Source organism: Brevundimonas sp. EU05-FHT14B07, from assembly GCF_058790795.1.
Window position 1 is genome coordinate 390405 of the sequence record NZ_JBYTCZ010000002.1, and the last position, 55331, is coordinate 445735.

Consider the following 55331-nt stretch of genomic DNA (forward strand, 5'->3'; position numbering starts at 1 on the left):
CTGACAGCGAAGGGGGCGCGGCCTACTGGCCGCGTCCGCCCGCGATGAAGGCTTGGATGGTCGGGAAGGCCGCCGTCTGGGGCCGCATGTCCTCGCAGGCGAAGGATTTGATTGCGCCATAGATGCCGCCGGCCGGCGTCGCTTCCCACGGCGTGTCCTCGGAATAGCGATCGGTTTCCGCCCCGTCCGCGCCATAGGTCACCGTCGCGCCCGAACGCGACTGGCCATCCGAACACCGCACCATGACCTCTTCGGTCTCATGGCTGAGATTGGTCGCCTCGCCGCGCGCGGGCACCCGCGCCATGCGCGTCGTCGCCACGCCGTCCACCGGCGCCAGCGCATCGATGTCCACCAGATAGACGGTGGCGTCGCTGCGTGAAAACGCGGCCCAGCTTTCGGCCGCCGATGGCGATGCGATCGCCGCCGTCGCCATGATCGCCGCCACGCCGATTGTTCTGATCATTCTCTTCCCTCCCCAGGCAAGACGTTCATTTCATACCCGCGCGCGCGAGAATTCAATCTCTCCCGAAAGCTCCAAAAGCGTTTTCGATCAGGGCCGATCGCGAGATGGCAGGGCCTCGATCTCTGCGGTCGTCAACTTCTTTGCGATGCGCACGCGGCACGGTTGAGGGCCCGTCGCTGGGCTGAGCAAGGCGGCCTGATCGCCGGGACACAGGCGGCTGGATCCGGCGACAGGTTCCAGTGCGATCGACAGGGCGCGCGTCATGTCGCGACAGAAGGAAGTTTCGATCTGGAACACCCCGGCGTCGGCTGTGCGGACATACAGGGTCTGGTCGTTCGGCGCGGTGAAGTTGCGCACCAGATTGGCCCGGAAGCACTGGCCGGCGTCGGCGCGGCTGGCCGTCGCCACGCCCTGCGATGGCGCACAGGCCGACAAGGCGAGGAGGGCCGCCGACGACAGGATGAGACGATGCATATTCAACTCCCGAACAAGCCCCCGCTTCATCCTGCGCGCGTCGGCGAGGATGATGCAAGGGCGTCCGCCAGAACCGAAGACCGACGGGACGACACGCGCGCCGCCAGATCGCGCGGCAGGGGCGAAGGCTGATCAAGGATGAGGGCGGCGATATGCTCGCCCAGCAAGGGCGCGACGCAGAAGCCGCGCGACCCCAGCCCGCCGAGCACATAGAGTCCGTCATCGAGAGCGCCCGCCACAGGCAGGCGATCCGGCGTCGTGGCGCGGACTGCCGCCCGGTTCTGCACAGGCCCGGCCGCCGCGATGCGCTTGGCCAACGCCGGCAGGCGCGCTTCCAGGGTCGCCAGATTTCGCGCGCTGTCGGCCTCGCGCGCCGCCGCAGAGGTGTCGCCCCGATCATGGGTCGCGCCGAACAGCACGCCTTGGCCCGTCGGAACCGCATAGCCGCCCCAGGCCATGGGGTGGATGGTCACGTCCCCGTCGATCCAGTCCGCCTGCCCCCGCACGGGCGACAGGCGCGGCGTGTGGTTGAACCCGTCCAGCAGCGCGGCCGATCCCCAGCCGGCGGCGAGAACCACAGCATCGACCTCGCCCAGCACCGCGTCGGCTTCGCCAATCAAACGCCAGCGGCCGTCGGCGCGCTCCAGCCGTGTCACGCGCTCAGAGCGCATCTCCGCGTCCGAAAGCCAGTTCGAGAGCACCGCCGCAGGGCGTAGCGCGAATGCTCCCTTCATCAGCAGACCGCCCTGCCCCGTCGCTTCGCCGGCGACGGCTGACGCCGCCCCTTCGTCCAGCACCGCCATGTCATCGTCATTCCAGATCGGCTGGCGAGCGATCTTTTCGAACCGGGCCGCATCCCGCGGCGCCAGGGGGAGTTGCAGCACGCCGTGTCCCGTTACGGCGTCCGGGATCGAGGCATACAGATGTACCGCCCGCTCCAGCGCCTGGGCGTGCAGGGCGGCGATGCCGTGGTCGCCGGCGTCCAGACGCGGCGTGACCAGGGCCGCCGGAAAGCCAGAGCCGCCCGCGCCCGGGCGCTCACCCTCGAACACCACGGCCCGGAGGCCCTGCGCCTCCAGGGCGCGGACCACAGATGCACCAGCGACGCCCGCGCCGATCACGGCGATGCGGGGCGGCGGCGACGGTTCGAACACTGAGGGGAGACGCGCCTCAAGCCGCTCGCGCTTGCGGCCATGGCCGGGGCGCTTCTCGACGACGAAACCCTGCTCGGTCAGGCCCCGGCGCACGGCCCCGGCGACGGTGAAGGTGGCCAGGCGCGCGCCCGGCGCCGAGCGCTCGGCGATCAAGGCCATCACTTCGGGCGACCACATGCCCGGGTTCAGCGCAGGCGAGAAACCGTCCAGGAACCAAGCGTCCGCCGATCCCGACCACTGCTCCAGCGCCCAGGCCGCATCGCCCACCGCCAGGTCCAGCACGGCGTCGAAGCCCAGCAGGTCCACCCGGTGGAAGCCCGGCGTCGCGGCCGGCCAGTTTGCGATCAAGGCCTCGGTCGCCACCGCCAGTTCAGGCCAGGCGCCCAGCGCCCGCGCCGCTTCCGCCGCCGTCAGCGGAAACCCCTCGATAGAGAAGATGTGCAGCCGCCCGCCCTCGGGCCGCGTCCGTCGCCACAGATCCAGCAGGGCGGCGATGTTCAACCCTGTGCCGAACCCCAGCTCGGCCGCCGTGAAATGATCTCGCCCCATCCAGGCGTCCGGCAGGCCGCAACCTTCCAGAAACACCGCCCGCGTTTCAGCCAACCCGTCGTCTCGCGAGAAATAGACGTCGCCGAATCGGCCGGAGCGCGGCTCGCCCTCTTCGGTCCAGGTGAGCAGGGGCGAGGCGTCATCATCAGGCGTCATCGCGCGGCTCTAGCACCTTCGTCGCCGACATGAAAAAGGCCGCCCCCGTCGGAGCGGCCTCTTTGGGCTTTGGTTTCGACGCGGCCTAGTGGGCGGCCGCCGGACCATGCGCAGGTTCGGCCGGCGCGACAGGCGCGGGCGCGGCGGCGGAGGCGTCGGCGCCCTGCATCGTCGTGGCGGCCTGGGCGGCGGTGTCTTCCTGAATGGCCTGATTGGCCGCCGCTTCGGCGTCCTTGGCCGCCTGATCGACCGTCAAAGCGGCTTCCTCAGCGCTGCCGGCGGCCTCGACAGCATCGGTGGCCGGCGCTTCGGCCTTTTCTTCCGGGGCCTTGCTACAGGCGGCCAGGACCAGGAGCGCAGCGGATGCGGCGACGAGGGCTTTGATACGCATGAAGATGTCTCCGAAGCTTGCGAGACCGGAACGTCTCTTGGCGCAAACGATAGAGCCGCCGCGCGCGGCAGGGCAAGTTAAGATCAGGAAAGTCGGGATCAGTCGGCAGTGATGCTGTTCAGCGCCTCTTCCATCTCGCCGAACGACGGCTGCGCCGACGACGGGATGTCGCCCCGGCCGATCTCGACCGAAATCTGGGCTGCGTTGCCGTGCAGGTGGGCCACCAGCACAGACTGAATGATTTTATAGTAGGCGGCTTCCTCGTTGATGATGGCCGTCAGGCGCGCCGCGAATGGACCGACCAGACCATAGGCCAGGAACACGCCCATGAAGGTGCCGACCAGGGCGCCGCCGATCATGCCGCCCAGAACCTCGGGCGGCTCAGTGATTGAACCCATGGTCTTGATGACCCCCAGCACGGCGGCGACGATGCCCAACGCAGGCAGGCCGTCGGCCAGGTTCTGAAGCGCGTGGGCGTTTTCCAGATGCTCGTGATGGTGCTTTTCGAGCTGCTTTTCCATCGCATCCTCGACCTGGTGCGGATCTTCCAGGTTCATCGTCATCATCCGCAGGGTGTCGCAGATGAAGTCGACGGCGAAATGGTCCTTCAGCACCTTGGGATACTTCTGGAAGATGGTCGATTCCTTGGGCTTTTCGATATGGCTTTCCAGCGCCACCACGCCCTTGGACTTCATCGTCTTGGTCAGCTGGAACAGCAGCGACAGCAGGTCCTTATAGTCCTGCTTCTTCCACTTCGGCCCAGCGAAGGTCTTGCCCAGCCCCGCCATGGACCCCTTGATCACCGGCAAGGAGTTGGAGATCAGGAAGGCGGCGATGCCCGCCCCGCCGATGGCCATCAGCTCGTGCGGCGCGGCGTGCAGGATCACTTCGAACTTGCCGCCCGAAATGGCGTAGCTGCCGAAGACGAGGCCGAACAGCAGCACGATGCCGATGATCTGGAACATGGAGGCGAACAATCCTGACGCGAGAGGTCGGGACTATCGCCATTAATCATTAAGACGGCGTTTCGCGAACGCCGCCTTCCCAGTCGTTACAGACGGCTTTCGCCCTTCAGGATGGCGTTGCGCCCGGCCGCCGTCAGCTTCTGATAGCCCGCAGCCCCGCCCCGCACATAGAGAGCGGCGCCGGTCTTGGACGGATCGAACCCATCGACCACCAGATCGGCCTTGCGATATTTGAAGGTGCCGGTCGTCTCCGCCGACTTGATCAGACGCACAAACACCGGCTGAGCATAGGCGGGCAGCTTGGCCTCGACATGGTCGGAGAAGGCCTGGGCGTCGAACTTGCCTTCCACCACCAGGGCCGCCATCCCGGCCTTGCCGTCCTGGGCCGGAACGGGCACGCCATAGACGATGGCTTCGGTCACGCCCGGCGCGTCCATCAGCACCTGTTCGACCTCGGAGGTCGAGACGTTCTCGCCCTTCCAGCGGAAGGTGTCGCCCATCCGATCGACGAAGTAGAAATAGCCTTCCTTGTCCTGCTTCATCAGGTCGCCGGTGCGGAACCAGCGGTCGCCCTTCTTGAACACGTCGGTCAGGATTTTCTTCTGCGAGGCGGCTTTGTCGGCATAGCCCGAGAAGTCGTGGCGGATGTCGTTGCCGATCAGGCCGATGGCCTCGCCGACCTCGCCGACGCGCGCCAGGCGACACAGACCGTCCGAGCCGCGGATGGGCTGTTCGGTTTCCACGTCGAATTCGACCAAGCGAATATTGATCTGCGACTTCAGGAAGCTCGGCACACGACCGATCGCGCCCTGTTTGCCGTCGAAGTTGAACAGCGAGACATTGCCTTCGGTCGAGCCGTAGAACTCCAGGATGTCGGGAATCTTGAACCGGCTCTGGAAGTCGGGCCAGACATCGGCGCGCAGGCCGTTGCCGAACGCCAGACGCAGCTTGTGCTTGGTCTCGTCCTCGTGCGGCGGGCAGTTGACCAGATAGCGGCACAGCTCGCCGATATAGACGAACATGGTTGCGCCCGACGAGCGCACGTCGGGCCAGAAGGTGCTGGCCGAGAACTTCTTGCGGATCACCAGCCGCGCGCCGTTCAGCAGCGCTGCGCCCACCCCGACCAGACCGCCGGTCGAGTGATACAGCGGCAGCACGTTGAAGATCCGGTCGTCGGGCGTCGAACGCGTGGCGCCGGCGAAGGCGCGCATATAGGTGCGGGCGCGCGAATGCGGGATGCGCGCCGCCTTGGGCAGACCGGTCGTGCCGGAGGTGTAGATATAAAGGGCGGTGTCGCGGTTGGTCAGGCCTTCGCGCGCCGACTTGGACGGCCGCACCGAAGACCCGCCGCGCACGGGCTTGTCCAGGCCGCGACGGTCGCTGGTCTCCAGATCGTCGGTCAGGCCCAGAACCCAGAGCGCCAGGTTGTGATCGACCAGAGGCCGCGCCTCCTCGATCTGACGCCAGCAATCCTCGTCCGCGACGACGTTGAAGGCCTTGGAGATGGCCAGACAGTGGGCCAGCCCCTGCCCGTTCAGATTGGTGTTGATCAGGGCCGTGGCGATGCCGACCTTGGAGAAGCCGATCCACGCCGCCAGATACTCGATCCGGTTGGTCATCATCAGGGCGATGGTGTCGCTGCGACGCAGGCCCCGGTTCTTGGCCCAGTGGGCGAAGCGGTTGGCCATGGCGTCCAGGTCGCGATACGTCAGGGTGCGCTGACCGTCGTCGATGGCGATGTTGTCGGCGAACTTGTCGACGGCTTCTTCGAAGTCGTCGCAGAGCAGGACGTCGCTGTCCAACTCGATCGGCTTGATGCGTTTCAACAGACGGAACAGGCCGCGCGCGAACCGGACATCCCTACGGATATTGGCTACAAAACCCATGCGCGCCGTACTCCGGTCAATGCGTGTTCCACCCGGTCCGGTGATGGACGAAGGCGGCCGGTCGGGTCAACCGTAGGGTCCGCAATCCTTCGCGAACCTGACGAATTGCCGCCCAGCCGTGATCCATTTGTTCGGTTGACGCGGCGGAAATCCAGAGCACCGCCCTGCTTTTTGTTGCCGCATTGACGGCAAATGCGGCGGCCGCGCGCACGGTCTTCGCCCCATTGCGGGCGGAAACGGTGTTTCTTCGGGGCTTTTGCGCTTTACGCGGAACGCCGTTGCGGAACGGCGGGTTGGTTGATCGACGTTATGGAGGACAGAAACAATGTCTATGACCTATGCCAACGCCAATACCGAAGCCCGCGCTGACGACACGACCTTCGTCCCGCGTTACGCTCGCACGACCAAGTCCAAGAAGTCGGTGAAGACTTGGATGATCCTGGCCCCGATCGGCGCGGTGGTGCTGCTGGGCAGCGGCGTCGCCATGATGATGGGCGGCGAACAGGCCGCTCCGGCCCAGCCCGCCGAGACGGCCGCACCGGCCATGCAGACCGCGCCCGCCGCGATGACGGCCGCCCAGGCGCCGGTCACGCCCGCTCCGGCCGAGGCTACGCCGACTGCGGCTCCGACGCCCGCCGCCGCGCCTGCGCCGGTCGCTCGCCGCGCCGAACCCGTGGCTCGTCGCGCTGCGCCGGCCGTTGAACGGCCTGCCGCTGCCCGTGTTGAGACGCCGGCTACGCCTTCGGGTCCGCAACCTTACACCGCGCCAGCCGCCTCGACGTCGAGCACCAGCCAGTTAAACACCGCGCCCCCAGCTTCGACCCCGGCTCCGGTCGTGACCACGCCCGCCGCGCCGGCGATCACGGTCCAGCCGCTGAACTGATCTCAGCAGAATAATGGAAAGCCCCGGTTTCGGCCGGGGCTTTTTCTATGATCGAGGTTCAGGCGCCGCTGACGCGCCAGATGACATTGCCCACATCATCGGCGACCAGCAGGGCGCCTTCTCGGTCGATCTGCACCCCGACGGGCCGGCCTTGCGCCTGACCCCGGGCGTTCAGAAATCCGGTCAGAACATCCTGCGGCGGCCCGGCGGGACGTCCATCGACGAACGGCACGAAGATCACCTTGTAGCCGCTGCGCACGCTGCGATTCCACGATCCGTGCTGACCGACGAAAACGCCAGAGCGCAAGGCTGGCGGCAACAGGTTCGCGCCTTGTCCGAATGTCAGCCCCAGCGACGCCGTGTGCGCGCCCAGGGCGTAATCCGGCCGGATCGCGCGCGCGACCATCGCCGGATTGGCGGGTGGGCGCGTATCGACAGTCTGGCCGTAATAGCTCCACGGCCAGCCGTAGAAGGCGCCCGGCGTCACCGAGGTCATATAGTCGGGCACCAGATCGTCGCCGATTTCATCACGCTCGTTGACCGCGACCCACAGCTGGCCGGTCTGCGGGTTCCAGTCCATGCCGACCGGATTGCGCAGGCCCGAGGCATAGACCCGCCGTGCGCCCGTCGCGGGATCGATCTCCAGGATGGCGGCGCGGTCGACTTCCTCGTCCAGGCCGTTTTCGCCGACGTTGGAGTTGGATCCGACCCCGACATAAAGCCGCCGGCCGTCCGGGCTGGCGACCAGGCTCTTGGTCCAGTGATGATTGCGGCCGGCAGGCAGGTCCGTGATCTTCGTGGCCGCAGCGTCGATGCGCGTCTGGCCGCTCCGATATGGAAAGGCCACCACCGCATCGGCGTTGGCGACGTACAGCCGGTCGCCGACCAGAGCCATGCCGAACGGCGAGTTCAGTCCGGTCAGGAAATCGCTCTTGGTCTCCGCTACGCCGTCGCCGTCCGCGTCCCGCAGCAGGACGATCTTGTTGGGGCTCGGGACACCGGCGCCGGCCTTGGCCATGACCTTGCCCATCACCCAGCCCCGCAGACCGCCCTTCTTGTCTTCGGGCTTGGGCGGCGCATTCGACTCCGCGATAAGAATATCGCCGTTGGGCAGGCGATAGAGCCAGCGCGGGTGATCCAGGCCTGTCGCGAACGCCTGTACGCGCAAACCCGCCGCCGCGACCGGCGTCGCGCCTTCGGGCCAGCTCGACGCCGGGGCGATATTGACGGTGGGCAGCAAGCCCTGACGCGGCTCTGGCAGTTGCGGGTCCGGACCAAACCCCGCCGCGACGGGCAAGGCTGTCCCGGCTGCGCAGGCTCCCAAACCGATCACCGTCGCGAGCAGTGTCGAGGCGAACAAGACCGTCCGTGACGAGCGCATGGCCTTTGATCCTTACCGCGCCGGTTGGGCCGGGAACTCCAGACGGCTGACGTCGTATCCGAGGGCCCGCGCTCGTTCGGTCAAGGTGCGCACCTGCTGCTCGCTGGGCAGTTCACGCGTGTAGATGAACAGGCGATTGAAGGTCGGATCGGCCGAGATGAACCAGCTGTAGTCGTCCGCCCGATCCAGCACCCAATAATCCCAGGTCACGAACCCGGCCAGATACTTAACCCTCAGCTTGGCGTTGTTGCCCGGATCGAGGATTTCACCCCGTCCGCCGATGGCCTTTTCCTTGCCGTCCGGCGTGCCGACCTGACAGGTGTCGCGCACATCGACCCGCGTGCCCTCGCCCGGCGTATAGATCGACGCGCCGGCGACGCAGCCGTCGGTCAGCCGATCCGGCAGACGCGCGATCTCGTGCCAGCGCCCGGACCACAGACGCTGCACATCCACCGGCTTGGCCGGCTGGGGCGCGCGATATTCGGAAGGCGACGGTGCGGTCACGCATCCCGCCAGCGCGATCGCGGCGGCGGCGGATGCGGCGAAGTATTTCAAGCTGGACATGGGCGTTTCCGTTTTGATGCCATAAGCCGCTTTCAGCGACCCTGGTTCCGTTACGCTCCGACGACGAAATCGGACGCTGCGGGCCGGAAATCTCCTAGCGGGGAACAGGAACCCTCGCTTGTCCCCTGGCGCGCATTGGCGTTGTCACATGGCGTTCGACGGAGACGCGCCGGTGACCACCGCCACCTTGACTAGAAAACTTGCCGGGGTGTCCGCGCCACGCTTGACGCACCTTCAGCGCCTGGAGGCCGAGAGCATCCACATCCTGCGCGAGGTGGCGGCCGAGGCCGAGCGTCCGGTCATGCTGTATTCGATCGGCAAGGATTCAGCCGTCATGCTGCATCTGGCGAAGAAGGCCTTCTATCCGTCCAGACCGCCCTTCCCGCTTCTGCATGTCGACACGACGTGGAAGTTCCGCGCCATGTACGCGATGCGCGAACAGGCCGCCGCCGATCTGGGCGTCGAACTGCTGGTCCACCAGAACCCCGACGCCGTCGCACGCGGCATCAACCCCTTCGATCACGGCTCGGCCCTGCATACGGACCTGTGGAAGACCGAAGGTCTGAAACAGGCCCTGAACCATTACGGCTTTGACGCGGCCTTCGGCGGCGCCCGTCGCGACGAGGAGAAGTCGCGCGCCAAGGAACGCATCTTCTCCTTCCGCACGGCCGAACACCGTTGGGACCCCAAGAACCAGCGGCCTGAACTCTGGCGGCTCTACAACACGCGCAAAAAGCCCGGTGAGAGCATTCGCGTCTTCCCGATCTCAAACTGGACCGAGCTGGACGTCTGGCAATACGTCCACCTGGAGCGGATCCCCATCGTGCCGCTGTATCTGGCCGCCGACCGGCCGGTGGTGGAGCGGGACGGCGCCCTGATCATGGTCGATGACGACCGGTTCCGGCTGCGCCCCGGCGAGACGCCGCAGATGAAGTCCGTCCGTTTCCGCACCCTGGGCTGCTACCCCCTGACCGGGGCGGTCGAGAGTACGGCCGCGACCCTGGCCGAGGTCATTCAGGAAATGCTTCTGACCACCACATCCGAGCGCCAGGGCCGGGTGATCGACCACGACCAATCCGCCTCGATGGAGAAGAAGAAGCAGGAGGGCTATTTCTGATGGCTCACCAGTCCGACCTGATTGCGCGCGACATCGACGCCTATCTGGACGCCCACCAGCACAAGAGCCTGCTGCGCTTCATCACCTGCGGCAGCGTAGACGACGGCAAGTCCACCCTGATCGGCCGCCTGCTCTACGACTCCAAGATGATCTTCGAGGATCAGATGGCGGCGCTGGAGGCGGACAGTCGCCGCGTCGGCACCCAGGGCGGCGACATCGACTTCGCCCTGCTTGTCGACGGCCTGGCCGCCGAGCGCGAACAGGGCATCACCATCGACGTGGCCTATCGCTTCTTCTCGACCGAAAAGCGGAAGTTCATCGTCGCCGACACGCCCGGCCACGAACAGTATACCCGCAACATGGTCACCGGCGCCTCGACCGCCGACGCCGCCGTCATCCTGATCGACGCCCGGCGCGGTGTGCTGACCCAGACCCGCCGCCACGCCTATCTGGTCAGCCTGCTGGGCATCCGCCACGTCATCCTGGCGGTGAACAAGATGGACCTCATGGGCTGGTCCCAGGCTGTGTTCGACTCCATCGTCGCCGACTTCCGCGTCTTCGCCGGTCAGATCGGGCTGAAGACGTTCGACGCCATTCCGATGTCGGCCCTGCGCGGCGACAACATCACCGAACCCAGCGCTCATTCGCCGTGGTACGCCGGCCCGCCGCTGATGAGCCTGCTGGAAGCGCTGGAGGTCGGCGACGCTCTTCAGGCTGACCCCTTCCGCCTGCCGGTGCAGTGGGTCAACCGGCCCAACCTCGACTTCCGCGGCTTCTCCGGCCAGATCGCCGCCGGGATCGTGCGCCCCGGCGATTCGGTGCGCGTCCTGCCGTCCGGCAAGATCTCGACCGTCGCCCGCATCGTCACCGCCGACGGCGACCTGGATCAGGCCGTCGCTGGTCAGTCGATCACCCTGACCCTGGACGACGAGATCGATGTCTCGCGCGGCGACGTCCTGGCCAGCGCCAACGCCCCGCCCGAGGCGGCCGACCAGTTCGAGGCCACCGTGGTCTGGATGGACGACGAGCCGCTGCTGCCGGGCCGGCCTTACCTGCTCAAGATCGGCGCCAAGCTGGTGGGCGCCACCATCACCGAGCCCAAGCACAAGGTGAACGTCAACACCCTGGAGCAGCAGCCCGCCAAGCGGCTGGAGTTGAACGAGATCGGCGTCTGCAACCTGTCGCTGGACGCCCCCGTCGCCTTCGCCCCCTATGCCCAGAACAAGGATCTGGGCGGCTTCATCCTGATCGACCGGATCTCGAACCGCACGGTCGGGGCGGGTTTGCTGCACTTCGCCCTGCGCCGCGCCCACAACATCCATTGGCAGGCTTTGTCGGTCGACAAGGACGCGCGCGCCACGATCAAGAACCAGACGGGCCGCGTCGTCTGGCTGACCGGCCTGTCCGGCGCCGGCAAGTCGACCATCGCCGATCTGGTGGAAAAGCGGCTGCACGCCGACGGTCGCCACACCTATCTGCTGGACGGCGACAATGTCCGCCACGGCCTGAACCGCGACCTGGGCTTTACGGAGGAGGACCGGGTCGAGAACATCCGCCGCGTCGCCGAGGTGTCGAAACTGATGGTGGACGCCGGCCTGATCGTCCTGGTCAGCTTTATCTCGCCCTTCCGCGCCGAACGACGCCTGGCCCGTGACCTGCTGGGCGAGGGCGAGTTCGTCGAGGTCCACGTCGACACGCCGCTGGCGGTCGCTGAAGCCCGCGACGTCAAGGGCCTGTACAAGAAGGCCCGCGCGGGAGAGCTCAAAAACTTCACCGGCATCGACAGCCCCTATGAAGCGCCCGAACACCCCGAGATCGTCGTGGACACCACCACCATGTCGCCCGAGGACGCCGCCGAGCGCATCGTCGCTTGGCTGGATGGGCGCTTCTCGACCGAGGACTTCGCCATCTAGGTTCGGAACCTTGACCGTTCGCCGGACGCTCTAGAATGCGATGACCAATCCGATCCAGAAGCTGGGCCTCGACACCATCGAGCAGTCGCAGATCGCCCGCATCGCCGGGATCAATCTGACGCTGGGCGGTCTGGTCAGCGCGGGCGTGATCCTCCTGATCGCCTTCGCCGCCCACTGGCTGGTGACGCGGTCGCTGCGCCGGGTGCGCGAGCGCTCGGACCGCAGCCGTCAGGCGATCTATCTGCTGGAGCGCCTGGCCGGCTACGGCATCATCGTCGTGGGCATCATGTCAGCCCTGTCGGCGGCCGGGCTGAACCTGTCGTCCCTGACCGTCTTCGCCGGCGCGCTGGGCATCGGCGTGGGTCTCGGGCTGCAGGGGGTGGTCAAGGAGTTCGTCTCCGGCCTGTTCCTGATCTTCGACCGGATGGTGTCGGTCGGCGACTATATCGAGATCGAGGACATCGGCATCCGTGGCGCCATCATGGAGATCGGCCCGCGCGCCACCCGTGTCCGCACCAATGACAACGTCAATGTCCTGGTGCCCAACTCGCGCTTCATCGAACAGCCCGTCACCAACTGGACCATGAAGGGCGACACCCGCCGCATTCATGTGCCCTTCACCGTCGCCTATGGCTCGGACCGGGGACAGGTGCGCGATGCGGTTCTGGCCGCCGCCCGCGCCAGCCCCTTCACCCTGCCGGAGACGGAGGCCCGCAAGAGCCAGGTCTGGCTGGTGGCTTTCGGCGATCGCGGCCTGTCGTTCGAACTGGTGGTCTGGCCGACGCGCGACGCCGTCAAACGCCCAGCGGCCATGCACGCCGCCTACACCTGGCTGATCGCCGACGCCCTGGATGCGGCGGGCGTCGAGGTGCCGGTGCCCCAGACCGATCTTCGCCTGCGCACCGCCTTCGGCTTGGACGGCGAGGAGGCTTTGAAGCGCCTCGGCTACGGCGTCGGCGCATCGCCGCGACCGACCGGCCCGCAAAGCCCTGCCCGAACCGCCAACGACGCCGCCGACGACGTCATGGCCGACGACGAGGCCGAGCTGCCGGAACCGCCCGCTTCACCCAAAGCCCGTCAAGCGGACTGAGCCGCCTTCGCCTTCAACCGCCAGGCATGCAGCAACGGCTCGGTATAGCCGTTCGGCTGCTCGACGCCTTCGAACACCAGCGCCCGCGCCGCCTGATAGGCCAAACTGTTATCTAGGTCCGCCGCCATCGGCCGATACAGCGGATCGCCCGCATTCTGACCATCGACCTTGGCCGCCATGCGCTGGAACGCCGCATCGACCTGATCGGCCGTACAGACCCCGTGCAGCAGCCAGTTGGCGATATGCTGCGAACTGATCCGCAGGGTCGCACGGTCCTCCATCAGGCCGATGTCGTGGATGTCCGGCACCTTGGAACACCCCACCCCCTGATCGATCCAGCGCACGACATAGCCGAGGATGCCCTGGGCGTTGTTGTCCAGCTCGGCCGCCACCTCGTCCTCTGACCAGTTGACGCCATTCGCCAGCGGCGGGGTCAGCAAAGCCTCCAGCCCCGGCGTCTCGCGCCCGGCCATCTCCTTCTGAACCGCGAACACATCGACCGCATGATAGTGAAGCGCATGCAGGGTCGCCGCGGTCGGCGAGGGGGTCCAGGCGGTGTTCGCGCCCGTCTTCGGGTGGCCGATCTTCTGCTCCAGCATGTCCGCCATCCGGTCCGGCGCCGCCCACATCCCCTTGCCGATCTGGGCCTTGCCGGACAGGCCGCATTTCAGGCCGATGGCGACGTTTCTCGCCTCATAGGCCGCGATCCAGGCGCTGGACTTGATGTCGGCCTTTCGCACCACCGGCCCGGCCTGCATGGCCGTGTGTATCTCGTCGCCGGTGCGGTCCAAAAAGCCGGTGTTGATGAAGACGATCCGGTCCCTCACCGCCTGGATGCAGGCCGCCAGATTGGCTGAGGTCCGCCGTTCCTCGTCCATCACCCCGACCTTGATCGCATGGCGCGGCAGGGCCAGCAAATCCTCGACCGCATCGAACAGCCGGTCCGTGAAGGCGGCCTCGTCCGGCCCATGCATCTTGGGTTTGACGATATAGACAGAGCCCGTCGCGCTGTTGCCGAACCCGCCCAGACCCTTGATGTCATACAGGGCGATCAGGCTGGTCACGATGGCGTCCATGATCCCCTCCGGCGCCTCCGACCCGTCAGACAGACGGATGGCCGGGGTCGTCATCAGATGCCCCACGTTACGCACGAACAGCAGGCTGCGCCCCTTCAGGATCACCGACGACCCGTCCGGCGCCGTCCACTGGCGATCCGGTTCCAGTGCGCGGGTCAGGGTCTCGCCGCCCTTCTTGAACGTCGCCGACAGATCGCCGCGCATCAGACCCAGCCAGTTGCGATAGGCCTCGGCCTTGTCCGCCGCATCGACGGCCGCGACGGAATCCTCCAGATCGACGATGGTCGACAGGGCCGATTCCAGCACCACGTCCGCCAGCCCCGCCGCATCGCTGCGCCCCACCGGGTGGCTGCGGTCGATCACCAGTTCGATGTGCAGTCCGTTGTTGACCAGCAGGATCGAAGACGGCGCCGTCGTCTCGCCGGTAAAACCGACGAACTGTCCTGCATCCCTCAACGCGGGCGACAGTGCGCCATCAATTACCGACCAGCCGGCGACATCCGTATGCGAACCCTCCGCCAGGGGCGCCGCCTCGTCCAAAAAAGCCTTGGCCCGCGCGACGACCCGCGCGCCGCGCGCTGCGTCATAGCCGCCGCCGGCCGGCAGGTCGCCCAACGCATCGGTGCCGTAAAACGCATCATACAGGCTGCCCCACCGCGCATTGGCGGCGTTCAGCAGGAAGCGGGCGTTCAGCACTGGCACGACCAGCTGCGGGCCGGCCATGCGCGCGATCTCGGCGTCCACGCCTTCGGTCCCGATCGTGAACGGCGCCGGCTCCTCGACCAGATAGCCGATCTCTTTCAGGAAGGCCTGCGACGCCGCCACATCATACGGCTGGCCCCGCCGCGCCCGATGCCAGTCGTCAATCTGGGCCTGCAAGGCGTCGCGTCGCGCCAGCAGCGCACGGTTCTCGGGCACGAACCGCTCGAAGATCGCCGCCGCCCCGCTCCAGAAGGCCGTCGCATCAAGCCCCAGCCCTGGCAGTACATCCTGCTCGATCAGGGCGATCAGTTCGCCCGCGACCTTCAGCCCGGCGCGATCTTCATGGGTCGTCATGACGGCCTCTCTCCGGCGCGACGCCGGCCTGTAACAATGCGTGATCAGGTAAGCCGAGGCCGCACACTGGCGCAAGGGTCACGTCGCGTCATCGCCGTCGCTTTTCGTCCACGGCGACAGCCGGCTGGTCACAAACGCTTAACCGCGTCCGTGAACGGGACTGCAAGCGACGGCGCCTATTGTGAGCTTACGGACGAACTCGCGTCCGGTCAGTCGAGCGTCTCGCCCATGCTGTTTCTTCTGAACGATGTCGTGTTCGACCTGGACGAGGCCTGCCCGGTCACGCCCGCCGACGCGCGCCGGTTCGAGAAGCTGGGTCTGGACTATCTGCTGGAACTGGGTTGCGAACTGTTCGCCGAGGACCCGCTGCTTCACCGCAACGATCCCGAACGCGCCCGTCGCCTGGCCTGGCTGATCGCCGAGCGCAGCCCGGACGTGAACGCCGCCCTGTTCGCGGCGCCGGCCGCCGCCTGCAATCCGGATCTGGTCGAGCCGCGCTTCTGCACCCTGCCCGAACAGGTGATGCGCCAGCTTCAGGCCAAGGGCCGTCGCCTCGACGCCGTCTCTGCGGACCGCGCCGTCTGGAACCGCCTGGCCGCCTGATCGCGACCTGAAACGCCGTCAGAGGACGGCGTTGAACACCACATGGACCAGCGTCGCCACGGCTACGATGAAGCCGAAACCGACGACCAGCCCCACCGCCGGATGCAGCGGCGCCCGCTCACGCGGCGCATGGGCGATACGGTCTTGAGGATGGATGACAGCCATCGTCCTTGTCCTTTCCCTATGATCCCGGATCGATCCGGGAGGGGAGCGTCGGACTCTGACGGCCTGATCGTCTCCTCCAGACCCGAGCATGACTCCGATAGCCCTTCGTGGCGAGGGGTTATTTCATCCGGTGCAATCCCGTGACTTTGAGGCGTGTCCGCGCTAGTCGCGCGCCATGTCCTCACTAACCCTGCCTGAAGAAGCGGCCCGCCGTCGCACCTTCGCCATCATCGCTCACCCGGATGCGGGCAAGACGACCCTGACCGAGCACATCCTCTTGGCCGGCGGCGCCATTCGTGCGGCCGGCGCCGTGCGGGCGCGCGGCGAGAACCGGCGCACCCGTTCGGACTGGATGAAGATCGAGAAGGAGCGGGGCATCTCGGTCTCGGCCTCGGTCATGACCTTCGAGCACGACGGCAAGATGTTCAACCTGCTCGATACGCCCGGGCACGAGGACTTCTCCGAGGACACCTATCGCACCCTGACCGCCGCCGACTGCGCCATCATGGTGCTGGACGCCGCCAAGGGCATCGAGCCGCAGACGCTGAAGCTGTTCGAGGTCTGCCGCCTGCGCGACATCCCGATCATCACCTTCATCAACAAGCTGGACCGCGAGGCCCAGGACCCGATGGCCCTGCTGGACGACATCGCGTCACGCCTTCAGCTGGACCCCGCCCCGATCTGGTGGCCGGCCGAGAGCGGCAATCGCCTGCGCGGCATGGTCGAGGTCGGAACCGGCCGATTCCAGCCCTATACCCGCAAGGCCGCCGGGTCGGCCGAGGACCCCGAACACCCCCCCGCCCTGCCGCTGGACCAGGCGGCCCGGTATTTCGAGGCGGGCGAGCAGGACAATCTCGCCGAGGCCGTCGAACTGGTCGAGGGCGGCTATCCGGCCTTTGACCGCCAGGCCTTCCTTGAAGGTCACATGACCCCGGTGCTGTGGGGATCGGCCCTGCGCCACTTCGGCATCGACGAACTGCTGAAGGCCATCGGCGACTGGGCGCCCGCGCCCAAGGTCATGAAGGCCAAGAAGGAATCGCCGCCCGAGACCCGCAACGCCCCCGTCCCTGTCGAAACCGAGGTCGAGCCGGGATCCAACGAGGTCACCGGCTTCGTGTTCAAGGTCCAGGCGAACATGGACCCCAATCACCGCGACCGGATCGCCATGTTCCGTATGGCGTCGGGCGCCTTCAAGCGCGGCATGAAGCTGAAGGTGCAGAACACCGGCAAGTCCCTGTCGGTCAATGCGCCCATCATGTTCTTCGCCTCGGATCGGGAACTGGCCGACGACGCCTTCGCCGGCGACGTGATCGGCATTCCGAACCACGGCGTGCTGCGCGTCGGCGACAGCCTGTCGGAGAGCGGCGTGGTCCGTTTCGCCGGCCTGCCGAACTTTGCTCCGGAAATCCTGCAACGGGTTCGCGTGAAGGATCCGCTGAAGGCCAAACACCTCAAGAAGGCTCTGGAAGGTCTGGCCGAGGAAGGCGTGACCCAGCTGTTCCGTCCCGAAATCGGCTCGGACTTCATCGTCGGCGCCGTGGGCCAGCTGCAGTTTGAGGTCATGGCCGACCGCCTGGGCGAGGAGTACGGCCTGGACGTCGTCTTCGAACCCTCACCCTACGCCGAAGCGCGCTGGATCGCTCCAGGCTCGGAGGGTTCCGACGCGGACGTCGAGGACTTCAGCGGCAAATACCGCCCCCAGATGGCGCGCGACATCGACCAGGCCCCGGTCTTCTTGGCCAAGTCGAGCTGGGAGACCGGCTATGTCGGCGAACGCTTCCCCAAGATCGCCTTCACCAAGACGAAGGAGCGCGGCTAAGGCCGGGCGCCGCAAACGACTTCCTTTGGTCACGCGGCTGAGCCATTCTCAGGTCATGTCGACGCTTCTCGCCCTAGCCAGCACCGCCTTAATGCTGCAGGCCGCCCCTTCCGTGGGGCTGGTTTCGTATGAGGAGGCGGTGCGCTGTGCAGGCCTGACCCAGGCCGCGTCGGAGCTTGAAGGCGGCGAGAGCGCTCAGGGGCGTCGGCTGTATGACGCCGCGCTCTACTGGTCCCTGGCGGCCATGCAGGCCGCAACGGCGGCGGGTAAGGCTGCGCCGGCCGCTGAGGCCGATCAGACCCGCGCGCGCATCACCGCGGTGCGTCAGCTCAACGCCGAGGCGCCCGAGGCCCGCGCCAATCTGCAACGCTGCCAGCAGAAGACGCCGAAACTCGACTAGGTCGCCGGCTTAAGGCCAAGCCGAACCGCATTCCCGGCGCTGCGTTTGCATTGGACGCCGCAAGTGACGCAGTCTGCGTCCCGAAGCGGGATAACCGAGGTCCAGCATGTTCGAATTCGGCCGTGATCTTCGAAAACTCTTCGCCCAGGCGCGAGAGAGCGAAGACCTGGGCTGGGTCGAATTGATCGGCGCGGATCTGCTGCGCGCCGAGGCGCGACGCGAGGCCACGGACGCCGGACGCGTCTCCTGCGCGCGTCCCTTCGAGACCGAGAACCGCGCCTGCGCCCTGTGGCGCGAACACGCCCGACGCACCGGCGCCGCCGACAGTCTGGACCGGGCCGAACGCTGCGCCGACAGCCTGGCGCGTTCAGCCGTGGGCGAGGATCAGATCGCGCGGGCCGCCATGGCCAAGGCTGCGGTGCTGATGCTGCGCTTTGATCTGTGCGGCGATCCCGCGCGTCTGGATCGCGCTGCGACGACCGTTGCGGCGGTCGGGCAGCCGCGCAGCCGACGTATCGCCGTCGGCATGGCCGCGCTTCACGCCCGGCTGACGATCCGCACGGCCCGGCTGAGCGGCGACATCGCCCGCCTTCATCAGGCGGCTGTCTTGATGGATGAGGCGGTGCACAGAGACGACGCCGAGGACATGGATCTGCGGATGGATCGCGCGGCCCTGTCGCTGGAAATGGGCGTGGTGCAGCGCGACGTGCATCTTCTGGATCAGGCCGGCCGCGACCTGGGCGCCCTGGTCGAGGCCGCATCCCCTGACCATCGCCCCCTGACCCGCGCCCGCGCCCTCGCTCTGTGCGGCGCCGGCCTGTCGGCCCTGGCCGCCATTGCGGGGCATGACGAGGCCCGCAACCAGGGGCGGATCATGTTCGACGCCGCCGCCGATCAGTTCACGCCGGATCACAGCCCGCTGGACTGGGCAGCGATCCAGGTGCTGCGTGTCGGCGACGACGCCCAGCCGCTGATGCTGCTGACCCAGGCGGAAGCCCTGACGCAGGGCGGCGAACTGATCATCGGCGCCCTGGCGCGCGAGCGGCGCATCACGCGTGAGGCGGCCTTGGCAGAGGCGGTCAAGAACCTGACCGCCCTGATGACGCTGGAGACCCGGTTGCGGGCGCGCATGGCGACGGCGACGCCGCTCGACTGGGCCGCCGATCAGATCGGCATGGCCGAGATCATGTTGGCGCGGCATCGGCTGGGCGGCGTCGTCCCGACCGATCTGGGGCTGATCCTGGGCGAGGCGGCGATGACGGCGCGGGAAATGGGCGTCGACGCCCTCGCCGACCGCGCCGAGGCGCTTCTGAGGCCCTAGACCTCAGCCGCCCATGGCGACGAAGGCGCCGTTCAGGAACCGCGTCTTGCCATAGGCCATCCGCTGCCCGTCATCGGCCAGAACCCGCCCGCCGGCGGCTTCCAGCACCGCCTGGCCTGCTGCGGTGTCCCATTCCGAGGTCGGGCCTGTGCGCGGATAGGCATCGAACCGCCCCTCGGCGATCAGGCAGAACTTCAGCGACGAATCCGTCCCCTGCCAACGCGAGCAGCCGTGACGGGCGGCCAGACGCGTCGCTTCCTCGTCGGTGACGCTGTGGCTCAGCAGGGCCATGCCTTCCTGCGGCCGGTCGCGCACCCGGATCGGACGCCAGTCCTCGCCCGCATGGGCCTCGCCGGCCTGAAGGGCGCCGAACTGACGCCGGAAGGCGCCGCCCTCGGGCTTGTCGGTGCGCCAGGTCGTCGCCGTCGCCGGCGCGGTCACCACGCCCGCGACCGGATAGCCGTCATGGATCAGGGCGATATTGACGGTGAAGGCCTCGCCGCCGCGCACGAAACCGCGCGTGCCGTCCAGCGGATCGATCAGCCAGAACCAGTCCTCGGCCGCCTCGGGCGCGCCGTCGGCCGACACGGCCTCCTCCGCCACCGTCTGCACGCCCGGATACAGGGCCGCCAGCCGTTTCAGGATCAGGGCCTCGGCCGCCCGGTCCGCCTGCGTCACCGGGCTGTCGTCGGACTTGGTCTCGACCGCCGTGCCTGCGCGCCAATAGGGCAGGATCAGCCGCGCAGCCTCCTCTGCGATCTCGGCGATGGCCAGGGACAGCGCGCCGGACGTCAGATCGCGCTCAAGAGCAGGTGTCAAAGAGGTCGTCATTGGCGGGTCGATAGACCATCCGGGCGGTTCCATGAACCGGCAAATCACTCCAACTTCGCGCGCGACACGAACTGTGACCTGAGCGCGCCAGACATCATGACCTCCCCCCACGACACAGACGCCGCTCCGCTGGACCTTCCGGTCGATGGGACCGAGCTGGCGACCTATATCGCGGCCAAGCTGTGCCATGACTTCATTAGTCCGTCGGGCGCCATCGTCTCGGGCCTCGACCTGATGCAGGACCCGACAGCTCAGGACATGCGCGACGACGCCCTGGCCCTGATCGAGCAGAGCGCCAGGAAGATGGTCGCCCTGGTTCACTTCGCCCGCGTCGCCTTCGGCGCCGCTACCACCAGCGAGAAGTTCACCGCCCGCGAGATCGAAGGCCTGGTGTCCGGCATGGTCCAGGGCGGCCGCGCCTCGCTCGACTGGCGCATCGCCGACGGCGAGTTCACCAAGCCCCAGGCCCGCGCCCTGACCAACCTCGCCTATCTGACCGTCGGCGCCCTGCCGATGGGCGGCGTCGCAACCATTCAGTCGCGCCTGGAAAGCGGCCTGCTCTATCTGGAAGGCTTCGCCGAGGGCACCCGCGCCCGGCTGAAGCCCGAGGTCGTCACGGGTCTGGCCGGCGAACGCCTGGTCGAGGGCCTGGCCGGCCAGTGGATCCAGCCCTACTGGTTGTGGCTGACCGTGAACGAGGCCGGCGGCGCTCTACGCGTCAAGGTTGAAGACGGAAAGGTCGCACTGGTCGCGCGAATGCCTGCGTGAGGCGTTTCCAAACGACTCATTAACTGGCGTTTGAGATAAAAACAGTCCATGCGCCACGGGCGAAAGCCGTCGTGTCATTGAGGGATCGACCTTGGACTTCCGAACCTGCCTGATCGTCGACGACAGCCGCATCATCCGCAAGGTTGCGCGCCGCATCGTCGAGGGCCTGGGCTATGAGGTCGATGAGGCGGCGGACGGTTCCGAGGCCCTGGCCTATTGCACCGGCGCCATGCCCGACGTCCTGCTGGTGGACTGGAACATGCCCGTGATGGACGGCATCACCTTCCTGCGTCGCCTGCGCGCCATGCCGGGCGGCAAGCAACCCAAGGTGCTGTTCTGCACGATCGAGACCCGCCCCGAGCGGATCGCCGAAGCCCTGGCCGCCGGCGCCGACGACTATGTGATGAAGCCGTTCGACGGAGAAATCCTGCAGTCCAAGCTGACGGAGGTCGGAGCGATCGCCGCATGACGCCTGAGGACTTCGACAAGCTGCAGTCCCTTCTCGCCACCCGCGCCGGCTATCGGCTGTCGCGGGATCGCATCCACCTGGCCGAACACCGGCTGGGGCCGATCGCGCGGCGCGAGGGCTACGCCAATGTCGAGGCCTTGCTGTCGAACCTGTGGGTCAATCCGGTCGCCTCGCTGGCCTGGTCGGTGATTGAGGCCCTGCTGAACGCCGAGACCTGGTTCCGTCGCGACCGCATCCCTTTCCGCATTCTCGAAACCGAACTGCTGCCGGCCCTGTCCAAGGCGCGGCCCGACGGGCGGATCAAGATCTGGTCGGCCGGCTGTTCGACCGGCCAGGAGGCCTGGTCCATCGCCATGGCGGCCAGGGAGATCGGCGTCGATGTCGATCTGGTCGCCACCGACCTGTCGCAGCGCGCGATCGAAAAGGCGCGCTCGGGCCTCTACACCGGCTTCGAGATCCAGCGCGGGCTTACGGCCAAGACCATGCTGCGCTGGTTCGAACCGCGTGAAGACCAGTGGATCGTCAAGGCCGAACTGGCCGACGCCGTGCATTTCGGTCGCGCCAACCTGCTGGACGAACCGACCGATGACGCCCGTTTCGACGTCATCTTCTGCCGCAATGTCATGACGGATATGGACCCATCGCGCCGGGCGCGTCTTCTCGACGGGCTGGAGCGCCGCCTGGTCGATGACGGGTGCCTGCTTCTGGGCGTGGACGAAAGTCTGGAAGGCGAGACGGTCGCCTTCCGCGCCGTGAACGGCCGCCGGGGCCTTTATGTCAAGGCGCCGTCCGCGCTTCGCCGCGCGGCCTGACCCCCGCCCTTCATGCGGGCGGTCAGCCCGCGTGCAGCTCCTGCTTCACCCGTTCGGCCAGGGTCTTGATGTCCAGCGGCTTGGGCAGGAAGGACACACCCGTCTCGTCCTGCAGCAGGTCCGAGAAATCGCTCTCGGCATAGCCCGAGATGAACATGACCGGCGCGTCGCCCAGATATTTGCGCGCCTTCTTCAGCAAGGACGGCCCGTCCAGCCCCGGCATGATGACGTCCGAGATCATCATGTCGATCTGGCCGGCGTGTTCCTCGGCCAGCAGCAGGGCCTCCTCGCCGTCGGCGGCCTCGATCACCTCATAGCCGCGCTGGCGCAGCAGCCGGGCGGCGATGCCGCGCACGGCGTCCTCATCCTCGACGAACAAGATGCGGCCGGCGCCCGACAGGTCGCGCGGCGCCTTGGCCTTGACCTCGACCGGCTGAACCTCGGCCAGCTCCGCCTCGCCCGCCGCCGGCAGGAAGATGCGGAAGGCGGCTCCAGCCCCTTCGATATTGCTGACGGTGATGTGGCCGCCCGCCTGCTGCACGATGCCATAGACGGTGGCCAAACCCATGCCGGTGCCCTCGTTCACCGCCTTGGTGGTGAAGAAGGGTTCGAAGATCTTGTCCGCCAGTTCGGGCGGCACGCCGGGTCCGGTGTCCGACACCTCGATCAGGGCCACCTCGTCCGTCGGCGCATCGACCCAGCCCAGGGCTCGCGCCTCGTCGCCCGTCAGACGGCGCGTGGCGATGGTGACGACGCCGGCGCCCGGCTCGACCACGCCGCGCATGGCGTCGCGCGCGTTGACGGCCAGATTCATCACCGCCGTCTCCAGCTGAGACTTGTCGGCCAGCACGACCGGCAGGTCGCGTCCGTAGTCGGTCTCCAGCCGGACGTCCTCGCGCAGCAGCCGCCGCAGCAGGATGGCGAACTCGCCGACCAGTTCGCCCAGGTCCAGCCGCTCGCGCCGCACCGTGGACTTGCGCGAGAAGGCCAGCAGCTTGCGCACCAGGTCGGCCGCGCGAATGGCCGTCTGGCGGATCTCGTTCAGGCCCTCGTAGGACGGATCGCCCACTGGGTGCCGTTCCAGCAGACCCGACAGCTGAAGCTGGATCGCCGTCAGCAGATTGTTGAAGTCGTGCGCAACGCCCCCGGCCAGCTGGCCCACGGCCTGCATCTTCTGCGCCTGGTTGAGCTGAAGCTCCATCGACTTCTGACCCGAGACGTCGAACAGCCAGATGCGCCGCTTGTCGCCCTCGGGCGCCACATACAGATGCAGCATCTTGTCGGGATAGGCCCGCGCGACCAGTTCGATAGGGCCCGACGATCCGCCCGCCAGCTTCAGCCGAGCCTCGGCGATGCCGCCCGGATCGAACAGATGCCCAAAGGCCGCATCGCGCGCCGCCCCCGGTCCGGTCAGGACCGCCAGCGCCGGATTGGCCTCTTCAGCCCGGCCTGAAAACAGATCGTCGCCGGCGATGACAGCCGAGCCGAACGGCGCCCCGGCGGCCATGGCTCGCGCCTCGCCGGTCGCCGCAGCGGCGGGCGTGTGAACGGGCGCGGCGGCGATGGGCAGGACGGCGTCCGGCGCTGCGCGCATCAGGAACTTGCCCTCGCCCGTCTTTCCATCGCCGATCTGGCCGATGACGACCTCGACCTCGCGCTGTCCGATCATGACGATGGCGCGGCCAGGCTCGCCTTTGCGCGCCTGGGCGAAGGCCATGTACAGCGCCCGGGCCGACTTGCCGCGCGGCAGGGCGCCGGTCGCTCCATTGGCCTCGGACCAGGCGGCGTTGAAGGCCAGGATCTGTCCTGAATCCCAGACCAGCGCCGCCGGTTCGGCCATGGCGTCCAGCACCTCGATGGCCGCATCGCTGCTCGGCTTGGCGTCCGCCGCCCGGCGGAAGCCGAACAGACCGATCAGGGCGATGGCGCCCACGGTCAGGATCAGCACCAGCCCCGGCGCCGAAGTCGGGTTGGCGCGAAATGCCGGATAGGCCAGCGCCGCGATCGCCGCCACGACGCCGAACGCCATCACGCCGGACAACAGGTCGAACGAAGGGCGGCGGGTGGACGTCATACAGCCTCGCGAATCAGTGTTGCGATCATACGCCCAAATCCTGACGCCGCCTTACCGGCGCTTGCGGGACTGGAAGACGAAGCCGATGATCTTGGCGGCGGCGTCGAAATGTTCGCGCGGAATGACCTCGTCCACCTCGACGGTGGCGTACAGGGCGCGCGCCAGCGGCACGTTCTCGACGATCGGCACGCCGTGCTCGGTCGCCACTTCGCGGATGCGCAGGGCCAGGGCGTCGACGCCCTTGGCCACACAGATCGGCGCCCCGTCGCCCTGATCCGGCTCATAGCGCAGGGCGACCGAATAGTGGGTCGGGTTGGTCACGATGACGGTGGCCTTTGGCACATTGGCCATCATCCGCTGGCGGCTGCGCTGCATGCGGATCTGCTTCAGCTTGGCCTTGATGTGCGGGTCGCCTTCGGACTGTTTGAAGTCTTCCTTCAGCTCTTCCTTGGTCATCCGCATCCGCTTGGCGAAGCGCATCTTCTGCCAGATGAAGTCGGCCCCGGCCGTGGCGCCCAGCAGGATAATCGAGGCCACGAACAGCGAGATCGCCATGTCGCGCGCCAGCGGCAAGATCGCCAGCGGGCTGATCGAGGCCATGTTCTCGAACTCGCGCAAGTGCGGCTTTAACACCATCCAGCACACGGCGCACACGGCGATCAGCTTCAAGAAGGTCTTGACGAACTGCGCCAGGCCGTCGGGGCCGAAGATGCGTTTGAACCCCTGCATCGGACTGACCGCCGACCATTTGGGCTTCAGCTTTTCGGCGGTGAAGATCAGGCCTGACTGGGCGACATTGCCCCCGACTCCGCCCAGGATGGTCGCCAGCATGACGGCTCCCAAAAAGGGCGCCACGGCCCAGACGGCGCGCCCCATGATCTGGTTTCCGGCGCCCGAGTTCAGCACCCCCAGCATCTCGTGCGGCGCGGCGATGAAGGGCAGCATCTGTTCGGCGATGGACGAGGCGAACCAGCCTCCCCCCATCAGGATCACCGCCGCCGCTCCCGCCAGCGACAGCACCTGGGCGACGTCGGGCGACTTGGCCGCATCGCCCTTCTTTCGGGCGTCCTCAAGCTTTCGCGGGGTCGCCTCTTCGGTTTTCGACTCGGGATCCGCGCCTTCAGCCACCAGGGCCTCCCAGCACGAAATACTCCGCCAGACGGCGGTAGCGGTCGATGAAGAGGGTGCCCAGCGCACCCAGGCTCAGCGCGAAGATCGACAGGCCCAGGATGACGCTCAAGGGCGCGGCGGCGAAATAGACCTGGAACGACGGCATGACCCGCGCCACCAGGCCGGACGCCACGTTGAAGATCAAGGCGAAGACCAGCACCGGCGCCGACAACTGCACGCCCAGCAGGAAGCTGTCGCCCAGGGTTCGCACCGCCATCTGGGTAAAGTCGGCCATCATCAGCGGCTGGGCCGGCGAGATCAGCCGATACGAGCCCACCATGCCGGCGATGAACAGGTGGTGGGTGTCGGTGGCGAACAGCAGCGTCACCCCCAGCAGGGCCAGAAAGGCGGCGATGGTCGAACCCGGCTGAGCCTGCATCGGATTGGCGGTCTGGGCGAAGCTGAGCGTCGTCTGCAACGACACGATCTCGCCCGCTGTCGCCAGGGCGCTCATGAACATGCGTAGCAAAAGGCCGATCATCAGGCCCACGACCACCTCGCGGATGATCCACCCGACCATCAGCCCCATGCTGTCCGGCAGGCCCGGCAGCGAACCGCGCACCACCGGCCACAGCGCCAGACTGATGACCAGGGCCAGCGACAGTCGCACGCGCGGGGGCACATAGGCCTCGCCGAAGCCGGGGATCAGCATCAGGATCGCCGCGATCCGGGCGAAGATCAGCCCCCCGGCCCAGACCTGATCAGCGGTCGCATAAGCGTCCACTACATCCCCGCGATGCGGGCCGCGATCTGGCGCATGAAGCCGCCCAACAGGGCGCCCATCAGCGGCAGGAACAGGATCAGGCTGACGAAGATGGCGATGATCTTGGGCGCATAGATCAACGTCTGTTCCTGGATCTGCGTCAGGGCCTGAAACAGGCCGATCACCACGCCGACGACCAGTCCGACCAGCAGCACCGGCAGGCACAGCTGGATCGTCAGCCAGATGGCGTCGCGCCCGACGTCCAGAACTTCCGCGCCGTTCATCGGCTGCTCCCGCAAACTACTGGGCAGAAAATGCCGACAGGATGGTTAACAGGCCGCTAACCAGACGCGTCTTCGTCTAGACCTGACCCATGTAAAAATCTCGCGTGCGGCCTTGAACGGCGCCGCTTCGATGCCGACTTCCCGCCTTGGACTTGGGGAGCGCCGATCATTCGATTTCAGACGAATTAGACGAATTAGACTCTCTTTTTCCGACTCCACCGTCTGAACGCGCGTCCGCCTCGTAATGGGACGGCTCGCCCTCTCCCCTTCCCTCAAGCGCTCCGCTATCTAGGCCGCCATGACCGACGCCCCCGCCTCCAAAGTCTCCCAGGCCGACGCAGAAGCCGCCGTCCGCACCCTGATTGAATGGGCCGGCGACAACCCGGACCGCGAAGGTCTGCTGGAAACCCCCGCCCGCGTCGCCAAGAGCTACCGCGAGCTTTTCCAGGGCTATGAGGTCGATCCGCTCTCCTATCTGGAGAAGACCTTCGAGGAGACCGGCGGCTACGACCAGTTGGTCGTGCTGAAGGACATCCGCTTCGTCAGCTTCTGCGAGCACCACATGCTGCCGGTCGTGGGCAAGGCGCACGTCGCCTATCTTCCGACGGACCGCGTCGTGGGCATCTCCAAACTGGCTCGCGTCGTGCGCGGCTTCGCCCGCCGCCTTCAGATCCAGGAAAAGATGACCTCCGAGATCGCCGAGGCCATCCAGACCGTCCTGAAGCCGCACGGCGTCGGCGTGGTCATCGAGGCCGAGCACAGCTGCATGACCTTGCGTGGCGTCAATGCGCCCGGCGCCAGCCTGTCGACCAGCCACCTGATCGGCGTCGTCCGCGACGACCCCCGCACCCGCGAGGAGTTCATGCGTCTGGTGCTGTCGTGACGTTCGCCTGACAGGCGAACTGGCCCGACGCTTGCGGTGAAGGGATCAAAGGAGGCGCTGACGATGCCCTGGTCCCTGATTTCGACCCGCAATGAGACAGTTCAGATCGCCCGCGGCGGCTGGCTGGACGCGCTGCGTTTCATCGTGGCCTTTCTGATCATCCTGCATCATTTCCAGGCCGCCGGTCCCGAGCCGCTCGCCCACCTGATCAATCCAATCTTCGAACGCGGCGGCTTCCTGCTGACCAACTTCTTCCTGATCGACAGCGGCTATGTGCTGATGCGCGTCTATGGCGCGGCGGTGGACAAGGGTCGAATGTCGCCCGGCGACTTCTTCCTGAAGCGGTTCCTGCGCGTCGTCCCCGCGCATCTGATCATGGGTTTGTCGCTAGTCGGCTTCGTGCTGCTGGCGACCGCCGCCGGCTCGCCGCCCCGCAATCCCGAATGGTTCGCCTGGGATCAGTTGCCGGCTCAGCTGCTGCTGCTGCAATCCTATGGCGTGCACGGCGGCCTGGGCTGGAACGCCCCGACCTGGTCGATCTCGGCCCTGATTGGCTGCTATCTGGCCTTCCCCTGGATCATTCGCGGCCTGATGCGTCTGGGTCCGTGGTCGGCCCTGGCCGTCGGCGTCGGCGTCTATCTGATCGCCAACCAGCTGTGCTGGTCGTTCCTCGGCTATCCCGTCTATCAGATGCCCATGCGCTACGGCATCATCCGCGCCCTGCCGCTGTTCTTCCTGGGCATGTGCCTGGCCTGGTTCGCCCAGAAGGTCTGGATCGCCCCGCGCCTGGCCGGTTGGGCCGGGGTGCTGGCCGCCGTCGGCTTCTTCGCGCTTCAGCTTCACGACAAGCACGCCCTTGTCGCCCTGACCCTGATCTCGATCATCATCCTGGCCGCCGGCGCCGTGCCTGTGACCAAGCCCTCGAAGTGGGTCGAGACCGCCGCCATGGTCTCCTTCTCCATGTTCATCTCCAACGAGGTGGTCCGCATCGTCTGGTTCGGCGTGGTCAATGCGGTCGAGGCGCGCATCGCCTTGCCCCTCTTCGTTCAATGGGGCCTGTGGGGCCTGGGCGTCATGGCGGCGGTCGCCTTCGCCTTCGCCTTCCACTTCGCGATCGACAATCCGATCCAGACCCGCATCCGCGCCTGGCTGAAGCGTCGCAGCGCCCGGCGCGGCAAGGCGCAACCCAAGCTCGGCCCGGTCATCTCCATAGACGGCTGACTGACCTGGGCGACCGGCGATCCTCGACCAAAGTCGCTCTCTCCACCCGCCTCGCTCTCGGTCAATGTCGGCGTCCACGCATCCTGAAGGATGTGCAGAACGGCCGATAACGGCGACACGGGAGGAAATGGATCATGGCAACCGACGCACCCCTTGCGTCCGGAGGAGAGGAGCACACCGTCGATCGCAGCGATCGCCTGGTCATCCTCGCCTCATCGGTCGGCACCGTCATCGAGTGGTACGACTTCTATCTCTACGGCTCTCTGGCGGCGATCATCACCGTCCAGTTCTTCTCCGGCGTCAACGAAACCACCGGCTACATCTTCGCCCTGATGGCCTTCGCCGCCGGCTTTGCGGTGCGGCCCTTCGGCGCCATCGTCTTCGGGCGGCTGGGCGATCTTTGGGGGCGCAAGAACACCTTCCTCGTCACCATGCTGCTGATGGGTCTGTCGACCTTCGTCGTCGGCCTGCTGCCGCCCTATGCGGTCATCGGCATCGCCGCGCCCATCATTCTGGTGCTGATGCGCCTGATCCAGGGTTTGGCCCTGGGCGGGGAGTACGGCGGCGCCGCCACCTACGTCGCCGAGCACGCCCCACAGGGCAAGCGCGGCTTCTACACTTCCTTCATCCAGATCACGGCGACCGCCGGCCTGGTGCTGAGCCTCGTGGTGATCCTGAGCGTCCGCCTTGCGGTCGGAGAAGAGGCCTTCGCCGAATGGGGCTGGCGCATTCCGTTCCTGGTGTCGATCCTGCTTCTGGGCGTCTCCCTCTGGATCCGCCTGAAGCTGGCCGAAAGCCCGTCGTTCAAGAAGATGAAGGCCGAGGGCAAGGGCTCCAAGACCCCGCTGAAGGACAGCTTCGGCAAATGGCCGAACCTGAAGATCGTGCTGATCGCCCTGCTGGGCCTCACCGCCGGCCAGGCCGTCATCTGGTACACGGGCCAGTTCTACGCCCTGTTCTTCCTGGAACGGGTCATGAAGGTCGACGCCACCCTGGTCTATGTCCTCTTGACCATCGCGCTTGTGGCCGCCTCGCCCTTCTTCATCTTCTGGGGCTGGCTGTCGGACAAGGTGGGGCGCAAGCCGATAATCCTGGCCGGCTGCCTGATCGCGGCCCTGACCTATTTCCCGCTGTTCAACGCCCTGACCCAGGCCGCCAATCCGAAACTGGCCGCCGCCGCCGCCTCGGCGCCGGTGACGGTCTATGCCGATCCAGCCGACTGTAATCTGCAGTTCGATCCGGTGGGCAAGACGGTGTTCAACCACTCCTGCGACGTGGCCAAATCCTATCTGGCCAAGGCGGGCGTGACCTACACCAACGTCGCGGCGCCCGCCGGGACGGTGGCCGAGGTCCGCATCGGCGATCAGGCCGTGGTCCCCAGCTTCCGGGGCGACGCCATGACCTCCGCCGATTTCGCGGCCCAGAAGAAGACCTGGGACAAGAGCCTGGGCGAGGCCCTGACCGCCGCCGGCTATCCGGCCAAGGCGGACAGCGCCCTGGTCAACAAGCCGATGGTGGTGCTGATCCTGTTCATCCTCGGCTTCTATGTGACCATGGTCTACGGACCGATCGCGGCGGCCCTGGTCGAGATGTTCCCGACCAACATCCGCTACACCTCCATGTCCCTGCCCTATCATATCGGCAACGGCTGGTTCGGCGGCTTCCTGCCGACGACCGCCTTCGCCATCGTGGCGGCGACGGGGAACATCTACTCCGGCCTTTGGTATCCGATCATCGTGGCGCTTGCGACGGTCGTGCTGGGCTTCCTGCTGGTCAAGGAAGGCAAGGACGTCGATCTGAACGCCTGATCCTGCTGTCAGGCGGAATGAAGGGCGGGTCGTCGCGAGACGGCCCGCCTTTCGCTTGTGAAACACCCCCCGCCCGGTTCAGATGCCCCATGTTCAGCCTGACGATCCTCGGCCTGGTCGCCGCCTATATGGCGGTGCTGTTCGCCGTCGCCTGGTCCCAGGAACGGCCGTCGGCGCGCGCGCGCGGCAAGGGGTTGGGGCCGTCGGTCTATGCCCTGTCGTTGGCCATCTACTGCACCTCATGGACCTACTATGGCGCGGTCGGCACGGCGGCGCGCGACGGGTGGGAGTATCTGCCCATCTACATCGGCCCGGTGATCGGCCTGACGTTGCTGTTTCCACTGTGGCGCCGGATCGCGGCGGCCGCCCGACGCGAGAACGTGGGCTCCATGGCCGACTTCGTCGCCTCGCGGTACGGCAAGAGCCAGACCCTGGGCGCGGCCGTCACGGTCGTCGCCATCCTGGGGTCGCTGCCCTATATCGCGCTGCAGCTGAAGTCGCTGTCGATGGCCGGCGCCCTGCTGACCGCCGGCACGCCGGTGGCGGGGTCCGAGGGTCTGACGGTCCTGGTGCTGGCCGGCGTCCTGGCCTTCTTCGCCATCCTGTTCGGGGCGCGCCGTCCTGACCTGACCGAGCACAATCGCGGCCTGATCCAGGCGATCGGGCTGGAGTCGATGGTCAAGCTGGGCGCCCTGCTGTTCGTCGCCGTCTTCGCCCTGGTCTTGCTGCTGAACGAAGGCTCGCCTCCGCGCATCGTCGAGGGCCTGGGCGCCTTGGCCGCGCCGCCCGAGGTCACGCCGCGATTCACCGCCATCACCCTGCTGTCGACCTTGGCCATCTTCTGCCTGCCGCGACAGTTCCACGTCGCCTTTGTCGAGGGCGGTCAGCCGTCAGATGTGAAGCGGGCGCGGTGGATCTTTCCCCTCTATCTGCTGCTCACCAGTCTGGCGGTGCTGCCGCTTGTGGCGGCCGGCGCCCTGTTTGCGCCCTCGGTCAATCCGGACCTGCTGGTGCTGGCCCTGCCGTTCCAGCGCGGCGAGACCCTGCTGACGGCCGTGGTCTTCGTCGGCGGCTTTTCCGCCGCCACCGCAATGGTCATCGTCGAGGCCGTCGCCCTGTCGGCCATGGTGTCCAACAGCCTGATCCTGCCCTTCCTGGCCCGCGAGCGTTGGCGGGTGCGCGGCGACGCCTCCGACATGGCTGGGACCATCCTTCAGGTAAGGCGCGGGGCCATCGTCGCGGTCCTGCTGCTGGCCTGGCTCTATTACCAGGCGACGGACCAGTCGCGCGGCCTGGCGGCGATGGGGCTGGTGTCCTTCGCGGCGATGGCCCAGTTGGCGCCGGCCCTGTTCGGCGCGGTCCTGTGGCGGGGCGGCCATGCGCAGGGGGCGCTGGCGGGCATGTCGGTCGGGATGGCGGTCTGGATCGTCATGCTGGCCCTGCCCCAGCTGTCGCCCGGCGCGCCCTGGCACCTGCACGTCATGCTGGGGATAGGCGACCCGCTGGCGCTCGGCGTCTTCGTCAGCCTGGCGTTGAACCTGGCGGCCTATGTCGGGGTGTCGCGGTTCGCCCAGCCGCGCCTGATCGACCGGGTTCAGGCCCGCGCCTTCGTGGATCGGCTGGGACCGGACTGGATGGAGGCCCGGCCCGCGCCGTCGGGCGCCTCGGTCGGCGACCTGCGCGCCCTGGTCGCCCGCTTCATCGGCGACGAACGGGCCGAGCGCGCCTTCACCGCCTGGGGCGATGAGACCGACACCAAGCTGCGCGACGCCGACCCAGCCGACGCGGCCCTGGCGCGCGCCGCCGAACGGATGCTGGCCGGCGCCATCGGCGCGGCCTCGGCCCGGCGGGTCATTGCGGCGGCGCTGGCCGGCGTCGGGCGCGCGCCTGAGGACGTGGTGCGGATGCTGGACGAGGCGTCCCAGGCCGTTCAGTTCAACCGCGACCTGCTGCAGACCACGCTCGACAATATCGACCAGGGCGTGATCGTGGTGGACGAGGATCTGCGGGTCACCGCCTGGAATCGGCGCTATGTCGCCATGTTCGACCTGCCGGCCGGTTTCGTCCACGTCGGCCTGCCCATCGCCGTCATCTATCGCTTGAACGCCGAGCGCGGCGAAAGCCCCGACGACATCGAGGCCTGGGTCGAGCGGCGGTTGGAGGCGCTGAGCCGCCGCATCCCCCACGACCACGAACGCCAGCAGCCCGACGGCCGAGTGCTGCGCTCCTCCGGCGCGCCGATCCCCGGCGGCGGCTACGCCACCAGCTACACCGACATCACCGCCCTGCGCCAAGCGGCGCGCGAGTTGGAGGAGGCCAACGAACGGCTGGAGGCGCGCGTGGCGGACCGCACCGCCCGACTGGACGAGGCCCGGCGCGTGGCCGAAGACGCCACGGCGTCCAAGACCCGGTTCCTGGCCGCTGCCAGCCACGACCTGCTGCAACCGCTGCACGCCGCCCGCCTGTTCATCGCCGCCTTAAAGGAGGAGCCGGCGTTGGAAGACGCGACCAGCCGCACCCTGGCCGTCAACGCGGACCGCGCCATCGACAGCGCCCACCGTCTGCTGACCGCCCTGCTGAACCTGTCCAAGCTGGAGGCCGGCGGCGTGCGGACCAATGTCGCGCGGCTGTCGCTGGGCGGCCTGTTCGACGAACTGCGCCGCGAGTTCGCGCCCGTGGCCGAGGCCAAGGGTCTGGATCTGACCGTGATGTCCAGCCGTCTGTGGGTCGCGTCCGACCGCGACCTGCTGCGCTCCATGCTGCAGAATCTGGTGGCCAACGCGATCCGCTATACGGACGCCGGCCTGGTGTTGGTCGGGGCGCGTCGGCGGGGCGAGACGGTGCAACTGTTCGTCTGCGACACCGGACGCGGCATTCCCGACACCGAACACGAAACCGTCTTCGGCGAGTTCGTGCGTCTGCCGGGCGCCGTCGATGAGCCGGGCGCAGGCCTGGGCCTGGCCATCGTGCGCCGCCTGTCCAGTCTGCTCGATCACCCGCTGGAGCTGAGTTCCCGTGTGGGGCGCGGCACGACCTTCCGCATCACCGTGCCGCGCAGCGCGGCCGACCTGCCCGCCGAGGCGCCGCCGGTGCGCGAGGCGCGCCTGCCGCTGTCGGGTCTGCGCGTGTTGTGCGTGGACAATGAGCCCGTGATTCTGGACGCGCTGAACGCCCTGCTCACCCGCTGGGGCGCGCGGCCGACGCTGGTCGCCAGCGTCGAGGCGGCCAAGGCGGCGATCGGCCCGTTCGACGCCGCCGTGGTCGATCTGCATCTGGGCGATGGGCCCGAAGGGTTCGCCGTCATCGACTGGCTGAGGCCCCAGGGCGTGCGCCGCATCGCTCTGGTCACCGCCGACACCCGCGACGGGCTGAACGAACAGGCGACGGCGGCCGGCGCCGTTTTGCTGCCGAAGCCGATCAAGCCGGCGGCGCTGAAGGCTTTCCTGTCAAGCTAAGAGTTGGCGAGTTAAGCCGGGTCCAGCGACTTGGCCAGGATCACCGCCTGGGTCCGGTTGTGAACGCCCAGCTTTCGAAACACGCTGGTCAGATGCGCCTTGATGGTGGCTTCGGAGACGCCGAGGTCGAAGGCGATCTGCTTGTTCAGCCGGCCGGCCTTCAGCCCTTCGAGAATCCGCAGCTGCGACGGCGTCAGGCTGGCCACGCGGCCGGCCAGATCGTCGTCGGCCTCGGGCACATCCGGCGCCCAGCTGTCGCCGGCGAGAATGGCCGCGATCGCCTCGACCATCTGCGGCAGGGACGAAGACTTGGGAATAAAGCCGGCGGCGCCCAGACCCAGGGCGTGGCGCACAACGGGCGCGTCCTCACTGGCCGAGACCACCGCCACCGGCACGGTCGGCTGTTCGGCCCGCACGGCGGCGAGGCCCGCCATCCCCTCGCTGTCCGACAGCTTCAGATCCAGCAGCAACAGATCGACGGGCCCTGCGACCATCGCGGCCCGAGCCTCGGCCAGGCTGGCGCATTCCACCACATCCGCGCCTGGCGCCGCCTTGTCGACGGCCGAGCGCAGGGCGGCGCGAAACAGGGGATGGTCGTCGGCGACGACGATGCGATCCATGGGCTTCCTTCCGTGCGCGGCGTCTGACCGGCCGCGTCGTCGCCATCATGGCGCGGTTCGACTTTGGTCGAAATTAGACCAATGGCCAATGGCTCCCCGAGGCCGGAGGCGGAAAGGTCGTCAAAGGGACGCCCGCGCGAGACGGGCGCGGGAGGTTCATCATGATCACGAAAAGCCTGATGGCGGGAGCCGCCGCCGTTGCGCTGATGGCGACGCCCAACCTGGCCTCGGCCCAGGACCAGGCCGCGCTCGAGGCGCGCATCGCTCAGCTCGAAGCCCAGTTGAACGTCCTGAAGTCCGAGGTCGTCGCCGCCCGAACCCAGCAGGCGGCGCAACAGCAGGACATCATCCGCCTGGAAACCCGCCCCGCCGCGCCAGCCCCGGTCCAGCAAGCGGCGGCGCCCGCCGCACCCGGCGACGGCTTCCGCATCGGCGACCACACGGTCAAGTTCGGCGGCTTCGTCAAGGTGGACGCCTACGCCACCCGCTATTCCGGCGGCGATCCGGTCAATGGCGATGCGCTGCGTGAGTTCCACATTCCGGGCTCCATCCCCATCGGCGGTGCCGACGAGGATACGGCGACCGACTTCAACGCCCGCCAGACCCGGTTCTGGCTGACCACAGACGGCATGGTCGGCGGTCACAAGATCGGCACGCGGATGGAGATGGACTTCCAGACCCTGCCGGGCGCCGGCGACCAGCGCACCACCAGCCCGGCCAACCCGGCCCTGCGTCGCGCCTTCATCACCATCGACAACTGGCTGATCGGGCAGGAGTGGACCAACTTCCAGAACACCGCCGTCCTGCCTGAATCCGCCGACTTCATCGGCGCGGCGGAAGGCACCGTCTTCGCCCGTCAGGTCCAGGTCCGCTATACGCGCGGTCCCTTCTCGGTCTCGGTCGAGAACCCCGAGACAACCGTGACCCCGTTCGGCGGCGGCGCGCGCATCGTGGCCGACGACAACAGCCTGCCGGACTTCACCGCCCGCTACGCCGTGTCCCGGCCGTGGGGCGACTTCCAGTTCGCCGGCCTGCTGCGCCAACTGAAATACCAGAGCCCAGCGACCAATATCGATTCCACCGCGACCGGCTGGGGTCTGTCGGCCTCGACCAAGATCAAGGTCGGGTCCAAGGACGACATCCGACTGATGCTGACGGGCGGCGAGGGCATCGGCCGCTACGTCGGGCTGAACTTCTCCAACGACGCCGTGGTGGACGCCTCGGGCGAGCTGGACTCCATCGGCGTGGTCGCCGGCTTCGCCGCCTATCGCCACGTCTGGGCGCCCGGCTGGCGTTCGAGCCTGATCTGGTCGGCGCAGAAGGTGGACAACGACATCGGCTTCACAGGCCTGGCCGCCAACCGGTCGGCCCAGAGCCTCCACGCCAACTTGATCTGGTCGCCGGTTACGGCGTTTGATGTCGGGGCCGAGCTGATGTTCGCAGACCGCGAGATCGAGACCGGCGCCAGCGGCGACATGACCCGACTGATCCTGTTCGCCAAATACGGATTCTGATTGATGCCGGAGACGTCTCGCGTGCCTGATCCCGCCCTCTATCCCGTCCCCGCCGACTGGGCCGAAAAGGCCCATCTGAACCGGGAGGCCTATGAGGCGGCGCGGATCGCGGCGCGCGAGACGCCCGACGTCTTCTGGGCCGAACAGGCCAGGCGTCTGGACTGGATCACCCCGCCGACCAGGATCAAGGACGTCTCCTTCAACAAGGAAGACTTCCGCATCCGCTGGTTCGAGGACGGCGTCCTGAACGTCTCGGCGAACTGCATCGACCGCCACCTGCCCCACCGCAAGGACGAGACGGCGATCATCTGGGAAGGCGACGATCCCGCCGACAGCCGCCACATCACCTTCGGCGAACTGCACGCAGAGGTGTGCCGCATGGCCAATGTGCTGAAGGCGCATGGGGCCAAAAAGGGCGACCGGATCACCCTGTATCTGCCCATGATCCCCGAGGCCGCCTACGCCATGCTGGCCTGCGCGCGGATCGGCGCGGTGCATTCGGTCGTCTTCGGCGGCTTCTCGCCCGACAGCCTATGCGGCCGGATCGAGGACTGCGGCTCCAACCTGGTCATAACCGCCGACGAGGGCCTGCGCGGCGGCAAGCACATTCCGCTAAAGGCCAATGTCGACGAGGCCCTGACGAAGGTGAAGGTCGATACCGTCCTGGTCATCCGCCGCACCGGCGCCGACGTGCCGATGATCGAGGGCCGCGACTTCGACTATGGGCTGGAGGCCGCCAAGGCCGACGCTGACTGCCCGCCCGAGCCGATGAACGCCGAGGATCCGCTGTTTATCCTTTACACCTCCGGCTCGACGGGCAAGCCCAAGGGCGTGCTGCACACCACGGGCGGCTATCTGTTCTGGGCCGCCTGGACGCACGAGATCGTCTTCGACTATCGCCCCGGCGAGGTCTTCTGGTGCACCGCCGACGTCGGCTGGGTCACGGGCCACTCTTACATGGTCTATGGGCCACTCGCGAATGCGGCGACGACCCTGATGTTCGAGGGCGTGCCCAACTATCCCGACGCCGGCCGCTTCTGGCAGGTGGTGGACAAGCACAAGGTCGAGATCTTCTACACCGCGCCCACGGCCCTGCGCGCCCTGATGCGCGAGGGCGATGCGCCGGTGAAGGCCTCATCGCGCGCCTCGCTGCGGCTGCTCGGCACGGTGGGCGAGCCGATCAATCCCGAGGCCTGGCGCTGGTATCACGAGGTGGTCGGCGACGGCCGCTGCCCCATCGTGGACACCTGGTGGCAGACCGAGACGGGCGGCCATCTGATCACCCCCTTGCCCGGCGCCACCGACCTGAAGCCCGGATCAGCGACCCTGCCCCTGCCGGGCGTCGAGCTGGAGATCGTGGACGCCGAGGGCCAGCCGCTGGAGGGCGCGGTGTCCGGCAATCTGTGCATCACCGATAGCTGGCCGGGCCAGATGCGCACGGTCTATGGCGACGATCAGCGCTTCTTCGACACCTATTTCTCGACCTATCCGGGCCGCTATTTCACCGGCGACGGCTGCCGCCGGGATGAGGATGGCTATTACTGGATCACCGGCCGGGTGGACGACGTCATCAACGTGTCCGGCCACCGGATGGGCACGGCCGAGGTCGAGAGCGCCCTAGTGCTGCACGACGATGTCGCCGAGGCGGCCGTCGTCGGCTATCCCCACGACATCAAGGGCCAGGGCATCTACGCCTATGTCACCCTGAACAACGGGGTCGAGCCGACCGAGGATCTGAGGAAGGCCCTGGTCGCCCACGTCCGCCACGAGATCGGGCCCATCGCCGCGCCCGACGTCATCCAGTGGGCGCCGGGCCTGCCCAAGACCCGCTCGGGCAAGATCATGCGACGCATCCTGCGAAAGATCGCCGAGAACGAGATCGGGTCGCTGGGCGACACCTCGACCCTGGCCGACCCGTCGGTCGTGGACGATCTGGTCAAGAACCGCGCCGGGGCCTGAAGACGCGGGTTCAATGCGGGGGCTGATGCGCCTATCTGTGCGTCAGCCTGCCGCAGCCTGAGCCGTCCATGCCCCGTTTCCTGTCCCGCCTGCCGATCGACGGCTATCTGCTGGCCCTGATCGGCATGGTGATCCTAGCGGCGCTGTTTCCCGCCAGCGGACAGGTGGCCGTCGTCATGGACTGGGTGGTCAAGGCCGCCATCGCCCTGCTGTTCTTTCTGTATGGCGCGCGAATGTCGCCGGCGGCCATCGGCGCGGGCCTGCTGCACTGGCGGCTTCAGGGCACGGTCTTCCTGTCGACCTTCCTGCTGTTTCCGCTGCTGGGGCTTGGGCTGGTCTTCCTGATGCGGGGGTCGCTTCAGCCCGATCTGCTGACCGGGATGCTGTATCTATGTCTGCTGCCGTCCACGGTGCAGTCGTCCATCGCCTTCACCTCCATCGCCGGCGGCAATGTCGCGGGCGCCCTGACCAGCGCCAGCCTGTCGAACCTGCTGGGCGTGATCGTGACGCCGTTGCTGGTCGCCCTGCTGATCGGCGGCGCCAACGGCGGCATCCATCTGCAGTCGATTCTCGACATCGGACTGCAGATCCTGGCTCCCTTCGCCGTGGGCCAGCTGTGCCGCCCGCTGCTGAAGGACTGGCTGACCCGCCACGCCAAACTGACGGGCCTGGTCGACCGCGGCTCCATCCTGCTGATCGTCTATGCCGCCTTCAGCGAGGGCGTCGTCGCCGGCGTCTGGTCCCAGGTCGCGCCGCTGGATCTGGCCAAGGTCATCGGCCTGAACATCGCCCTGCTGGCCATCGTCCTGGCCCTGACCCTTTTCGCCGGCCGCGCGCTCAAGTTCGACAAGCCCGACCGGATCGTCATCCTGTTCTGCGGCTCCAAGAAGAGCATGGCCACCGGCATCCCGATGGCCGGCATCCTGTTCGCCGGTCACGCCGTGCCGCTGATCGTCCTGCCGATCATGCTGTTCCACCAGATCCAGCTGTTCGCCTGCACCATCATCGCCCAGCGCTATGCGCGAGAGAATGAAGCGGCTGCAGTCATCGAACAGACCGCATAAGTCCGGCGCGACGTGAGCTCAATCAGAGATCAGGCCGGACCTGCTGTAGTATTCTCATGCACATTATCGTGCTTTCCGACGCATTAACGTCGGCGATCAAGGTTAAGCCGCGTTAGGCGTGTTCGCTCGCGTGACCTTAACGGGCGGCGTTCTAGTGTTCCTCTGCAATGTGCAGATCGGAACCGCAGATGACCCAAGGTATCCTTCGCGCTCTCGCCGCCGCCACACTCGGGCTCGGCCTGGTCGCCGCCGCCGCTCCCGCCTTCGCCGGGCCGACCGCAGGCGGCACCTATCGCCTTCGCGCGACTGTGCCTGTCGCCTGTTGGGTCAAGCCAACCTCGCCCGTCCTGGCGGCCGCCGGTCGCTCTGGAGAGGTGGTCGAGGCCTGCAACAGCCCCGGCGGCTTCACCGTCTCGGCCCAGTATCGCCCGTTGTCGCTGACCGAAAAGGCGGTGATGTTCTACGGTGACCGGACGTTTGATCTGGACAAGTCCGGCATGCAGACCCTGCGCCGCTCCAGCATCGCGACGATCCGTTCGGTGTCCTATCGCTTCGATGAGGTCGAACTGGAACAACCGCTGATCCTGGCCCTGACGATTCAGCCGATCTGATCGACGACCACATCGATCTCAATTGAAGAGAGGCGGGGACGCGCGACGTCCCCGCCTCTTTTTGTTTAGCTCCGGCGCTTAAAGTGCGGCGACCGTGAAGGTCAGGATGTCTGAATAGTCGCCGGCGCGCTTGCCGGTCGTGCTGCCGACGCTGATCGTCAGCGGATAGTCGTCCAGTCGCGCGCGACGCGACACCACATCGACCCGACCGCCGCGCGACAGGTCCATGTCGCGATCGCCGAGCACCAGACCATAGGGCACATACCATTCGCTTGCGCCCTGACGCAGGCGGCCCTGGTTCTGCGACGCCACCGAGACGCTATATCCGGCCGTGCTCAGAACATAGAGGGTCGTGCGCAGCTGCCGAACACCTTGGGTCAGTTCCCCCAGGTCGATCGTCGGCGTGCCGCCGTTGCGACGAAACTCGCCCTTCAGACCCATGACGGCGGCCGAAGGCACCTGGAGGCTGAGCGTGACGGGTTTTTCCGCCAGCGGTCGGCCGTCCGGTGTTTCCAGATTGATGAAGGCGTTCTGGGAATAGAGCCCCGCCGACAGGGTCTCAGCCGGGGCAGCGGTTAAGGAGAAGCGCATCAAACCCCGCTCGCCGGCCGCCAGGTTCAGCGGCCGCACGCCGATGCGGCGCGCGCTCTGGCCCGCGCGCGGCGTGACATCCGCGCCGCCTCGCTCGTCGACCAGGGCGTAGGCCATACGCTGGGCGCCGGCTTCGTTGACCAGACCGAACTGTTCGCCGCGCAGTTCGACGCGGCTGACGGCGGTGCAGGGTCCGTCGCCCTGGTTCACCACGGCGACATCGAATTCCTGCACGGCCACGTCCTGATCGAACGGCTCGTAGCGCATCATCCATTGATCGGCGCCGGATTCGATCACCAGTTGGCAGCCCGGCGCGGCCTGGCTGGGCGCGGCCGCCAACAAGGTCGCCGTCGCAGCAGCGGCGGCCAGGACCAGGGCGGATGTACGATTACGGGACATTTCAGCCTCCTCGGCTAAGTCTTGGGCTCAGGCTTCGGGCACGTCGAGCGGAACGGCAATGGTCTCGAGATCGAGCAGACCTTCGTTGTCCGCAGGAACCGTAAACTCGAACCCGAGCGCCGGCGTGGAGAACAGTTCGACACGATAGCGCTTGCCCGGCTCCAGGTTCTGCACTGCAAACCGTCCAACCGAGTTGGTGAAGAACAGTTCGGGCTGTACGTTCGCATCATCAAGGGGCGTCACACGACCCGAGATCAGCGACACAGGACGGTTTTGGTTGCCGACCAGACGACCCAGCGCGCTGACGAACTTGGCGCTGCCGACCTGGATAGCGTAGCCGCTCTTGTAGGTCGGACGGACGCGCGCGATGCCGTCGCCGATGTTGTAGCCCAAGGGCGCGTCGAGCACATCATAACGCACCGACTGGTTCACATAGGCGGTAAGGTTGTTCGCCACCGCGCCGCCCAGCAGGCCGCTGCGGCCCGTGTAGCGACCGCCTTCGAAGCTGTCGCCGACGATGACGGGATGATCGTCGATGCTCTTGTGCGGATAGACGATAGCGAAGCTGTCGTAGATGTTGCGGCCCACAGCAACCTTGCCCCCGGTCGTCGAGATCGACGATCCGAAGCGCAGGTTCGTCACCTGCTCTTGCGTGATATTCGAGAAGTCCCGCCCGAACGCCGTATGGCTCAAGCTGGCGTCGAAGCGATTGCCGACATAATCGACCTGACCCGAAACGGTCGCCGGCCCATCGTCATAGGTGGAGGCCAGCGAATAGCCGAAGGAACCGACGCGGTTTTCGCTGGACTGCTGCGCGCGCACGCTGCCGCTGTTGCGGGCCGAGTTATAGCGACCTTCGACACGGCGATCGTAACGCGGCTGCCAGATTAGGGCGAAGGTCGCGCCGAAGCCGCCGGACTGGAAGCCGCCGAAGCTGGCGCCGAAGTCGGAATATTCCAGCCCGACCTGCGCGCTCCACTCCGGGGCGAACCGGTAGGTGGAGGTGGCGTTGATCGAATAGGAATCGTCGATCAGATCGCTTCGGCTCATCCGATAGGAGGCGCTGACGTTCGCCAGCCAGTCCTGCGAGAACTGGTGCGAATAGCCGCCCGAAAACACCCACGACGTCGGGTTCTGGCCGGTCGGATTGCCGATGGAGGAGAAGTCTTCCGAGGTGAAGTCGGCGACGACGGTCCAGCTATCGAAGGTCTCGCCCAGATCGACGACGTGGTCGTAACCCAGCGCAAACGCGTAGCCGACGCCGGGATCGCCGTTGCTGGCGGCGGCGTCCAGGCGAACGCGCGCGCCGTTGCGAAGGATCAACTGGCTCTGGCCCGACACGGTCTGGGCGTCCTGCGACGCCTGGAAGCCGATGCCCACAGCAGGTCGGTTCTCGAACGCCTTGCGCCAGAAGCCGGTGAAGGCCAGTTCGCCTTCGGAATAGTCGGGCGATCCGAAGATGCCGTTGTTGATGGCGCCGAAATAGGCGCCGTATTCGTAGTCGCCGGGTTCAAGCTCGATGGCGTCCAGATAGGCGCTGTAGGCGACGGTTTCGGCGCGGCCCGAGTCGTTCTGGATCTCCAGCTGGATATCGTTTGAGCCGGTTTCCAGCGGCAGGTTGGTCAGGTCGTACTGACCAGGATCAAGGCGAAACTCGCGCACGAAGACGCCGTTTCTCAGCACACGGATCGTCGAGGCTTCCTGCAGCACCAGCTGACGGCCACCGGCCAGGACATTGTTGCGGAAGGAGTCGAAGCGTTGGCGCTGGCGCGACACGCCGACCCCGCCGAGCTGCGAGAAACCCTGCCGACCACGAATTTCCGGTTCCAGATCGCCGAGATACCAGCGGCGATAGTCTTCGGGCTGATCGAAGACGAACCGGGCGTAGCGACGCTCGACATTGTATTCGCCCGTGAACAGATCCTCGCGGCCCTGAACGTCGGCTTCGAAGACCAAACGCTTGTAGCGAATGGCGCCGTTCAAGAAGACGCTGGGCTTGCTGACATCGCCGGTCGATTCCCGACGCTGGATCGAGACGTTGCTGTTCAAATAGGCGCTGAAGGGTTCGGGCGGCAGGCCCGGTGTTTCCGGCTTGCCGCCACGAAACAGCGACTCGACCGTGCGCTTCGTCGGATCGATGCGCAGCACCAGAACGGCCAACTGTTCCGGGTCATAGTCCAGCTGAATGCCGGTGTCGTTGATTTCCTCCGGCGCAAACGACGTGACGCCTTGTAGCCGCGTCGCGAGCTCGGTTTGCGCTTCCGGGGTCAGCAAGGGATCGATCAGCGTCTTGAAGCCCGCCGTGTCGACAATGAAGCGGTCGTCACGCGTCAAGACGACAGGGAGTTCGCCCAGAACGCGGCTGTTGAAGTTCAGCGGCACCGTCATCGGGATGTCGCGGTCGTAGGGGTTGATGTCGCGACGTTCGCGCGGCGCGGCAGGCGCAGATGCAGTCGGCGGCGTTTGCTCGACCGGAGCCGGCGCATCGGGCGTAGGCCCAGCCACCGTTGGGGCGGGCGCGGGCTGGGCAGGCGCCTGCATGGCTTGAGCGCCGGAGGCGGCGGTTTCGCCAGCCGCCAGACTGGCTCGGTTCAGAGCCGCCGTGGCATCCTCTGCCGCCTGTTCGTAGGCCGCGCTCGCTGCCCTAATGGCGGCCAACGCCGATGATTCCGGAACGCACGCCAGCCCCCAGGCCAGTGCGAGAACCGAGACGCCCCCCAGCGCTCTCATCGTCCGAACTTCAACGTGACGGGCTTGGCGGGATCCAGCGCCGTGCCGGTGGGCAGTTTGAAGGTTCTCTTGCCGCCACCGGGAGCCAGATAACCGACGCCGACCGTCTTGGAGATTTCACCGCTGTCGTATTCGCGGCGGAAGGGCTGGCCGGCGGTGTCGGTGCCTTCCACAATCCAGGTAGCGCCGCTCATCAGGGCGTAGCGCTTGCCGGTGTTGGACACGACGATCTCGATGCCGGGTTCGGCGGGCGGCGGAGGCGCGGCCTGACCGTTGGTGAGGGTGGGATCGATCTCGGGCGCCGGCGGGCTGACCAGGGCGGGCGTCACCGAGACGACCTCGACCTTCGGTTCGGCGCCGGGCGGCGCCACGACGATCAGCGCCTTCATTGTATAGAGAACTTGAACCGACACCGCGCCGCCGCTTTCGGGCGTGGCGGTGGGATCGGTGGCGACCGGCAACTGACGGACCCAAAGGTAGTAGGCGTGCGACGTCTCGATCTTGGGATCGCCGACCCATTGGACGCGAACCACCTGACGACCATTGACCGGCACCAGCCCTTGGGGCGGGAAGACCAAGAAGTCGTCGTCGGCGTCCGTCTCGGTCACATTGCCGTTGGCGTCGATATCCATGCGCGTGATGCGCGTCTCGAACGGCAAGGCGACGGATCCGACGTTGCCGACCTCGATCCGGGCGGCCGATCCAGCGCCGGTCGTGGTCAGTTCGGACACCATCGGCGACACGCGCATGGCCCATGCCGCGCCGGCGACAGCCATGATCACGAGCGCAACCGCAAGCACGCCGATCGCCAAGGCGACAGACCGGCCCCTGCGAAGGCTGAACGATGAAGACATTGTGCTACTTCCCCCGAAGACCGGTCTGACGCCGGCTTGAGATTCCCGTCGCGAGCCGCCGCGCCCAGGCTGCTGCAAGCGTCGCGCCAGCTTGACTTAAGTATGGCGTAACAATGGTGACTGAAACGCAAACAGGGGGGACATGCAGACCCCCCTGTCGCCGTTTCTCAAGACGTTCTGAAGATCAGAAGGCTTGGATGTTGACGCTCAGTTGGCCTTCATAGGCGCCGGCGAGCAGCGACTTGGACGGAACTGGGATGTTCACGTTCAGGGCCATGGCCGACTTCCAGGCGCCGTGGCTGGCGCTGGTGGAGTTGGCGTTGGCGGCCAGGTTGATGTAGTTTCCGTTGGTCGCGGCGGCCGTGGAGCCGACGGCGCCGGCGGTGTAGGTGCCGATGACCGAGTAAGGCAGGTTGGCCTGGAAGACGTTGGAGTCGTAACCGGCGCCCGAGTTGTTCACCAGGCCGCGGATGTCGTTCTTGGACACGGTGACGGTGTTCGACGTGTTGCAGCCGGCCAGGTTGGTGTCGATGGTGACGTTGGCCGGAGCGGTCATGTCAAAGGCGTTGGCCGGGCCGGTGTCGTCCGAGGCGTAGATGCCGATGGTGCCGAAGTCGATCGTGGTCGAGGCGTTGCCGGTGTAGTAGGCGCAGTCCGTCGACACAGCGCCCTTCAGGGTGAAGGTCGCGCCGTCATTGTTCGACGCCGTGCCGTTGTTGTTGGCTGCGCCGCCCGTGATCAGCAGCAGCGAAACGTCGCCCTGGTTGTTCGGGCCGTTGACGTAGTTTTGGGCCAGGTTCAGCTGGGCCGTGCCGGTATAGGTGCCGATGGTGCTTTGCGCATTGCCGTTGGCGTCATACGGGCCGCTGGCCGAGCCTTGATAGATCGGGTTGCCGGCCAGAGCCGGGGCGGCGGTCAGCGCCAGAGCGGCGACGCCGGCGAGAAGAGCTTGAAGCTTCACATTAGTTCTCCCTTTAACGAGAAGGGGGCGCCGACGCGGTGTCGACGCCCTTTGATCTCAAGACGTTCTGAAGATCAGAAGGCTTGGATGTTGACGGACAGCTGGCCTTCATAAGCGCCGGCGAGCAGCGACTTGGACGGAACGGGGATGTTCACGTTCAGGGCCATGGCCGACTTCCAGGCGCCGTGGCTGGCGCTGGTGGAGTTGGCGTTGGCGGCCAGGTTGATGTAGTTGCCGTTGGTCGCGGCGGCCGTGGAGCCGACGGCGCCAGCGGTGTAGGTGCCGATGACCGAGTAAGGCAGGTTGGCCTGGAAGACGTTGGAGTCGTAGCCGGCGCCCGAGTTGTTCACCAGGCCGCGGATGTCGTTCTTGGACACGGTGACGGTGTTCGAGGTGTTGCAGCCGGCCAGGTTGGTGTCGATGGTGACGTTGGCCGGAGCGGTCATGTCAAAGGCGTTGGCCGGGCCGGTGTCGTCCGAGGCGTAGATGCCGATGGTGCCGAAGTCGATCGTGGTCGAGGCGTTGCCCGTGTAATAGGCGCAGTCCGTCGACACAGCGCCCTTCAGGGTGAAGGTCGCGCCGTCGTTGTTCGACGCCGTGCCGTTGTTCGCGGCCGAGCTGCCCTGGATTAGGACCATCGACACGTTCTGGTTCGAGTTCGTGTGGATGCCTGCGGCCTGAAGACCAGCGAGATAGGGCGCAGCCAGAGGCTCGGAGGTTTCGTTGATGGTGGCGTTCGGGATCAGATAAACGCCGCCGGTGCCGGGAATGTTGATCACGGGACCAGCCGTGACGCCGGCCGTCGCCGAGGCGTGGTAAACGGTGCCGGCCATAGCGGGGGCGGCGACCATGGCCAGCGCAGCAGCGCCGGCAAGAAGAGCTTGCAGTTTCATGATGCTGTTTCCTTGAAGAAGGGAGGTGTCGGCCGCAGCCGACACCTTGGATCAAGACGTTCTGAAGATCAGAAGGCTTGGATGTTGACGGACAGCTGGCCTTCATAAGCGCCGGCGAGCAGCGACTTGGACGGAACGGGGATGTTCACGTTCAGGGCCATGGCCGACTTCCAGGCGCCGTGGCTGGCGCTGGTGGAGTTGGCGTTGGCGGCCAGGTTGATGTAGTTGCCGTTGGTCGCGGCGGCCGTGGAGCCGACGGCGCCAGCGGTGTAGGTGCCGATGACCGAGTAAGGCAGGTTGGCCTGGAAGACGTTGGAGTCGTAGCCGGCGCCCGAGTTGTTCACCAGGCCACGGATGTCGTTCTTGGACACGGTGACGGTGTTCGAGGTGTTGCAGCCGGCCAGGTTGGTGTCGATGGTGACGTTGGCCGGAGCGGTCATGTCAAAGGCGTTGGCCGGGCCGGTGTCGTCCGAGGCGTAGATGCCGATGGTGCCGAAGTCGATCGTGGTCGAGGCGTTGCCGGTGTAGTAGGCGCAGTCCGTCGACACAGCGCCCTTCAGGGTGAAGGTCGCGCCGTCATTGTTCGACGCCGTGCCGTTGTTGTTGGCCGAGCTGCCCGAGATCGTAATCAGCGAGGTGTTGCTGTTCAGGCCAGGGTTCAGCAGGTCGGCCACCAGAACGGCAGCCGTATTGTTGGTGGTGTTCTGGACAGTCACCGGGCCGACGAACGGGATGTTGACCGTCGTGTTGGTGGTCACCGAACCCTGATAGACCGTGCCAGCCATCGCGGGGGCGGCCATCATGGCGAGCGCGGCGGCGCCGGCCATCAGTGAAGCGAACTTCTTCATTTCAGTCTCTCCAAGCGAATGATTTCGCGAAAAATAGTCGATCGAGGCGGCAGTCCCTCCCCGTCCGATCTCGTCCAGTTAATCTTCCATTAACAACTGGTCAACAGTAAAAAACGCTGTTAGCTACGATTCAAGCATGTATTCGCGTAGAGCGCGAAATCTTTGTTTTGCTCATACAAAGCAAAAGTGCGTCTGCTTCTTCTTGAAGCAAACGCTACATCTATTCAGCATGCACGATTAACTTGATTGAAGACTTTCAGACGCGAGGCGTTACCGTCACGGTCAAGGTTTCGGTGTATTGACCAGCCAGAAGACCCGCCCCGGCAGGCTGACGCGTGCGGAATTCGATCTTGCCGCCGCCCGCGGCGATGCCGTCGCCGCTGCTCAGCATTCCCATATGATCGACGCTGCTGAAGCTGGCCTGTACCGTACGCGGCTCAGGCCGAAGCGTCGGAACGGTCAAGGTGACATCGTAGGGCAGCACGCCCGCGAACGGTCCTTCGCCCTGCGGCTTGGTGACGTGAGCCAGACCACCCCGCGCCGAGGTCACGCCCAGGTCGAATGGCACGTTGCAGTTCAGACCAAAGAGCGCGGTGGCGCGTTCGCCGCCCGTCAACTCGCCGAAATCGATATCTCCGCCGCCCTGGATTTCACACCGCGGCACGATCTGGCCGACAACGTTGACATTGAGCGTCTTGCCCACGTCGAGGTTGTCAGCGACAGGCTTTGCAAGGGTCGGCGATGCGACGGCGGATACGATCAGCGCAACGGCGCCGCTCAGCCGGCGGACCGACGCGCGCAAAGGCCTCGAAGAATTCTGCATTGCCCAACCCCGTTTCCGTCCCCAGGACGGCCCGTCACCCCTGACGGTTCGCCCCACCCCTTCCAAAAGCCATGCCACTCCGAATCGAGACGTTCGGCGACGGGCAGGCTTTGGTTAACAAACAGTTAACGGAGGCCGCTTTACGCCTAAGAGCGGCGGTATGCAATGTGTTTGCTGAACGCCGTTGTGCGTCAGGCCGCCGCAAGCGCGCGGCGTTCGCCGAACTTCGTCATCGTGTTCGGTGCGGCTCGGGCGGCGACGCCAGGCAGGGTGTTTCGGGGACGATCACGCGCGTCCCCAGCGTCCTATCTCGGGACAACCACCGCTAGCGCGCTGTCTCACAATGGCACACAAAATAGAGTGGCCGCAGGCGATGGCGCCGCTTCATAGCCAATGCGACAACGCGTCAAGGATCGGGATTGGAGCGGGTGAGGGGAATCGAACCCCTGACATTCAGCTTGGGAAGCTGACGTTCTACCTCTGAACTACACCCGCACAGAAAAAACGCCGGAGCGGCGTGCGCGCGCTCCGGCGTTGGTTGTTCTAGCCGCCGCAGCAGCCGCGCTCAAGGCAGAGGTTATTGCGCCGCTTCGACGGTGACGCCGCGCTTTTGCAGGATGGCCTGGACGCTGTCGTCGCCGGTCAGGTGGGCGGCGCCGACGGCGATGAAGGCGGTGCCGGAGCCTTCAAGCAAGGTTTGGATTTGGTTGGCCCAATCGGTGTTCCGATCGACCAGAATGGCCTGGTAGAGCGTCGGCGAAGCCTCTTTCATTTCCGTGATCGTGACGCGGTCCAGCGTCGCGACGTCGCCACGGGCCCAGGCCTCGACCATCTCATCCAGCTTTGTGGCGGCGTTCTCGTAGTCCTTCAGCGTCTCGCGCAGGAAGACCAGTTGCACGTCGTCGGGCATGCCGGCCAGGATGCCGACCTGTTTGTCGATGGTCTCGAAGCCGTGGATCGGCTTGCCGGCCGCCTCGGCGCGCGCCTTCAACACCAGTTCGACGCCCGACTTGGGGTCGTAGCCGGCCTTGATCAGCGGCGCGACCGACAGGCTGAGCGCCGCCAGCCAGGGCTTCATCGGCTGAAGCTGGGCGGCGGAGGCGCCCATGGCCTTGGCGGCCGCATCCAGTTCGGCGTTTTCTTCCGACGTCAGGCGGCTGGACAGGGGCGTCTCGGGCGACAGACCGTGCTGCTGGATCAGCGGCATGATGGCGGCCTGGTCATCCGGATTGCTGATCTCGAACCAGATGTCCGAGGCGCTGTCGAAGGCGGCCTCGACGCGGGGGCTGGCCCATCCGGTCGTCGGGCGAAGCACATGGACCGAGCCGAACAGATACAGCGTCGAGTCCGCATCCTTGACCACCCACAGAGCGGGACCTTCGCCTTGGATCGGCGCAGGGGCGGCAGGCGCGGCGGTCTGGGCCAAGGCGTCGGCTGGGACGCCGGCGATGGCGACGAATAGCGCCAGGCCGCCGGCGACGCCCACGGCGCCGCGCGCCAGGCTGGAAACGGACGACAGAAGGCGATCGGTGAAGGTCATGAGAGGTCTCGTTGTTGTCGAAAATGAAGGAGAAGAAGGACGGATCAGGCCTGATCGTCCGAGAAGATGGATTCGATGGGCTGGCCGAAGACGCGGGCGATCTTGAAGGCCAGCGGCAGCGAGGGGTCGTAACGGCCAGTCTCCAGCGCGTTCACAGTCTGGCGCGACACGCCCAGATGTTCGGCCAGCTGCGCCTGGCTCCAGTCGCGCTCGGCGCGCAGGACCTTGAGACGATTGTTCATGGGTCAGCCCCGCATCCGCGCCAGCCACCACCAGGCCCAGACAACGGTGTAGCCGATCAGCATGGGGGCGATCATCAAGGCGGCGCCGGCGGACACGTAATCGATGGGCGAACCGCCCGAGCCGATCTCGCGCGCGATAATGTCGCGCCACGGCCCAGCCGAGGACAGGATCAGGGCGACGCCGCTGACGCACATGCCGGCCGTGCCGCCCCAATACCAGGCCGCCTTGTGCGCCTCCCGCGCGGCCTCGTCGATCACGCGCATCCATTCGGCGCCGATCCACAAGGCGCCGGCCATGATGGCGGCGGCGAAGACTGCGGTCACGATCAGTTCGCCCATCTCGGGCGCAATCCATCCCGAACTGGAGGCGTAGCCGACCGCGATGCCGCCGAGGAAGGCGAACAGCAGGCCGCCGCCGAACGTGATCACCGTCGCCTTGATTACCGGCCGCCACTTGCGCATCAGTCAACACCCCTTGTCCTTTTGACAAGCTACATTGACATCACGACCACAGCGCTGTCAAGCGCCCTTTCCACAGAAAGACGCCCTAGTCGACCTTGGCGGCGGCGATCAGTTCGGGACGGGCGATGGCTCGGGGCGCGGTTTCAACCGGCGTCAGATCCGTCAACGCCTTGCCCTCATGGTCGACCTGCAGATCTTCGAACCGGCGGGCGGAGACCATGACCTGGCTCTCGAGCGAGCCGACGAACTGATTGTATTTGCCGACCGCCGTATCCAGCGCGCGTCCGACGGCTGAAGCATGACCGCCCATGACCGACAGCCGCTTGTAGAGCTCGCGGCCCAGGGCGGCGACCTTGTCGGCGTTGGCCGCCTGTTCTTCCGCGCGCCAGCCATAGGCCACGGCCTTGCACAGGGCGAACAGGGTCGAGGGGGTGACGATGACGACGCGCGAGGCCATCGCCTGGGTCATCAGGTCCGGCTCATGGTCCAGAGCCGTGACCAGGAACGCATCGCCGGGTACGAACAGGACCACGAAATCCGGGCTGGGCTTGAACTGATCCTGATAGGCCTTGGACGACAGCTGGCGCACATGGGTCTTCAGGCTGGCGGCGGTGCGCAGGCCGACCGAGCGAGCGCGCGCCTCTTCGTCGCCCTCCCCGTCGTCGAAGGCCAGCGGGACCTTGGCGTCGATCACGAACATGCCGCCGCCGGGCAGGCGGACAATGAAGTCGGGCCGGTTCTGGCGGCCCTCGTCGTCGGCGCTGGACGTCTGCTCGGTGAAGTCGAACCGCCCCGCCATGCCGGCGGCCTCCAGCACATTGCGGCAGGTCTGCTCGCCCCAACGGCCGCGACGGCCCGTATTGCCGCGCAGGGCTTCGGTCAGCTTGCGCGCCTCGTCGCGCGTGGCGGACGAGGCCGTCATCAGCTGGGCCAGTTGCTCGCGCAGCCCCCCGGTCTCTTCGGACCGCGTCTTCTCCAACGCGGCGACATGCTCCTGGAACTTGGTCAGGGTGTCGGCGACAGGTTTCAGCTGGGCGGCCATCCGCTCGCGCGCCAGCTGGTCCTGAGCGCGGAAGGTCTCGGTCGCGCGACTGACCATCTGATCCGCCACGACCTGGGCCGACTGCGCCGCCTGGGCCTTGAGCAGTTCGCCCATGGTCACACGGCTTTCCTCGACCAGATCGATGCGCGCCTCGGCCGCCGCCAGCGCGCCGCTCGTCTTCTGCCAGCCCATATAGGCCCACAGAAAACCGCCCGCGAACGCGGCGGCCAGGACAGCAAGGATCGGCACAAGCATGTTCATGCTCCGTTCCTAACGGGAGTCGCCTTCAATGAGAAGCGGGGCCCTTCCGGCGCCGCTTGTCCGGAACGTCGCCGTTGCGATGACGTTGGTGTCTCAGCCATTTGCACGAAGGACCCGCCCATGACCCCGGAAAAGCCCCACCGCCACGACACCGCCGCCGATGCGGTGCACGACGGCCGGCCGGTCGACGCCGAACTGGTGCGCAGCGGCCGCAAGAACCCGCGCATCGCCGTCATCCTGGCGGTTTCGACCCTCGCGGCCGCAGTGCTGCTGCTGGGACTGTGGTTCGTGACCAACGGCGCTTTCAACGCCAAGAACGCTGAGACGGGTCCTGAGGCCGCCGCCGCCGAGACCCAGGCGTTCGCGGGCGACAGCCAGACGCCGCCCGCCGCCGACGCGCCAACGGATTCGACGGGCCGCGCCGTCGCCACACCGACGGGCGAAGCGCCGAACGTCAACGCCCCGACGGTGCCTTCGAACTAACTCGGTCAGGCCGGGCGGCGGGCGCGAAGGGCCTGGACGATGGTGCCGTCGTCCAGCCAATCCAGTTCGCCGCCGACCGGCACCCCGCGCGCCAGCGAGGTGATCTCCACATCCGGCCCGGCGATCCGCTCAGCGACATAGTGGGCGGTCGTCTGCCCATCGACCGTGGCCGGCAGGGCCAGAACGATCTCGCGCACGCCCCCGCCCCTGACGCGCCCGACCAGTTCGGTGATCCGCAGATGCTCGGGCCCGACACCGTCGAGCGCGGACAGCAGTCCGCCAAGCACATGGTATTTGCCGCGAAAGGCGCCGGATCGCTCCATCGCCCACAGGGCGCCGGCCTCTTCGACCACGCAGATCAGACCATTGTCTCGCGATCCGTCCGAACAGATGGCGCAGGGGTCGCGCGTATCCGGCGCGCCGCAAACCGAGCACGACACGACCTTTTCCGCCGTCTCGGCCAGCGACGCCGCCAGCGGCACCAGCAACTGCTCGCGCCGCTTCAATAGAGCCAGCGCCGCACGCCGCGCCGAGCGTGGGCCCAGACCCGGCAGTTTGGCGAGAAGGGAGATGAGCCGTTCGATCTCCGGCCCGGCGGAGGCGGCCATCAGAACAGTTTCGGCATTCCGGGAATGTTCATCCCGGCCATGGGGCCTGCGGCCTCGCGCATCAGGGCGTTGTTCTGCTCATCCAGCTTGCGCTTGGCGTCGGTATGGGCGGCGACGATCAGATCGGCCAGGATCTCGCCCTCGCCCGGGCTCAGCAGGCTGTCGTCGATCTTGATGGCCGTAATCGCACCAGGGCCCTTGAGGGACACCGAGACGAGACCGCCGCCGGAGGAACCCTCGGCGATCGTTTCGGCCATCCTGGCCTGAGCGTCCTGCAGCTTTTGCTGCATCGCCTGGGCCTGCTGCATCAGTTGGGTCAGATCTTTCATGCCCTCTAGATAGGGCGAACAAAGCTCGGGCGACAGAGGGCTTGTGCTCAGTGCTCGATATCGAAACCGAGCATTTCGGGATTGGCGCTTGCGGCTGTTGCGAAACGACCTAATTAGCACCTGTCCTCGTTGCTATTTAAGTCAGGAACGCATTCCCATGGCCTATGACGCTACTCATCAACGCGACGTCCCGCTGTCGGACGCCGCCCTGTCGCAATTGTTCACCGAGGCGCGCACGCGCAACGGCTGGACCAACCGCCCCGTCGCGCCGGAACTGCTGCGCAAGCTGTATGACCTGACCAAGTTCGGGCCGACAGCGGTCAACGGGTCCCCCGCCCGCTTCGTCTTCATCACCTCTTCCGAGGCCAAGGCCCGCCTGATCCCGCTGATGAGCGAAGGCAATCGCGACAAGACGCAGCAGGCCCCGGTGACAGTGATCGTCGGTCAGGACATGGACTTCCACGACCATCTCGACGCCCTGTTCCCCCACGCGCCGGGCGCCAAGGCCTGGTTCGCAGACGAAGCCGGCCGGCGAGAGACCGCCTTCCGCAACGCCTCGCTGCAAGGCGGCTATCTAACCATCGCCGCCCGCGCCCTGGGCCTGGATGTCGGCCCGATGTCCGGCTTCGACGCCGCCGGCGTGAAGGCCGAGTTCTTCCCCGACAGCAATGTGGAGCCGAACTATATCCTCAACCTCGGCTATGGCTCGGACGAGAACCTGTTTCCACGCTCACCGCGCCTGTCGTTCGACGAGGCCGCGCAGATCCTCTGAGCCAAGCGCTCAGCCCGAAACGAAGAAGGGCGGCCCGTCGGGCCGCCCTTTTGTCGTTCATCGCCGGAACGATCAGGTGTTGGGCGGCGCAGACGCCGTCGCGGCGGGCGGGGCCGCCGGGGTCGCCTGAGACGCGGCGGGCGCGCCGGCGGCCGGGGTGGTCCCGGTCGCTTCGGTCGCTGCGGCGCCTTCGGTCACCGGGGCCTCGCCCGTCGCAGGCGCGCCGGCGGCCGGCGCGGCCGCACCAGGCTGACGGGTGGGATCCGGCGCCGGGATGGCGAAGCCGCCCGAGCCCTGCGTGCGCAGCCAGGCGATCAGATTGATGCGCGTCTGGGTGTCGCGGATGCCGGCGAAGGACATCTTGGTGCCGGGCACGTATTTGGCCGGGGCCGTGATGAAGCTGTTGATCTGGTCATAGCCCCAGGTCGGCGCCTCGGCCTTGTGCTTGGCCATGGCGTCGGAATAGGCGAAGCCCGGACGGTGCATGACTGGCCCGCCGACCACGCCCCACAGGTTCGGACCGATCTTGTCGGCGCCGCCTTGGTGCGCGTCATGGCAGGCTTGGCAACGCGCGAAGGCGGCCTCGCCGGCGGCCAGATCGGCGGTCGGCAGGACCGTGCCCCAGTCGGGCGCCAGTTCGGCGGCTTCACCGCCGGCGGCTTCTTCCGGCGCATCGACGAAATAGCCCATCTTTTCGGGGGCTTCCGAATGATAGACGAGGCCCGAGGCCTGCTGGACGACCAGGATGACGAACGCCGTCCCCAGAGCCGCGCCGAAAATCTTGTTCCACTTAAGATCGCCGCTCATACGCCTGGTCGTTTCCCTCTGCCGGCCGGGCCCCTCGAAAACACGCCCCGGACATAATCTTGCTTTGGCGTCTCTGGCACGGTAGCGCCGCCTTCGCAACCGGCCCAACGCGCGACGGGCCAGACAGGCGTCAGGGAAGTCGATGAATCCGTTGATAATGATACCGGCTCGCATGGCCGCGACCCGTCTGCCGAACAAGCCGTTGGCCCTGATCGGCGACACGCCGATGATCGTGCGCGCCTATCGCCAGGCCGAGGCCTCGGGCCTGCCGGTCGTGGTCGCCGCCGGCGATCCCGAGATCGTCGAGGCGGTGGAAGCCGCAGGCGGCCGCGCCGTCCTGACCGACCCGGCCCTTCCGTCGGGCTCGGACCGCATTCGCGCAGCAGTGGACGCCATCGACCCCGAAGGCGACTTCGACGCCGTCATCAACGTCCAGGGCGACATGCCCTTCGCCAGCCCCGGTCTGGCCGTCGCCTGCGCCGCCATTCTGCATGGCGAGCCGACATGCGACATCGCCACCCTGGTCGCCGCCGAGGCCGACGGGTCGGACCGGACCAACCCCGACGTGGTCAAGGCGGTGCTGGCGCTGGGAGAGGATCAGCGTCAGGGCCGCGCCCTCTATTTCACCCGCTCGACCCTGTACGGCGACGCCCCCGTCTGGCGCCATATTGGCGTATACGGCTATCGCCGCGAGGCGCTGAACCGCTTCTGCGCCGCGCCGCCGTCGCCGCTGGAAAAACGCGAGAAGCTGGAACAGCTGCGCGCCCTGGAAATGGGCATGCAGATCTGGGCCGCCGTCATCGACGAAGCCCCCCTGTCCGTCGACAATCCCGCCGACCTGGAGGCGGCGCGGGCGCTGGCCTAGACCTCGTCGACCCAGGCCTTGATCAGGCTGTGGGCGATGGCGAAGGGCGGCGGGGCCTGAATGCTCGGATGCTCGCCCGCCAGCACGGCGCGCGCCTCGGCCCGCGTCAGCCAGGCGACGGCTTCCAGTTCCGTCTGGTCCGGTTGCGC

The 55331-nt window shown here is 66.8% G+C and carries 54 protein-coding genes and 1 tRNA gene (2 of these 55 cut by a window edge); 23 read left to right on the forward strand and 32 right to left on the reverse strand.

All coding sequences use genetic code 11. The features are described from left to right. Positions 1-4, forward strand: the 3' end of a protein-coding gene (gene gyrB / locus AC3WRC_RS06010) for a DNA topoisomerase (ATP-hydrolyzing) subunit B (RefSeq protein WP_492303229.1). The gene continues 2423 nt to the left of window position 1, outside the view; the window shows 4 of its 2427 coding nt (coding positions 2424-2427); its start codon lies off the left edge, out of view; the stop codon is at positions 2-4. An 18-nt stretch (positions 5-22) separates the two neighbouring features. On the opposite strand, the gene AC3WRC_RS06015 is transcribed toward gyrB, so the two are convergent. From AC3WRC_RS06015 to AC3WRC_RS06040, 6 genes are all read right to left on the reverse strand, one after another. Beyond that, on the reverse strand, positions 23-463 hold the full coding sequence (locus AC3WRC_RS06015; RefSeq protein WP_492303230.1) for a hypothetical protein: 441 nt from the start codon (positions 461-463) through the stop codon (positions 23-25). Positions 464-550: 87 nt separating this feature from the next. After that, positions 551-937 carry a DUF6491 family protein gene (locus tag AC3WRC_RS06020; protein ID WP_492303231.1) on the reverse strand — a complete coding sequence of 129 codons (387 nt, stop codon included), beginning with the start codon at positions 935-937 and terminating at the stop codon, positions 551-553. 26 nt (positions 938-963) lie between these two features. Further along, on the reverse strand, positions 964-2796 hold the full coding sequence (gene mnmC1 / locus AC3WRC_RS06025) for an FAD-dependent 5-carboxymethylaminomethyl-2-thiouridine(34) oxidoreductase MnmC1 (RefSeq protein WP_492303232.1): 1833 nt from the start codon (positions 2794-2796) through the stop codon (positions 964-966). 85 nt (positions 2797-2881) lie between these two features. Beyond that, positions 2882-3187: a hypothetical protein gene (locus AC3WRC_RS06030; protein WP_045811531.1), complete on the reverse strand. Its 306-nt coding sequence runs from the start codon at positions 3185-3187 to the stop codon at positions 2882-2884. A gap of 98 nt (positions 3188-3285) precedes the next feature. After that, complete coding sequence (gene motA / locus AC3WRC_RS06035) at positions 3286-4152, reverse strand: flagellar motor stator protein MotA (RefSeq protein WP_055754172.1); 867 nt, start codon at positions 4150-4152, stop codon at positions 3286-3288. A gap of 86 nt (positions 4153-4238) precedes the next feature. After that, positions 4239-6038 (reverse strand): long-chain-acyl-CoA synthetase, encoded by a 1800-nt coding sequence (locus AC3WRC_RS06040; RefSeq protein ID WP_492303233.1) that lies wholly within the window; start codon positions 6036-6038, stop codon positions 4239-4241. 325 nt (positions 6039-6363) lie between these two features. On the opposite strand from AC3WRC_RS06040, the gene AC3WRC_RS06045 reads away from it, so the two are divergent. Then, positions 6364-6921 carry a flagellar basal body-associated FliL family protein gene (locus AC3WRC_RS06045; RefSeq protein ID WP_284877013.1) on the forward strand — a complete coding sequence of 186 codons (558 nt, stop codon included), beginning with the start codon at positions 6364-6366 and terminating at the stop codon, positions 6919-6921. A 58-nt stretch (positions 6922-6979) separates the two neighbouring features. Here AC3WRC_RS06045 and AC3WRC_RS06050 read toward each other — a convergent pair whose 3' ends face one another. Both AC3WRC_RS06050 and AC3WRC_RS06055 read right to left on the reverse strand, forming a co-directional pair. After that, a complete protein-coding gene (locus AC3WRC_RS06050; RefSeq protein WP_492303234.1) occupies positions 6980-8302 on the reverse strand; it encodes a PQQ-dependent sugar dehydrogenase in 1323 nt (440 codons plus the stop codon). A 12-nt stretch (positions 8303-8314) separates the two neighbouring features. Next, complete coding sequence (locus AC3WRC_RS06055) at positions 8315-8866, reverse strand: lipocalin family protein (protein WP_492303235.1); 552 nt, start codon at positions 8864-8866, stop codon at positions 8315-8317. 148 nt (positions 8867-9014) lie between these two features. On the opposite strand from AC3WRC_RS06055, the gene cysD reads away from it, so the two are divergent. The 3 genes from cysD to AC3WRC_RS06070 are packed head-to-tail and all read left to right on the forward strand — an operon-like array spanning position 9015 to position 12986. Continuing rightward, positions 9015-9983, forward strand: coding sequence for a sulfate adenylyltransferase subunit CysD (gene cysD / locus AC3WRC_RS06060; RefSeq protein ID WP_492303236.1), 969 nt, complete (start codon positions 9015-9017; stop codon positions 9981-9983). Further along, positions 9983-11896 (forward strand): sulfate adenylyltransferase subunit CysN, encoded by a 1914-nt coding sequence (cysN, locus tag AC3WRC_RS06065; RefSeq protein WP_492303237.1) that lies wholly within the window; start codon positions 9983-9985, stop codon positions 11894-11896. Before cysD ends, cysN begins: the two co-directional genes overlap by 1 nt. 40 nt (positions 11897-11936) lie before the next feature. Next, positions 11937-12986, forward strand: coding sequence for a mechanosensitive ion channel family protein (locus AC3WRC_RS06070; protein ID WP_492303238.1), 1050 nt, complete (start codon positions 11937-11939; stop codon positions 12984-12986). On the opposite strand, the gene AC3WRC_RS06075 is transcribed toward AC3WRC_RS06070, so the two are convergent. Next, positions 12974-15118, reverse strand: a complete 2145-nt coding sequence (locus AC3WRC_RS06075; protein WP_492303239.1) for a malate synthase G — start codon at positions 15116-15118, stop codon at positions 12974-12976. The two genes, AC3WRC_RS06070 and AC3WRC_RS06075, sit on opposite strands and share 13 nt — an antisense overlap. A gap of 228 nt (positions 15119-15346) precedes the next feature. Here AC3WRC_RS06075 and AC3WRC_RS06080 point away from each other — a divergent pair, with 228 nt between their 5' ends. Continuing rightward, entirely contained in the window at positions 15347-15721 is a 375-nt protein-coding gene (locus AC3WRC_RS06080; protein ID WP_045811590.1) for a hypothetical protein, read from the forward strand. An 18-nt stretch (positions 15722-15739) separates the two neighbouring features. Here the strand turns inward: AC3WRC_RS06080 and AC3WRC_RS06085 are convergent, their stop codons facing one another. Further along, positions 15740-15886 (reverse strand): hypothetical protein, encoded by a 147-nt coding sequence (locus AC3WRC_RS06085; protein WP_167334160.1) that lies wholly within the window; start codon positions 15884-15886, stop codon positions 15740-15742. A 175-nt stretch (positions 15887-16061) separates the two neighbouring features. On the opposite strand from AC3WRC_RS06085, the gene AC3WRC_RS06090 reads away from it, so the two are divergent. From AC3WRC_RS06090 to AC3WRC_RS06100, 3 genes are all read left to right on the forward strand, one after another. Continuing rightward, positions 16062-17705 (forward strand): peptide chain release factor 3, encoded by a 1644-nt coding sequence (locus tag AC3WRC_RS06090; RefSeq protein WP_492303240.1) that lies wholly within the window; start codon positions 16062-16064, stop codon positions 17703-17705. Positions 17706-17760: 55 nt separating this feature from the next. Next, positions 17761-18105: a hypothetical protein gene (locus AC3WRC_RS06095; protein WP_492303241.1), complete on the forward strand. Its 345-nt coding sequence runs from the start codon at positions 17761-17763 to the stop codon at positions 18103-18105. Positions 18106-18211: 106 nt separating this feature from the next. Further along, the gene (locus tag AC3WRC_RS06100) at positions 18212-19426 is read left to right on the forward strand and encodes a hypothetical protein (RefSeq protein ID WP_492303242.1); all 1215 of its coding nucleotides are present in this window, start codon (positions 18212-18214) and stop codon (positions 19424-19426) included. Positions 19427-19429: 3 nt separating this feature from the next. Here the strand turns inward: AC3WRC_RS06100 and cysQ are convergent, their stop codons facing one another. Next, complete coding sequence (gene cysQ / locus AC3WRC_RS06105) at positions 19430-20257, reverse strand: 3'(2'),5'-bisphosphate nucleotidase CysQ (protein ID WP_055753865.1); 828 nt, start codon at positions 20255-20257, stop codon at positions 19430-19432. 96 nt (positions 20258-20353) lie between these two features. On the opposite strand from cysQ, the gene chpT reads away from it, so the two are divergent. The 3 genes from chpT (at position 20354) to AC3WRC_RS06120 (ending at position 22306) form a co-directional block, all read left to right on the forward strand. Next, a complete protein-coding gene (gene chpT, locus AC3WRC_RS06110; protein ID WP_492303243.1) occupies positions 20354-21025 on the forward strand; it encodes a histidine phosphotransferase ChpT in 672 nt (223 codons plus the stop codon). Between the two features lie 91 nt (positions 21026-21116). Continuing rightward, a complete protein-coding gene (locus AC3WRC_RS06115) occupies positions 21117-21494 on the forward strand; it encodes a response regulator (protein ID WP_017505646.1) in 378 nt (125 codons plus the stop codon). Further along, positions 21491-22306: a CheR family methyltransferase gene (locus tag AC3WRC_RS06120; protein ID WP_492303244.1), complete on the forward strand. Its 816-nt coding sequence runs from the start codon at positions 21491-21493 to the stop codon at positions 22304-22306. Before AC3WRC_RS06115 ends, AC3WRC_RS06120 begins: the two co-directional genes overlap by 4 nt. 22 nt (positions 22307-22328) lie before the next feature. Here the strand turns inward: AC3WRC_RS06120 and cckA are convergent, their stop codons facing one another. Genes cckA through fliQ form a run of 4 tightly spaced genes read right to left on the reverse strand, consistent with a single transcriptional unit; the run spans position 22329 to position 26537 of the window. Then, on the reverse strand, positions 22329-24380 hold the full coding sequence (cckA, locus tag AC3WRC_RS06125; protein WP_492303245.1) for a cell cycle histidine kinase CckA: 2052 nt from the start codon (positions 24378-24380) through the stop codon (positions 22329-22331). A 51-nt stretch (positions 24381-24431) separates the two neighbouring features. Next, positions 24432-25508, reverse strand: coding sequence for a flagellar biosynthesis protein FlhB (flhB, locus tag AC3WRC_RS06130; RefSeq protein WP_492303246.1), 1077 nt, complete (start codon positions 25506-25508; stop codon positions 24432-24434). Beyond that, complete coding sequence (fliR, locus tag AC3WRC_RS06135; RefSeq protein WP_492303247.1) at positions 25501-26274, reverse strand: flagellar biosynthetic protein FliR; 774 nt, start codon at positions 26272-26274, stop codon at positions 25501-25503. The genes flhB and fliR overlap by 8 nt, the downstream gene beginning before the upstream one ends. Beyond that, positions 26274-26537, reverse strand: a complete 264-nt coding sequence (gene fliQ, locus AC3WRC_RS06140; RefSeq protein WP_017505641.1) for a flagellar biosynthesis protein FliQ — start codon at positions 26535-26537, stop codon at positions 26274-26276. Before fliQ ends, fliR begins: the two co-directional genes overlap by 1 nt. A 298-nt stretch (positions 26538-26835) precedes the next feature. On the opposite strand from fliQ, the gene folE reads away from it, so the two are divergent. The 4 genes from folE to AC3WRC_RS06160 all read left to right on the forward strand — a co-directional run bounded on the left by folE (position 26836) and on the right by AC3WRC_RS06160 (position 33904). After that, positions 26836-27420 (forward strand): GTP cyclohydrolase I FolE, encoded by a 585-nt coding sequence (gene folE, locus AC3WRC_RS06145; RefSeq protein WP_055753859.1) that lies wholly within the window; start codon positions 26836-26838, stop codon positions 27418-27420. A gap of 63 nt (positions 27421-27483) precedes the next feature. Beyond that, on the forward strand, positions 27484-28641 hold the full coding sequence (locus AC3WRC_RS06150; protein WP_492303248.1) for an acyltransferase family protein: 1158 nt from the start codon (positions 27484-27486) through the stop codon (positions 28639-28641). Positions 28642-28775: 134 nt separating this feature from the next. Then, positions 28776-30449, forward strand: coding sequence for an MFS transporter (locus AC3WRC_RS06155; protein WP_492303249.1), 1674 nt, complete (start codon positions 28776-28778; stop codon positions 30447-30449). Positions 30450-30538: 89 nt separating this feature from the next. Then, the gene (locus AC3WRC_RS06160) at positions 30539-33904 is read left to right on the forward strand and encodes a hybrid sensor histidine kinase/response regulator (protein ID WP_492303250.1); all 3366 of its coding nucleotides are present in this window, start codon (positions 30539-30541) and stop codon (positions 33902-33904) included. A gap of 11 nt (positions 33905-33915) precedes the next feature. Here AC3WRC_RS06160 and AC3WRC_RS06165 read toward each other — a convergent pair whose 3' ends face one another. Then, a complete protein-coding gene (locus AC3WRC_RS06165; protein ID WP_492303251.1) occupies positions 33916-34524 on the reverse strand; it encodes a response regulator in 609 nt (202 codons plus the stop codon). Between the two features lie 161 nt (positions 34525-34685). Here AC3WRC_RS06165 and AC3WRC_RS06170 point away from each other — a divergent pair, with 161 nt between their 5' ends. The 4 genes from AC3WRC_RS06170 (at position 34686) to AC3WRC_RS06185 (ending at position 39672) form a co-directional block, all read left to right on the forward strand. Continuing rightward, the gene (locus AC3WRC_RS06170; RefSeq protein WP_492303252.1) at positions 34686-36038 is read left to right on the forward strand and encodes a DcaP family trimeric outer membrane transporter; all 1353 of its coding nucleotides are present in this window, start codon (positions 34686-34688) and stop codon (positions 36036-36038) included. Between the two features lie 3 nt (positions 36039-36041). Further along, the gene (gene acs / locus AC3WRC_RS06175; RefSeq protein ID WP_492303253.1) at positions 36042-37997 is read left to right on the forward strand and encodes an acetate--CoA ligase; all 1956 of its coding nucleotides are present in this window, start codon (positions 36042-36044) and stop codon (positions 37995-37997) included. A gap of 68 nt (positions 37998-38065) precedes the next feature. Continuing rightward, positions 38066-39061: a bile acid:sodium symporter family protein gene (locus AC3WRC_RS06180; RefSeq protein WP_492303254.1), complete on the forward strand. Its 996-nt coding sequence runs from the start codon at positions 38066-38068 to the stop codon at positions 39059-39061. A gap of 188 nt (positions 39062-39249) precedes the next feature. Next, the gene (locus tag AC3WRC_RS06185; protein WP_055753852.1) at positions 39250-39672 is read left to right on the forward strand and encodes a hypothetical protein; all 423 of its coding nucleotides are present in this window, start codon (positions 39250-39252) and stop codon (positions 39670-39672) included. Positions 39673-39750: 78 nt separating this feature from the next. Here the strand turns inward: AC3WRC_RS06185 and AC3WRC_RS06190 are convergent, their stop codons facing one another. From AC3WRC_RS06190 to AC3WRC_RS06245, 12 genes are all read right to left on the reverse strand, one after another. Beyond that, entirely contained in the window at positions 39751-40662 is a 912-nt protein-coding gene (locus AC3WRC_RS06190; RefSeq protein WP_492303255.1) for a hypothetical protein, read from the reverse strand. A 27-nt stretch (positions 40663-40689) separates the two neighbouring features. Next, positions 40690-43392 (reverse strand): fimbria/pilus outer membrane usher protein, encoded by a 2703-nt coding sequence (locus AC3WRC_RS06195; protein WP_492303256.1) that lies wholly within the window; start codon positions 43390-43392, stop codon positions 40690-40692. Continuing rightward, on the reverse strand, positions 43389-44174 hold the full coding sequence (locus AC3WRC_RS06200) for a fimbrial biogenesis chaperone (RefSeq protein ID WP_492303257.1): 786 nt from the start codon (positions 44172-44174) through the stop codon (positions 43389-43391). Before AC3WRC_RS06200 ends, AC3WRC_RS06195 begins: the two co-directional genes overlap by 4 nt. Before the next feature lie 256 nt (positions 44175-44430). Then, a complete protein-coding gene (locus AC3WRC_RS06205; protein ID WP_492303258.1) occupies positions 44431-45207 on the reverse strand; it encodes a hypothetical protein in 777 nt (258 codons plus the stop codon). 74 nt (positions 45208-45281) lie between these two features. Next, complete coding sequence (locus AC3WRC_RS06210; protein WP_492303259.1) at positions 45282-46100, reverse strand: hypothetical protein; 819 nt, start codon at positions 46098-46100, stop codon at positions 45282-45284. Between the two features lie 68 nt (positions 46101-46168). After that, positions 46169-46948, reverse strand: a complete 780-nt coding sequence (locus AC3WRC_RS06215; protein WP_492303260.1) for a hypothetical protein — start codon at positions 46946-46948, stop codon at positions 46169-46171. Positions 46949-47204: 256 nt separating this feature from the next. After that, on the reverse strand, positions 47205-47750 hold the full coding sequence (locus AC3WRC_RS06220) for a hypothetical protein (protein ID WP_055754454.1): 546 nt from the start codon (positions 47748-47750) through the stop codon (positions 47205-47207). Between the two features lie 441 nt (positions 47751-48191). After that, positions 48192-48266, reverse strand: a tRNA-Gly gene (locus AC3WRC_RS06225). Positions 48267-48348: 82 nt separating this feature from the next. Beyond that, positions 48349-49311, reverse strand: coding sequence for a TraB/GumN family protein (locus tag AC3WRC_RS06230; RefSeq protein WP_492303261.1), 963 nt, complete (start codon positions 49309-49311; stop codon positions 48349-48351). Positions 49312-49355: 44 nt separating this feature from the next. Beyond that, complete coding sequence (locus tag AC3WRC_RS06235) at positions 49356-49553, reverse strand: helix-turn-helix transcriptional regulator (RefSeq protein WP_055754453.1); 198 nt, start codon at positions 49551-49553, stop codon at positions 49356-49358. 3 nt (positions 49554-49556) lie between these two features. Next, on the reverse strand, positions 49557-50015 hold the full coding sequence (locus tag AC3WRC_RS06240) for a hypothetical protein (RefSeq protein WP_055754452.1): 459 nt from the start codon (positions 50013-50015) through the stop codon (positions 49557-49559). Between the two features lie 85 nt (positions 50016-50100). Beyond that, the gene (locus tag AC3WRC_RS06245; protein ID WP_055754451.1) at positions 50101-51318 is read right to left on the reverse strand and encodes a DNA recombination protein RmuC; all 1218 of its coding nucleotides are present in this window, start codon (positions 51316-51318) and stop codon (positions 50101-50103) included. 120 nt (positions 51319-51438) lie between these two features. Between AC3WRC_RS06245 and AC3WRC_RS06250 the strand changes: the two genes are divergently transcribed. Continuing rightward, the gene (locus tag AC3WRC_RS06250; RefSeq protein ID WP_055754450.1) at positions 51439-51801 is read left to right on the forward strand and encodes a hypothetical protein; all 363 of its coding nucleotides are present in this window, start codon (positions 51439-51441) and stop codon (positions 51799-51801) included. A 5-nt stretch (positions 51802-51806) separates the two neighbouring features. On the opposite strand, the gene recR is transcribed toward AC3WRC_RS06250, so the two are convergent. Further along, positions 51807-52409, reverse strand: a complete 603-nt coding sequence (gene recR, locus AC3WRC_RS06255) for a recombination mediator RecR (protein WP_055754449.1) — start codon at positions 52407-52409, stop codon at positions 51807-51809. Continuing rightward, positions 52409-52738 (reverse strand): YbaB/EbfC family nucleoid-associated protein, encoded by a 330-nt coding sequence (locus tag AC3WRC_RS06260; RefSeq protein ID WP_492303262.1) that lies wholly within the window; start codon positions 52736-52738, stop codon positions 52409-52411. The genes recR and AC3WRC_RS06260 overlap by 1 nt, the downstream gene beginning before the upstream one ends. Positions 52739-52895: 157 nt before the next feature. Here AC3WRC_RS06260 and AC3WRC_RS06265 point away from each other — a divergent pair, with 157 nt between their 5' ends. Beyond that, positions 52896-53510 (forward strand): malonic semialdehyde reductase, encoded by a 615-nt coding sequence (locus AC3WRC_RS06265; RefSeq protein WP_492303263.1) that lies wholly within the window; start codon positions 52896-52898, stop codon positions 53508-53510. 72 nt (positions 53511-53582) lie between these two features. Here the strand turns inward: AC3WRC_RS06265 and AC3WRC_RS06270 are convergent, their stop codons facing one another. Further along, positions 53583-54317: a c-type cytochrome gene (locus tag AC3WRC_RS06270; RefSeq protein WP_039244051.1), complete on the reverse strand. Its 735-nt coding sequence runs from the start codon at positions 54315-54317 to the stop codon at positions 53583-53585. A 142-nt stretch (positions 54318-54459) separates the two neighbouring features. Between AC3WRC_RS06270 and AC3WRC_RS06275 the strand changes: the two genes are divergently transcribed. Then, entirely contained in the window at positions 54460-55182 is a 723-nt protein-coding gene (locus AC3WRC_RS06275) for a 3-deoxy-manno-octulosonate cytidylyltransferase (protein WP_492303264.1), read from the forward strand. Here the strand turns inward: AC3WRC_RS06275 and nudC are convergent. Next, positions 55179-55331: the 3' end of an NAD(+) diphosphatase gene (nudC, locus tag AC3WRC_RS06280; protein ID WP_492303265.1), read on the reverse strand. It continues 768 nt past the right edge of the window; only the last 153 of its 921 coding nucleotides appear in the window; its start codon lies off the right edge, out of view; the stop codon is at positions 55179-55181. The two genes, AC3WRC_RS06275 and nudC, sit on opposite strands and share 4 nt — an antisense overlap.

What these genes read in the sequence shown, in the direction of transcription:
- motA (WP_055754172.1), bottom strand. Translation starts at nt 4,152, where the DNA reads ATGTTCCAGATCATCGGCATCGTGCTGCTGTTCGGCCTCGTCTTCGGC.
- AC3WRC_RS06095 (WP_492303241.1), top strand. Translation starts at nt 17,761, where the DNA reads ATGTCGACGCTTCTCGCCCTAGCCAGCACCGCCTTAATGCTGCAGGCC.
- cysD (WP_492303236.1), top strand. Translation starts at nt 9,015, where the DNA reads ATGGCGTTCGACGGAGACGCGCCGGTGACCACCGCCACCTTGACTAGA.
- AC3WRC_RS06170 (WP_492303252.1), top strand. Translation starts at nt 34,686, where the DNA reads ATGATCACGAAAAGCCTGATGGCGGGAGCCGCCGCCGTTGCGCTGATG.
- AC3WRC_RS06120 (WP_492303244.1), top strand. Translation starts at nt 21,491, where the DNA reads ATGACGCCTGAGGACTTCGACAAGCTGCAGTCCCTTCTCGCCACCCGC.
- AC3WRC_RS06020 (WP_492303231.1), bottom strand. Translation starts at nt 937, where the DNA reads ATGCATCGTCTCATCCTGTCGTCGGCGGCCCTCCTCGCCTTGTCGGCC.
- recR (WP_055754449.1), bottom strand. Translation starts at nt 52,409, where the DNA reads ATGGCCGCCTCCGCCGGGCCGGAGATCGAACGGCTCATCTCCCTTCTC.
- AC3WRC_RS06075 (WP_492303239.1), bottom strand. Translation starts at nt 15,118, where the DNA reads ATGACGACCCATGAAGATCGCGCCGGGCTGAAGGTCGCGGGCGAACTG.
- AC3WRC_RS06050 (WP_492303234.1), bottom strand. Translation starts at nt 8,302, where the DNA reads ATGCGCTCGTCACGGACGGTCTTGTTCGCCTCGACACTGCTCGCGACG.
- AC3WRC_RS06015 (WP_492303230.1), bottom strand. Translation starts at nt 463, where the DNA reads ATGATCAGAACAATCGGCGTGGCGGCGATCATGGCGACGGCGGCGATC.
- AC3WRC_RS06180 (WP_492303254.1), top strand. Translation starts at nt 38,066, where the DNA reads ATGCCCCGTTTCCTGTCCCGCCTGCCGATCGACGGCTATCTGCTGGCC.
- AC3WRC_RS06080 (WP_045811590.1), top strand. Translation starts at nt 15,347, where the DNA reads ATGCTGTTTCTTCTGAACGATGTCGTGTTCGACCTGGACGAGGCCTGC.
- mnmC1 (WP_492303232.1), bottom strand. Translation starts at nt 2,796, where the DNA reads ATGACGCCTGATGATGACGCCTCGCCCCTGCTCACCTGGACCGAAGAG.
- AC3WRC_RS06045 (WP_284877013.1), top strand. Translation starts at nt 6,364, where the DNA reads ATGTCTATGACCTATGCCAACGCCAATACCGAAGCCCGCGCTGACGAC.
- AC3WRC_RS06160 (WP_492303250.1), top strand. Translation starts at nt 30,539, where the DNA reads ATGTTCAGCCTGACGATCCTCGGCCTGGTCGCCGCCTATATGGCGGTG.
- cysN (WP_492303237.1), top strand. Translation starts at nt 9,983, where the DNA reads ATGGCTCACCAGTCCGACCTGATTGCGCGCGACATCGACGCCTATCTG.
- AC3WRC_RS06185 (WP_055753852.1), top strand. Translation starts at nt 39,250, where the DNA reads ATGACCCAAGGTATCCTTCGCGCTCTCGCCGCCGCCACACTCGGGCTC.
- AC3WRC_RS06275 (WP_492303264.1), top strand. Translation starts at nt 54,460, where the DNA reads ATGAATCCGTTGATAATGATACCGGCTCGCATGGCCGCGACCCGTCTG.
- AC3WRC_RS06150 (WP_492303248.1), top strand. Translation starts at nt 27,484, where the DNA reads ATGCCCTGGTCCCTGATTTCGACCCGCAATGAGACAGTTCAGATCGCC.
- AC3WRC_RS06240 (WP_055754452.1), bottom strand. Translation starts at nt 50,015, where the DNA reads ATGCGCAAGTGGCGGCCGGTAATCAAGGCGACGGTGATCACGTTCGGC.
- cckA (WP_492303245.1), bottom strand. Translation starts at nt 24,380, where the DNA reads ATGACGTCCACCCGCCGCCCTTCGTTCGACCTGTTGTCCGGCGTGATG.
- AC3WRC_RS06070 (WP_492303238.1), top strand. Translation starts at nt 11,937, where the DNA reads ATGACCAATCCGATCCAGAAGCTGGGCCTCGACACCATCGAGCAGTCG.
- AC3WRC_RS06085 (WP_167334160.1), bottom strand. Translation starts at nt 15,886, where the DNA reads ATGGCTGTCATCCATCCTCAAGACCGTATCGCCCATGCGCCGCGTGAG.
- chpT (WP_492303243.1), top strand. Translation starts at nt 20,354, where the DNA reads ATGACCTCCCCCCACGACACAGACGCCGCTCCGCTGGACCTTCCGGTC.
- AC3WRC_RS06245 (WP_055754451.1), bottom strand. Translation starts at nt 51,318, where the DNA reads ATGAACATGCTTGTGCCGATCCTTGCTGTCCTGGCCGCCGCGTTCGCG.
- folE (WP_055753859.1), top strand. Translation starts at nt 26,836, where the DNA reads ATGACCGACGCCCCCGCCTCCAAAGTCTCCCAGGCCGACGCAGAAGCC.
- AC3WRC_RS06195 (WP_492303256.1), bottom strand. Translation starts at nt 43,392, where the DNA reads ATGAGAGCGCTGGGGGGCGTCTCGGTTCTCGCACTGGCCTGGGGGCTG.
- AC3WRC_RS06270 (WP_039244051.1), bottom strand. Translation starts at nt 54,317, where the DNA reads ATGAGCGGCGATCTTAAGTGGAACAAGATTTTCGGCGCGGCTCTGGGG.
- AC3WRC_RS06190 (WP_492303255.1), bottom strand. Translation starts at nt 40,662, where the DNA reads ATGTCCCGTAATCGTACATCCGCCCTGGTCCTGGCCGCCGCTGCTGCG.
- AC3WRC_RS06215 (WP_492303260.1), bottom strand. Translation starts at nt 46,948, where the DNA reads ATGAAGAAGTTCGCTTCACTGATGGCCGGCGCCGCCGCGCTCGCCATG.
- acs (WP_492303253.1), top strand. Translation starts at nt 36,042, where the DNA reads ATGCCGGAGACGTCTCGCGTGCCTGATCCCGCCCTCTATCCCGTCCCC.
- AC3WRC_RS06210 (WP_492303259.1), bottom strand. Translation starts at nt 46,100, where the DNA reads ATGAAACTGCAAGCTCTTCTTGCCGGCGCTGCTGCGCTGGCCATGGTC.
- AC3WRC_RS06055 (WP_492303235.1), bottom strand. Translation starts at nt 8,866, where the DNA reads ATGTCCAGCTTGAAATACTTCGCCGCATCCGCCGCCGCCGCGATCGCG.
- AC3WRC_RS06250 (WP_055754450.1), top strand. Translation starts at nt 51,439, where the DNA reads ATGACCCCGGAAAAGCCCCACCGCCACGACACCGCCGCCGATGCGGTG.
- fliQ (WP_017505641.1), bottom strand. Translation starts at nt 26,537, where the DNA reads ATGAACGGCGCGGAAGTTCTGGACGTCGGGCGCGACGCCATCTGGCTG.
- AC3WRC_RS06100 (WP_492303242.1), top strand. Translation starts at nt 18,212, where the DNA reads ATGTTCGAATTCGGCCGTGATCTTCGAAAACTCTTCGCCCAGGCGCGA.
- cysQ (WP_055753865.1), bottom strand. Translation starts at nt 20,257, where the DNA reads ATGACGACCTCTTTGACACCTGCTCTTGAGCGCGATCTGACGTCCGGC.
- AC3WRC_RS06030 (WP_045811531.1), bottom strand. Translation starts at nt 3,187, where the DNA reads ATGCGTATCAAAGCCCTCGTCGCCGCATCCGCTGCGCTCCTGGTCCTG.
- AC3WRC_RS06230 (WP_492303261.1), bottom strand. Translation starts at nt 49,311, where the DNA reads ATGACCTTCACCGATCGCCTTCTGTCGTCCGTTTCCAGCCTGGCGCGC.
- AC3WRC_RS06090 (WP_492303240.1), top strand. Translation starts at nt 16,062, where the DNA reads ATGTCCTCACTAACCCTGCCTGAAGAAGCGGCCCGCCGTCGCACCTTC.
- AC3WRC_RS06260 (WP_492303262.1), bottom strand. Translation starts at nt 52,738, where the DNA reads ATGAAAGATCTGACCCAACTGATGCAGCAGGCCCAGGCGATGCAGCAA.
- AC3WRC_RS06155 (WP_492303249.1), top strand. Translation starts at nt 28,776, where the DNA reads ATGGCAACCGACGCACCCCTTGCGTCCGGAGGAGAGGAGCACACCGTC.
- AC3WRC_RS06265 (WP_492303263.1), top strand. Translation starts at nt 52,896, where the DNA reads ATGGCCTATGACGCTACTCATCAACGCGACGTCCCGCTGTCGGACGCC.
- AC3WRC_RS06165 (WP_492303251.1), bottom strand. Translation starts at nt 34,524, where the DNA reads ATGGATCGCATCGTCGTCGCCGACGACCATCCCCTGTTTCGCGCCGCC.
- AC3WRC_RS06235 (WP_055754453.1), bottom strand. Translation starts at nt 49,553, where the DNA reads ATGAACAATCGTCTCAAGGTCCTGCGCGCCGAGCGCGACTGGAGCCAG.
- AC3WRC_RS06040 (WP_492303233.1), bottom strand. Translation starts at nt 6,038, where the DNA reads ATGGGTTTTGTAGCCAATATCCGTAGGGATGTCCGGTTCGCGCGCGGC.